The sequence below is a fragment of the Acinetobacter sp. YH01008 genome, assembly GCF_013420435.1.
In the GTDB taxonomy this organism is placed as follows: domain Bacteria; phylum Pseudomonadota; class Gammaproteobacteria; order Pseudomonadales; family Moraxellaceae; genus Acinetobacter; species Acinetobacter pseudolwoffii.
The window spans coordinates 1-57,671 of record NZ_VOYD01000016.1 but is presented as its reverse complement, the minus strand read 5'-3'; the positions used below and the strand labels follow the sequence as shown (position 1 = coordinate 57,671).

55 protein-coding genes and 1 riboswitch (1 of these 56 running past the window's edge) are annotated in these 57,671 nt (G+C 42.7%); of the genes, 30 read left to right on the top strand and 25 right to left on the bottom strand.

Features of this window, described 5'->3' with window-relative positions; translation table 11 throughout:
• The 5 genes from FTT75_RS10300 to FTT75_RS10280 form a co-directional block, all read left to right on the top strand.
• On the top strand, positions 1–771 hold the 3' end of the coding sequence (locus FTT75_RS10300) for a SulP family inorganic anion transporter (RefSeq protein ID WP_180186365.1). It extends 978 nt beyond the left edge of the window; only the last 771 of its 1,749 coding nucleotides appear in the window; the start codon falls outside the window, past its left edge; the stop codon is at positions 769–771.
• Positions 772–1,099: 328 nt separating this feature from the next.
• Positions 1,100–2,296 carry a serine/threonine transporter SstT gene (sstT, locus tag FTT75_RS10295; protein WP_005170774.1) on the top strand — a complete coding sequence of 399 codons (1,197 nt, stop codon included), beginning with the start codon at positions 1,100–1,102 and terminating at the stop codon, positions 2,294–2,296.
• Between the two features lie 42 nt (positions 2,297–2,338).
• Positions 2,339–3,013, top strand: a complete 675-nt coding sequence (locus FTT75_RS10290; protein WP_005170772.1) for a YoaK family protein — start codon at positions 2,339–2,341, stop codon at positions 3,011–3,013.
• A gap of 15 nt (positions 3,014–3,028) precedes the next feature.
• Positions 3,029–3,565 carry a DUF2058 domain-containing protein gene (locus FTT75_RS10285; protein ID WP_005096992.1) on the top strand — a complete coding sequence of 179 codons (537 nt, stop codon included), beginning with the start codon at positions 3,029–3,031 and terminating at the stop codon, positions 3,563–3,565.
• 187 nt (positions 3,566–3,752) lie between these two features.
• Entirely contained in the window at positions 3,753–4,991 is a 1,239-nt protein-coding gene (locus FTT75_RS10280) for a mechanosensitive ion channel family protein (protein WP_005096993.1), read from the top strand.
• A 132-nt stretch (positions 4,992–5,123) separates the two neighbouring features.
• On the opposite strand, the gene FTT75_RS10275 is transcribed toward FTT75_RS10280, so the two are convergent.
• Positions 5,124–5,780 carry a hypothetical protein gene (locus FTT75_RS10275; protein ID WP_180186364.1) on the bottom strand — a complete coding sequence of 219 codons (657 nt, stop codon included), beginning with the start codon at positions 5,778–5,780 and terminating at the stop codon, positions 5,124–5,126.
• 207 nt (positions 5,781–5,987) lie between these two features.
• Here FTT75_RS10275 and FTT75_RS10270 point away from each other — a divergent pair, with 207 nt between their 5' ends.
• From FTT75_RS10270 to FTT75_RS10250, 5 genes are all read left to right on the top strand, one after another.
• A complete protein-coding gene (locus FTT75_RS10270) occupies positions 5,988–7,841 on the top strand; it encodes an ABC transporter ATP-binding protein (protein WP_074382741.1) in 1,854 nt (617 codons plus the stop codon).
• Positions 7,841–8,290, top strand: a complete 450-nt coding sequence (locus FTT75_RS10265; RefSeq protein WP_005096996.1) for a MaoC/PaaZ C-terminal domain-containing protein — start codon at positions 7,841–7,843, stop codon at positions 8,288–8,290. The genes FTT75_RS10270 and FTT75_RS10265 overlap by 1 nt, the downstream gene beginning before the upstream one ends.
• A 151-nt stretch (positions 8,291–8,441) precedes the next feature.
• The gene (locus FTT75_RS10260) at positions 8,442–9,470 is read left to right on the top strand and encodes an AraC family transcriptional regulator (RefSeq protein ID WP_005096998.1); all 1,029 of its coding nucleotides are present in this window, start codon (positions 8,442–8,444) and stop codon (positions 9,468–9,470) included.
• An 82-nt stretch (positions 9,471–9,552) separates the two neighbouring features.
• A complete protein-coding gene (gene gcvH / locus FTT75_RS10255; RefSeq protein WP_005097000.1) occupies positions 9,553–9,927 on the top strand; it encodes a glycine cleavage system protein GcvH in 375 nt (124 codons plus the stop codon).
• Between the two features lie 241 nt (positions 9,928–10,168).
• A complete protein-coding gene (locus FTT75_RS10250) occupies positions 10,169–11,353 on the top strand; it encodes an MFS transporter (RefSeq protein WP_180186363.1) in 1,185 nt (394 codons plus the stop codon).
• Positions 11,354–11,408: 55 nt separating this feature from the next.
• On the opposite strand, the gene FTT75_RS10245 is transcribed toward FTT75_RS10250, so the two are convergent.
• The 4 genes from FTT75_RS10245 to FTT75_RS10230 form a co-directional block, all read right to left on the bottom strand.
• Positions 11,409–12,605: a PilT/PilU family type 4a pilus ATPase gene (locus tag FTT75_RS10245; RefSeq protein ID WP_074382739.1), complete on the bottom strand. Its 1,197-nt coding sequence runs from the start codon at positions 12,603–12,605 to the stop codon at positions 11,409–11,411.
• A gap of 251 nt (positions 12,606–12,856) precedes the next feature.
• Positions 12,857–13,906 (bottom strand): 3-deoxy-7-phosphoheptulonate synthase, encoded by a 1,050-nt coding sequence (locus FTT75_RS10240; RefSeq protein WP_180039871.1) that lies wholly within the window; start codon positions 13,904–13,906, stop codon positions 12,857–12,859.
• A 514-nt stretch (positions 13,907–14,420) separates the two neighbouring features.
• On the bottom strand, positions 14,421–14,951 hold the full coding sequence (locus tag FTT75_RS10235; protein WP_005097004.1) for a hypothetical protein: 531 nt from the start codon (positions 14,949–14,951) through the stop codon (positions 14,421–14,423).
• A gap of 210 nt (positions 14,952–15,161) precedes the next feature.
• A complete protein-coding gene (locus tag FTT75_RS10230) occupies positions 15,162–16,274 on the bottom strand; it encodes an S-(hydroxymethyl)glutathione dehydrogenase/class III alcohol dehydrogenase (RefSeq protein WP_100354801.1) in 1,113 nt (370 codons plus the stop codon).
• A gap of 120 nt (positions 16,275–16,394) precedes the next feature.
• Here FTT75_RS10230 and FTT75_RS10225 point away from each other — a divergent pair, with 120 nt between their 5' ends.
• The 3 genes from FTT75_RS10225 (at position 16,395) to FTT75_RS10215 (ending at position 19,195) form a co-directional block, all read left to right on the top strand.
• Positions 16,395–17,951, top strand: coding sequence for a phospholipase D family protein (locus FTT75_RS10225; protein WP_180076345.1), 1,557 nt, complete (start codon positions 16,395–16,397; stop codon positions 17,949–17,951).
• Between the two features lie 168 nt (positions 17,952–18,119).
• On the top strand, positions 18,120–18,557 hold the full coding sequence (locus tag FTT75_RS10220; RefSeq protein ID WP_074382735.1) for a hypothetical protein: 438 nt from the start codon (positions 18,120–18,122) through the stop codon (positions 18,555–18,557).
• A 161-nt stretch (positions 18,558–18,718) separates the two neighbouring features.
• Complete coding sequence (locus FTT75_RS10215) at positions 18,719–19,195, top strand: hypothetical protein (RefSeq protein ID WP_005097009.1); 477 nt, start codon at positions 18,719–18,721, stop codon at positions 19,193–19,195.
• A 96-nt stretch (positions 19,196–19,291) separates the two neighbouring features.
• Here the strand turns inward: FTT75_RS10215 and FTT75_RS10210 are convergent, their stop codons facing one another.
• Both FTT75_RS10210 and FTT75_RS10205 read right to left on the bottom strand, forming a co-directional pair.
• On the bottom strand, positions 19,292–19,876 hold the full coding sequence (locus FTT75_RS10210; RefSeq protein ID WP_005097010.1) for a uracil-DNA glycosylase family protein: 585 nt from the start codon (positions 19,874–19,876) through the stop codon (positions 19,292–19,294).
• Between the two features lie 32 nt (positions 19,877–19,908).
• Positions 19,909–20,619: an SGNH/GDSL hydrolase family protein gene (locus tag FTT75_RS10205; protein ID WP_074382734.1), complete on the bottom strand. Its 711-nt coding sequence runs from the start codon at positions 20,617–20,619 to the stop codon at positions 19,909–19,911.
• Positions 20,620–20,801: 182 nt separating this feature from the next.
• Between FTT75_RS10205 and FTT75_RS10200 the strand changes: the two genes are divergently transcribed.
• A complete protein-coding gene (locus FTT75_RS10200) occupies positions 20,802–22,172 on the top strand; it encodes an alpha/beta hydrolase-fold protein (RefSeq protein ID WP_257230364.1) in 1,371 nt (456 codons plus the stop codon).
• Positions 22,173–22,213: 41 nt separating this feature from the next.
• Here FTT75_RS10200 and FTT75_RS10195 read toward each other — a convergent pair whose 3' ends face one another.
• The 5 genes from FTT75_RS10195 to FTT75_RS10175 all read right to left on the bottom strand — a co-directional run bounded on the left by FTT75_RS10195 (position 22,214) and on the right by FTT75_RS10175 (position 27,667).
• A complete protein-coding gene (locus tag FTT75_RS10195; RefSeq protein WP_074382733.1) occupies positions 22,214–23,275 on the bottom strand; it encodes a fatty acid desaturase in 1,062 nt (353 codons plus the stop codon).
• A 481-nt stretch (positions 23,276–23,756) separates the two neighbouring features.
• Entirely contained in the window at positions 23,757–24,500 is a 744-nt protein-coding gene (locus tag FTT75_RS10190; RefSeq protein ID WP_100354797.1) for an SDR family oxidoreductase, read from the bottom strand.
• A gap of 53 nt (positions 24,501–24,553) precedes the next feature.
• The gene (locus tag FTT75_RS10185) at positions 24,554–25,252 is read right to left on the bottom strand and encodes a histidine phosphatase family protein (protein WP_005097015.1); all 699 of its coding nucleotides are present in this window, start codon (positions 25,250–25,252) and stop codon (positions 24,554–24,556) included.
• Positions 25,249–26,370: a phosphotransferase family protein gene (locus tag FTT75_RS10180; RefSeq protein ID WP_100328578.1), complete on the bottom strand. Its 1,122-nt coding sequence runs from the start codon at positions 26,368–26,370 to the stop codon at positions 25,249–25,251. The genes FTT75_RS10185 and FTT75_RS10180 overlap by 4 nt, the downstream gene beginning before the upstream one ends.
• A 55-nt stretch (positions 26,371–26,425) precedes the next feature.
• Complete coding sequence (locus FTT75_RS10175) at positions 26,426–27,667, bottom strand: acyl-CoA dehydrogenase family protein (protein ID WP_005097018.1); 1,242 nt, start codon at positions 27,665–27,667, stop codon at positions 26,426–26,428.
• Between the two features lie 92 nt (positions 27,668–27,759).
• Here FTT75_RS10175 and FTT75_RS10170 point away from each other — a divergent pair, with 92 nt between their 5' ends.
• Both FTT75_RS10170 and FTT75_RS10165 read left to right on the top strand, forming a co-directional pair.
• On the top strand, positions 27,760–28,677 hold the full coding sequence (locus FTT75_RS10170) for a LysR family transcriptional regulator (protein ID WP_074382731.1): 918 nt from the start codon (positions 27,760–27,762) through the stop codon (positions 28,675–28,677).
• Between the two features lie 221 nt (positions 28,678–28,898).
• Positions 28,899–29,453, top strand: coding sequence for a thermonuclease family protein (locus FTT75_RS10165; protein WP_005170726.1), 555 nt, complete (start codon positions 28,899–28,901; stop codon positions 29,451–29,453).
• A gap of 67 nt (positions 29,454–29,520) precedes the next feature.
• Here the strand turns inward: FTT75_RS10165 and FTT75_RS15865 are convergent, their stop codons facing one another.
• Genes FTT75_RS15865 through FTT75_RS10155 form a run of 3 tightly spaced genes read right to left on the bottom strand, consistent with a single transcriptional unit; the run spans position 29,521 to position 32,084 of the window.
• Complete coding sequence (locus FTT75_RS15865; RefSeq protein ID WP_100328576.1) at positions 29,521–29,628, bottom strand: DUF2474 domain-containing protein; 108 nt, start codon at positions 29,626–29,628, stop codon at positions 29,521–29,523.
• A 9-nt stretch (positions 29,629–29,637) separates the two neighbouring features.
• On the bottom strand, positions 29,638–30,642 hold the full coding sequence (gene cydB, locus FTT75_RS10160; protein ID WP_005097023.1) for a cytochrome d ubiquinol oxidase subunit II: 1,005 nt from the start codon (positions 30,640–30,642) through the stop codon (positions 29,638–29,640).
• A complete protein-coding gene (locus tag FTT75_RS10155; protein ID WP_180186362.1) occupies positions 30,639–32,084 on the bottom strand; it encodes a cytochrome ubiquinol oxidase subunit I in 1,446 nt (481 codons plus the stop codon). Before FTT75_RS10155 ends, cydB begins: the two co-directional genes overlap by 4 nt.
• A 256-nt stretch (positions 32,085–32,340) precedes the next feature.
• Here FTT75_RS10155 and FTT75_RS10150 point away from each other — a divergent pair, with 256 nt between their 5' ends.
• Together FTT75_RS10150 and FTT75_RS10145 are read left to right on the top strand one after the other, a co-directional pair.
• A complete protein-coding gene (locus tag FTT75_RS10150; RefSeq protein WP_064095350.1) occupies positions 32,341–32,781 on the top strand; it encodes a MarR family winged helix-turn-helix transcriptional regulator in 441 nt (146 codons plus the stop codon).
• On the top strand, positions 32,781–33,983 hold the full coding sequence (locus tag FTT75_RS10145; RefSeq protein WP_180186361.1) for an MFS transporter: 1,203 nt from the start codon (positions 32,781–32,783) through the stop codon (positions 33,981–33,983). Before FTT75_RS10150 ends, FTT75_RS10145 begins: the two co-directional genes overlap by 1 nt.
• Positions 33,984–33,989: 6 nt before the next feature.
• On the opposite strand, the gene FTT75_RS10140 is transcribed toward FTT75_RS10145, so the two are convergent.
• Positions 33,990–34,970 (bottom strand): GlxA family transcriptional regulator, encoded by a 981-nt coding sequence (locus FTT75_RS10140; protein ID WP_180186360.1) that lies wholly within the window; start codon positions 34,968–34,970, stop codon positions 33,990–33,992.
• A gap of 114 nt (positions 34,971–35,084) precedes the next feature.
• Between FTT75_RS10140 and FTT75_RS10135 the strand changes: the two genes are divergently transcribed.
• Positions 35,085–36,872: an acyl-CoA dehydrogenase gene (locus tag FTT75_RS10135; RefSeq protein ID WP_180000399.1), complete on the top strand. Its 1,788-nt coding sequence runs from the start codon at positions 35,085–35,087 to the stop codon at positions 36,870–36,872.
• Between the two features lie 404 nt (positions 36,873–37,276).
• On the opposite strand, the gene FTT75_RS10130 is transcribed toward FTT75_RS10135, so the two are convergent.
• The gene (locus FTT75_RS10130; RefSeq protein WP_180186359.1) at positions 37,277–38,494 is read right to left on the bottom strand and encodes an alkane 1-monooxygenase; all 1,218 of its coding nucleotides are present in this window, start codon (positions 38,492–38,494) and stop codon (positions 37,277–37,279) included.
• Positions 38,495–38,682: 188 nt separating this feature from the next.
• On the opposite strand from FTT75_RS10130, the gene FTT75_RS10125 reads away from it, so the two are divergent.
• A complete protein-coding gene (locus FTT75_RS10125; RefSeq protein WP_180186358.1) occupies positions 38,683–39,606 on the top strand; it encodes an AraC family transcriptional regulator in 924 nt (307 codons plus the stop codon).
• 15 nt (positions 39,607–39,621) lie between these two features.
• Here FTT75_RS10125 and lpxB read toward each other — a convergent pair whose 3' ends face one another.
• A complete protein-coding gene (gene lpxB, locus FTT75_RS10120; protein WP_180186357.1) occupies positions 39,622–40,794 on the bottom strand; it encodes a lipid-A-disaccharide synthase in 1,173 nt (390 codons plus the stop codon).
• 389 nt (positions 40,795–41,183) lie between these two features.
• Between lpxB and FTT75_RS10115 the strand changes: the two genes are divergently transcribed.
• The 3 genes from FTT75_RS10115 (at position 41,184) to FTT75_RS10105 (ending at position 43,881) form a co-directional block, all read left to right on the top strand.
• Positions 41,184–42,074 carry a sulfite exporter TauE/SafE family protein gene (locus tag FTT75_RS10115; protein ID WP_005097034.1) on the top strand — a complete coding sequence of 297 codons (891 nt, stop codon included), beginning with the start codon at positions 41,184–41,186 and terminating at the stop codon, positions 42,072–42,074.
• 127 nt (positions 42,075–42,201) lie between these two features.
• Entirely contained in the window at positions 42,202–43,293 is a 1,092-nt protein-coding gene (locus FTT75_RS10110; RefSeq protein WP_180001437.1) for a 3-deoxy-7-phosphoheptulonate synthase, read from the top strand.
• A gap of 63 nt (positions 43,294–43,356) precedes the next feature.
• On the top strand, positions 43,357–43,881 hold the full coding sequence (locus FTT75_RS10105) for a protein tyrosine phosphatase family protein (protein WP_100535153.1): 525 nt from the start codon (positions 43,357–43,359) through the stop codon (positions 43,879–43,881).
• A gap of 2 nt (positions 43,882–43,883) precedes the next feature.
• Here the strand turns inward: FTT75_RS10105 and ispF are convergent, their stop codons facing one another.
• Positions 43,884–44,372: a 2-C-methyl-D-erythritol 2,4-cyclodiphosphate synthase gene (ispF, locus tag FTT75_RS10100; RefSeq protein WP_005170695.1), complete on the bottom strand. Its 489-nt coding sequence runs from the start codon at positions 44,370–44,372 to the stop codon at positions 43,884–43,886.
• A gap of 100 nt (positions 44,373–44,472) precedes the next feature.
• Between ispF and FTT75_RS10095 the strand changes: the two genes are divergently transcribed.
• Complete coding sequence (locus FTT75_RS10095; RefSeq protein WP_005097039.1) at positions 44,473–45,126, top strand: hypothetical protein; 654 nt, start codon at positions 44,473–44,475, stop codon at positions 45,124–45,126.
• An 84-nt stretch (positions 45,127–45,210) separates the two neighbouring features.
• Here the strand turns inward: FTT75_RS10095 and FTT75_RS10090 are convergent, their stop codons facing one another.
• The 6 genes from FTT75_RS10090 to FTT75_RS10065 all read right to left on the bottom strand — a co-directional run bounded on the left by FTT75_RS10090 (position 45,211) and on the right by FTT75_RS10065 (position 51,341).
• A complete protein-coding gene (locus FTT75_RS10090; protein WP_074382721.1) occupies positions 45,211–46,455 on the bottom strand; it encodes a D-amino acid dehydrogenase in 1,245 nt (414 codons plus the stop codon).
• Between the two features lie 135 nt (positions 46,456–46,590).
• Positions 46,591–46,678: riboswitch (glycine riboswitch) on the bottom strand.
• Positions 46,679–47,008: 330 nt separating this feature from the next.
• On the bottom strand, positions 47,009–47,917 hold the full coding sequence (locus FTT75_RS10085; RefSeq protein ID WP_100328567.1) for an AEC family transporter: 909 nt from the start codon (positions 47,915–47,917) through the stop codon (positions 47,009–47,011).
• 127 nt (positions 47,918–48,044) lie between these two features.
• On the bottom strand, positions 48,045–48,563 hold the full coding sequence (locus tag FTT75_RS10080) for a GNAT family N-acetyltransferase (RefSeq protein WP_074382719.1): 519 nt from the start codon (positions 48,561–48,563) through the stop codon (positions 48,045–48,047).
• Between the two features lie 68 nt (positions 48,564–48,631).
• On the bottom strand, positions 48,632–49,726 hold the full coding sequence (gene aroC, locus FTT75_RS10075; protein ID WP_180186356.1) for a chorismate synthase: 1,095 nt from the start codon (positions 49,724–49,726) through the stop codon (positions 48,632–48,634).
• Positions 49,727–49,739: 13 nt separating this feature from the next.
• Complete coding sequence (prmB, locus tag FTT75_RS10070) at positions 49,740–50,750, bottom strand: 50S ribosomal protein L3 N(5)-glutamine methyltransferase (RefSeq protein ID WP_034609000.1); 1,011 nt, start codon at positions 50,748–50,750, stop codon at positions 49,740–49,742.
• Positions 50,751–50,954: 204 nt separating this feature from the next.
• Positions 50,955–51,341, bottom strand: coding sequence for a hypothetical protein (locus FTT75_RS10065; protein WP_005097047.1), 387 nt, complete (start codon positions 51,339–51,341; stop codon positions 50,955–50,957).
• A gap of 199 nt (positions 51,342–51,540) precedes the next feature.
• Here FTT75_RS10065 and FTT75_RS10060 point away from each other — a divergent pair, with 199 nt between their 5' ends.
• The 6 genes from FTT75_RS10060 (at position 51,541) to FTT75_RS10035 (ending at position 57,508) form a co-directional block, all read left to right on the top strand.
• Positions 51,541–51,849: a hypothetical protein gene (locus FTT75_RS10060; protein ID WP_005097049.1), complete on the top strand. Its 309-nt coding sequence runs from the start codon at positions 51,541–51,543 to the stop codon at positions 51,847–51,849.
• Positions 51,850–52,009: 160 nt separating this feature from the next.
• Entirely contained in the window at positions 52,010–53,383 is a 1,374-nt protein-coding gene (locus tag FTT75_RS10055; protein WP_005097050.1) for an AarF/ABC1/UbiB kinase family protein, read from the top strand.
• Positions 53,384–53,622: 239 nt separating this feature from the next.
• Positions 53,623–54,918: an acyl-CoA dehydrogenase family protein gene (locus FTT75_RS10050; protein WP_180076592.1), complete on the top strand. Its 1,296-nt coding sequence runs from the start codon at positions 53,623–53,625 to the stop codon at positions 54,916–54,918.
• Positions 54,919–54,940: 22 nt separating this feature from the next.
• The gene (locus FTT75_RS10045) at positions 54,941–56,140 is read left to right on the top strand and encodes an acyl-CoA dehydrogenase family protein (RefSeq protein ID WP_005097053.1); all 1,200 of its coding nucleotides are present in this window, start codon (positions 54,941–54,943) and stop codon (positions 56,138–56,140) included.
• 89 nt (positions 56,141–56,229) lie between these two features.
• A complete protein-coding gene (locus tag FTT75_RS10040; RefSeq protein ID WP_180041251.1) occupies positions 56,230–56,718 on the top strand; it encodes a GNAT family N-acetyltransferase in 489 nt (162 codons plus the stop codon).
• 211 nt (positions 56,719–56,929) lie between these two features.
• On the top strand, positions 56,930–57,508 hold the full coding sequence (locus FTT75_RS10035; RefSeq protein WP_005097055.1) for a transglycosylase SLT domain-containing protein: 579 nt from the start codon (positions 56,930–56,932) through the stop codon (positions 57,506–57,508).
• Positions 57,509–57,671 lie beyond the last annotated feature (163 nt).

Genomic DNA, 57,671 nt, shown 5'->3' with positions numbered 1-57,671 from the left:
ACTGGCAGTCTGTCGCGTACCGTGGTCAATGCAGATGCCGGTGCCAAATCCCCCATGGCAGGAGTTTTGTCCTCCATTCTGATTATTTTCGTCAGCCTGTTCTTTACCGGATTTTTTGAAGATCTGCCCCTGACCATTCTGGCCGCCACGATTATTGTTTCCATCTGGAAACTGGTCGATTTTCGGCCTTTCTTTGATGCCTGGCGTTATTCTAAAGCCGATGGTATTGCCATGTGGATTACCTTTCTGGGTGTGGTGCTGATTGATATTTCCACTGGCCTGATTATTGGGATCATATCGACGTTTATCCTGATGTTATGGCGAATCAGTCGTCCGCATATTGCAGTGCTCGGACTGGTCGAAGGTACACAGCATTTTCGTAATATTCAGCGTCATCAAGTCAGTACCTCCGATCGGGTGCTGTCACTGCGGATTGATGAAAATCTGACTTTTCTGAATGCCAATAGCTTCAAAGGTTATCTGATCAATCAGATGAGCCTGAATGACAAGTTGCAACATGTGATTTTAAATTGCTCCAGTATCAGTGCCATTGATTTAAGCGCTTTGGAAATGCTGGAGGATTTAAATGCGGAATTGGCCAAACTGAACATTCGACTGCATTTTGCCGAAGTGAAAGGCCCGGTGATGGACAAGCTACAAGCCTCGAAGCTGATGATTCATCTGAGTGGCCACATTTATCTGACTCATTTTCAGGCAATTCGGGACTTGGCTCCAGAAATCTTTGAGCAGCATAAAGACTATACGATTTAGGACAGCAGATCGTTAAACTTATGGCCGGAGATTCAAACCGGTCATGACGCCAAACTTTTTTAAATTTTCAAATATAATTTGAATTTATCGATTTAACTTTGATATTTATTTCATGAATATAACTTTAAAAGAGATGATTTATTCAGCATCTTTAGATTATTTTTTCAAATAAAAGTATTCTTTTATATTGATTAATTTTAGAATAAATCAATTATATCAATAACTTGTTTTTTATATAAAAATATATTTCAAGCCTTGTTTAAATTAAGTATAAAATAGCGCAACTTTTTCCCAAATTTAGCCCTCGTAATTTTCACAAGGCAATCTTATGTTTTCTGCCCTTATGCGTATGAGCCTAGTCTCTCGAATCATCATCGCCATTATTTTAGGTGTAGGTGTGGCTGTGGTATTTCCCGAAGCTACTCCCTCATTAAGCCTATTGGGCGACCTGTTTATTAAAGCCTTGAAATCTGTTGCACCGATTCTGGTTTTCATTTTAGTTTTAGCTTCTATCGCAAATTTTAAAGTGGGGCAATCCAACACCGCCATTAAACCGATTATGATGATGTATGCGGTAGGTATGTTCCTTGCTGCACTCAGTGCTGTCGTTTCGAGTATGTTATTTCCAAGTACGCTGTTTCTGGATATTGCTGCACAAGCGGACTTACAGCCACCTGGCAGTCTGGTAGAAATCCTGAAGAATCTGCTGCTTAGCTTTGTCGCCAACCCGGTCGTTGCTATTGCTGAAGCAAATTTCATTGGCGTTCTGGCCTGGTCTGTGGCATTGGGCATCGCCTTCCGTCATGCATCGGATACCACCAAGACCCTTTTGAATGATGCCGCCTTTGCGGTTAATTATGTGATTCGTTTAGTGATCAGTTTTGCACCTGTGGGTATTTTTGGTCTGGTTGCAGTGACTTTTGCTGAATCCGGTCTGGATACGCTGACCAGTTATGCACATTTACTTGCGGTACTATTAGGTACGATGGCTTTTGTTGCACTGGTAATTAACCCAATGTTGGTGGCTTTAGTGACGCGTCACAACCCCTATCCACTCGTCTTTACCTGCTTGCGTGAAAGTGGCATTACCGCCTTCTTTACCCGTAGTTCGGCAGCCAACATTCCCGTCAATCTGGATCTGGCAAAACGTCTAGGCGTCAAAGAATCAACCGCAAGTATCGCGATTCCTCTCGGTGCTGCGATCAATATGGCTGGGGCATCGGTCACCATTACCGTATTGTCACTGGCAACGGTAAATACCTTGGGCATTAGCGTAGATTTCACCACCATGCTAATTCTTTCCGTAGTAGCAACCATCTCGGCCTGTGGTGCTTCAGGTGTGGCCGGTGGTTCATTATTGTTGATTCCTTTGGCCTGTGGTCTGTTTGGTATTTCTTCGGATATCGCTATGCAAGTGGTCGCGATTGGTATGGTAATCAGTGTATTGCAGGATTCTACTGAAACTGCTTTAAACTCGTCTACGGATGTTTTATTTACCACAGCAGTAGACCGCGCATCAAATTGATTTTATATTGAATAATCAAAATTTTTTGCCAATGATGTTGTTATGCCATTACAGCGTTTACCTACCTGGATACAATTAGGGGCGTTCTTTCTTGCGGTGAATGCCGGCATGATTAACGTCCTGGGTCTGGTGACGGTATTACACCAGTCTGTTTCACATATGACCGGTAATGTCAGTATGCTGGCCATGGCGCTGCTGGACTGGCAGCCAGACATGATGCTATATCTGCTTCTGGTCACACTCTGCTATGTCATTGGTTCTCTGTATAGCGGGCTGATTCTAGGAAATAGTCACTTTCGCTTGGGACGACTTTATGGTTACCCTTTAAGCCTGGTGGCTTTTTTTATTCTGATCTGCTGGTTATTATTGCCCTATTTCCCGCGTTATGCCCTGTTATGGGCCTGTGTCGCGATGGGTCTGCAGAATGCCATGGTCAGCCATTATAAAGGTGCCATTATTCGCACCACGCATTTATCTGGTGTACTGACCGACCTTGGCTTGGCCATGGGTTACCGTTTACGCGGCTTAGATGTAGAACCACGCCGAGTCGTTTTACATTTACTTATTTTGCTCGGTTTTTTAAGCGGTGGTATTCTTGCCAGCTGGCTTTATCCTTATTTAAAATTAAATGCATTCCTGATCCCGGCAGGGCTGAGCCTGATGCTCAGTCTGATTTACTGGGTGATTTATTTACGTTATCGACATCAACACGATTAATTTCTGGACATTCTCATGGTTAAAAATGCATTGCAGGCACAATTGTTAAAGGCAGGTTTGGTCGATAATAAAAAAGCCAAAAAACTGTCTAAACAGGCTGTGCATGAAAAACGCACCGGTGATAGCACCGAGGCTGAAATCAAGGCGAAAATTGAGCAAGACAAGCAGCAGAAACTGGCCAAAGACCAAGCCATCGAGTTAGAGAAAAAAGCGGCCTTACAGGAAAAAGAACTGAAAGCCGCGATCATCCAGATGATTAACCAGCACAAAATCCGCGATACGGATGGTGATGCGGTGTATCAGTTTATTGATGACAGCAAGATCAAGAAGGTTTACCTGAACCAGCAGATCTATAATGCACTGGTGGCAGGCAGTCTGGTGATTGCACGTGAAAATGACAGTTATGTGTTCTTGCCTAAGGCTTTGGGAGATCGTATTAATGCCAAGATGCAAGGCTTTATCATTGTGAATAATTCAGAGAAAAATGAACAAATTACCGATGAAGAAGATCCGTATGCAGCCTATGTCATTCCGGATGACCTGATGTGGTAAGTTATTATTAGTATTTGATATCATACTAAACCGGCTTAGGCCGGTTTTTTTATATCAGATCACAGTCTAAAAGCTATTTCAGGTAAACACTTTCCAAAGATATGTATTAAAAGTTTAATTAAAATTAAAAAACTCAGCTTAAAGCTATAAACTCTTTCACAATTTTAACAGTGTGAGAAAAGATAAGTTGGAACAGTTTAAGCTTGTCCAGAATATACAAGTGTGGGCAGATCAATATCCCTGGCTAGAAATGCTCTCTTCATTGAGCATTGTGATTTTACTGGCAATTATTGCAAATTTATTTGCCAAACAAGTCGTTGTTCGCGGAATTCGTAAACTGATTTCCAAAATGCCTTTTGCACATAATGAAATCATTGCTGAGCATAGCGTGATCCGCCGTATTGCCAATATTGTGCCGGCCATTGTGATTATGAATGGAATTACCACCGTTCCGCATTTATCAGACAAGGTCGAGACCTTTATCCAGATGGGTGCGCAGGCCTTTATCTTCCTGACCATTGCCCTGGCGATTGGCGAATTGCTGAATATTTTTAACCTGATTTATCAGCGCAATCCGAAATCGCGTAACAAGCCGATTAAAGGCTATTTGCAACTGGTCAAGCTGATCATCTTCATCGTTTGTGGTTTGATGATTCTGGGGACTTTCCTCAAGAAAGATGTCTTTACCTTGCTGGCCGGTTTTGGTGCCATGGCTGCGGTACTGATGCTGGTGTTCCAAAATACCATCCTATCGCTGGTGGCTTCGGTACAGATTTCCTCTTATGACATGGTGCGTATTGGTGACTGGATTGAAATGCCATCTTTAAATGCGGACGGCGATGTCATTGATATGTCATTACACACCATTACCGTGCAGAACTTTGATAAAACAGTCACCACCATTCCGACCAATAAACTGGTGACGGATACCTTTAAAAACTGGCGTGGCATGCAGGAAGCCGGTGCGCGCCGGATTAAACGTTCCATTCATGTCGATCAGAGCAGCGTGCATTTCATGTCAGCTGAGGAACAGAACAAGCTGAAAGAATTTATTCTGCTGGATCAATATCTAAATACCAAAACTGAAGAACTGCAGCAATTTAACTTGCAGCTCAGCCATCATTCGCAATATAACCAGCGCCGTCTGACCAATCTGGGGACTTTCCGTGCCTATGTGGAGTTTTATCTGCAACAGCATCCGGGAATTAGTAAAAATCACTCGCTGATGGTTCGTCAGTTACAACCGACCAGTGAAGGTTTGCCTCTGGAAATTTATGCATTTACTAATACCACGGTCTGGGTCGAGTATGAAAATATCCAGTCGGATATTCTGGATCACCTGTTGGCGATTATTCCTGAATTTGGCCTAAAAGTGTATCAGGCACCTTCAGGTTTCGACCTCAAGGAATCTTTTAGCGTTTCCTGAAAAGCTGCGACAATCTTCAAATAAAATAAAAGCCTGAAACTGGCTACAGTTTCAGGCTTTTTAATTGGTCTAATTAAATAAAAATATAAAAAACGACAACTTAAACAAATATTAGATTGGATATTGAGATGCTCAGGCTGAGATTACAGACGCTTGCGGCTGCATCAGTTCTTGTAGCATTTTATAAAAATCATGTTCTGAGTCAAACTGCTCTTCACAGATCCTTTCGCCGTTTAGTAATAAATGATGATAGCTTTGATGCTCATAAATCACCGTGTTCAGAAACTGTGCACCGGGCATATGCTTGAGCAGGTGCTGTGTCTGTTTCATTTCTGCAAGTTGCTGCTGTTCAGGAATCTTATTCAATACCGTATAAATTTTTAATTGAGTATTATATTGTGCGATCCCAATCGCCAATTGCACCAGTTCGGTTTCAAGTTGAATATCTTCTGGATTGATGGAACTGGGAATAATCAGCTTATCTGCATGTTTCAGGACTGAACGCAAGGCAGATGTATCCTGCCCGTCAATATCAACAATAATATAGGCGAACTGCTGTTTCAGTAGTTCCAGACGATGATCCAGACTACGACTATCTTGTTTTAAGATATCCAGATGCTCGAAAGAAAATTGTTTATTTTTCAGATTTGCCCATTCATAACCATACGGTTCCAGATTGGCATCAATTAGCAAGGTCGCGCCTTGCCTACGTAATAACTCATTGATATACATCGCAATCGTGGTTTTTCCTGAGCCTCGTTTACGGCTGGCCACTACCCAAATACTCATCTTTAAGCTCTCTCGTTTTTGATTCTTTTTATGAGGAAAAATGGTTTAAACTTTAATATAATTATGGATTTAGAATTACGTATCTGGCATGAAAAGTAAAGTCTGATTTGGATAATAATTTTGTGGCTATTTCATCTAATCCTAGGCTTAAAAAAATTCAATCCTTTATAATCACTACAAAGCAAAATGCATGATAAGAGTACGATAATGTTTCGATGGCTTGAAAGACTGGTTGATCCCTATCCCACCAAAAACCTGAATCAACCTTTACCGACCAAGTTTTTTCCATTTGTCTGGCAGGCAGCCTACGGTGTGCGCCGTTATTTGCTGATTCTGGTGCTGTGTACGGCCGGTGCTGCCAGCTTTGAAGCCTTACTCTACTCAAAAATTGGCGATCTGGTAAATTGGCTCAGCAAAAGCCAGCCAGATACTTTTCTGGAACAACATGCCAGCAACCTAACCTTGCTGAGCATTATCCTGCTGGCCAATATTTTCTTTGCCAGTGCCCAATCCCTGATCAAGCACCAGATTTTGTATAGCAACTTTCCGATGCGGTTACGCTGGCGCTTTCATAATTTACTGATGAAACAAAGTCTGGATTTTTTCCATAATGATTTTGCCGGACGTTTATCTGCCAAAGTCATGCAAACGGCGCTGGCCATCCGGGAATTCTGGGTCATTTTGGGAGATATGTTGGCCTATGTGCTGATTTATTTCGTCACCATCAATATCGTTTTAGGCAATATTTCTCCCTATTTAGTTATCCCTTTGATGGTGTGGCTACTGCTATTTATCTGTGCAGCGTGTTATTTCATTCCACGTTTAAGCAAGATTTCCAAGTCACAGGCCGATGCGCGTGCCGTCATGACCGGCCGTGTCACCGATGCCTATACCAATATCCAGACTGTCAAGCTGTTTGCCCATGCTGGTCGAGAAAGCCAGTATGCTAAAACCTCCATGCAGGAATTTATGGTCACGGTTTACAAACAGATGCGTCTGGGGGCTCAGTATGAAATCAGTATTTTATTTCTGAGCATTATTCTCTATGGCGGTGTGTTGGGTACGGCCATCTGGCTATGGATGGAAGGACAGGCCGAATTGGGCATTATTGCAGCCACCACGGCCATGATACTCAAACTGAACAGTATTGCCGAGTTTATGATGTGGCAGACCTCTGCCCTGTTTGAAAATGTCGGGACCATTCAGGATGGTATGAAAACTTTAGGCCGCAAGATTGCCATTGAAGATAAACCCAATGCCAAAGAGCTACAGCTTCAGCATGGTGAAATTAAATTCGACAATGTCAGCTTTGCCTATAATGATAAAAATGTCATTGACCAGTTTAACCTGACCATTCGCCCGGGTGAAAAAATCGGGATTGTGGGACGTTCAGGCGCAGGTAAATCGACCCTGATTCAGTTATTGCTGCATTTTTATCATCTTGACCAAGGTCGTATTTTAATCGATGGGCAGAACATTGAAGATGTGACGCAGGACAGTTTGCGTAAGAACATTGCTTTAGTGACTCAAGACACTTCGCTGCTGCATCGTACCGTTGCAGAGAACATCAAATATGGTCGTCCTGATGCAACCGATCAAGAGATGTATGAAGCGGTACGTAAAGCCAAAGCAGAAGAGTTTATTCCTCATCTGACCGACTTACGCGGCAAAAGAGGCTATGAGGCTTATGTCGGTGAGCGTGGTGTAAAACTTTCTGGTGGTCAACGTCAACGTGTTGCAATCGCACGGGTATTTCTAAAAGATGCACCCATTTTGATTCTGGATGAAGCCACCAGTGCGCTGGATTCTGAAGTCGAAGCGGCCATTCAAAACAGCCTCGATGATCTGATGCAAGGCAAAACCGTAATTGCCATTGCGCATCGTTTATCGACAATTGCCCAGATGGATCGCCTGATTGTAATGGATCAAGGCAAAATTGCCGAGCAAGGTACCCATGATGAACTGGTAGCATTAAATGGAATCTACGCCCAGCTTTGGCAGCGTCAAACGGGCGGATTACTGATACAACAACAGATCAAAGCAACGAAGGATCGTGAATAATGCTGTATTTGGAAGATTTGAACATCGCTGACCGCTTTAGCAGCCGTAAATATCATATGGGACTGGAAGAAATTCAAAATTTTGCCCGGGCTTATGACCCACAAGTCTTTCATACTGATGAACAGCAAGCTGCAGCCCATCCGGTATTTCAGGGAATTGCCGCCAGTGGTTGGCATACTGCGGCAGTGGTTATGCGCTTGTGGACTGAATGTTTTCCTGTGGCTTATGGGCTCATTGGTTCAGAGTCGCATCTGCGTTGGCCTTGTCCGACCCGCCCCGGGGATGAAATTCACGTCGAAGTCGAAATCATGGATATTCAGCCCTCCAGAAGCAAAACTGATCGTGGGATCGTTAGCTACCAGACGCAGGCATTTGACCAGCATCATAAAATGATTTTTAGTTCAACCACTAAAATTGTGGTATTTAAACGAGGATTTTCTCCGGTTTAAATTGATTTTTAGGCGAAATTCAGGCTAATCTGCCACAATGATTGTGGCAATAGCCAAAACTTTGTCCAACAATTTTAATGAAAAAAATGGCAGTTTTATGCCAATATCAGACCATAAATAAAAAAATTTAAGTGAGTGCAACGGATCGCGCATGAAAACAATTGCTCCACGCCAAGATCAGGGAATTCCAGGTGTATACGCTCTTTTGCTGCTCGATGTCATTTCCCGCTGGGGATATAATGACGAATCGTTGTTCAAGTCCTTTGGCCTGAGTACGGAGCAGCTGGCGGATCCTGATTTTCGCATCCCGACACCTGTGGCCAATGAACTGGTCAAACATGCCCTCAAGCTGAGCGGTGAACCGACACTTGGTTATCATCTGGGTACCCAGATGCGGATTTCTATTCATGGTTTTATTGGCTATGCAATCATGACGGCCAAGGATATTACCGATGCATTAGTACTGGCCAACCGTTTCATCCAGCTGCGTATGCCCTTTTTACAGCTATTCTTTTCGACCTTTGGTGCCAAGGCTACAGTCCAGTTGCAAACCGATATTCAGTTAGAACCCTTACGCACCGAAATCTCGATTGCACTGATTTTTGGCATGATCAGTATGGCCAAGGCCATTACCGGAATTGATTATGCCGCTGGAGAAATCGATTTTGATTTCAAAAAACCGGAAGGCTTTGAACGCTTTATGGCCAAATTTCCACATCATCAGTTTCGCTTTGAACAGCCGCATTTGATCTTGAGTTTTGATAAGAGCTACCTGATGAACAAGCTGGTGCATGCCGATCCGATTGCCAGCCAGATTGCAATTAACCAGTGTGAAACTGAACTCTCGGCCTTGGGCGAGCGACACCGGATTGCGATGCGGGTTCGTGATATTCTAACCCATTCCGAGCAGCATTATCTGAGTATTGAAAGTGTGGCAGATCGTCTGCATATGTCCGACCGCACCCTAAAACGCCAGCTGGCGGCTGAAGGTACCTCTTTTTCTACGCTGGTCGATGAAGTACGCTACCGGCATGCGACGTCGTTATTGTCCCGGACCGACTTTAGCTTGGAACAGATTGCTGATGAACTTGGTTATAGTGATGTCGCCAATTTTAGCCGGGCATTTAAACGCTGGAGTGGTCGCAGCCCGAGCAACTGGCGCAAAGATCCTTATTTATAAAGGGTCATAAGCCTTTTGTTTTGGCCAAAAAGAATGTATAAAACATGTCAAAAATGATCTAAAGATTTTTAAGGAGTTATCAATGAATCATCCTTCAGAATTAAAGTACGCAAGTACGCATGAATGGGTACGCATTGAGGGTGATCTTGTTGTGACCGGTATTTCCGACCATGCACAGGATGCATTAGGTGATTTGGTCTATGTAGAGGCACCAGATCTTGATTCACACATCACTGCGGGTCAGCAAGCCGGTGTAGTTGAATCGGTCAAAACTGCGTCTGATATTCATGCACCTGTTTCTGGTATTGTCGTTGAAATCAATCCTGATCTTGAAGATGATCCTGATTTTATTAATGACGATCCCTATGGCAAAGGCTGGATCTATAAAATCAAACCAGACAATATGTCAGATGTTGAACACCTGCTCTCCAATACAGCATATGAAGCTGGCCTATAAACCCGCTTATATTTAGAAAATCAGCCTGCGGGCTGATTTTTTTTATGCCATAGATATTGTTCAGCTTTCCCAATCGGCTTCAATTACATATATTCATATTAAAATATTATTGTATTTTTCACGTATATTTCCTAAAGTACTGAACAGGGCGCGCTGCACTCCTGAATATGCCACACTTATTTATAACAATAATTTTCCATTCTAAGACCAGCGTCTCATCACCCATCATTTTAGGATAATCATGAATGCCATTGTAGCGCCGTTATGGACCAAGTCATTTGTACTGTGTCTGGCCAACAACCTGTTTTTATTTATTTTTTATTTTGCGCAAACCACAATTTTGCCAATTTATATCTTAAAGGAATTAGGTGGTAATCTGACCCAAGCTGGTCTGGCCATGACCTTATTTATGGTCTCTGCCATTGCAGTACGTCCTTTTAGTGGCTTAATTATCGAAAAATTCGGCATACGCAAAACTTTAATTGTCTCAGAAATATTTTTCAGTCTTTTTTCCTTAGCTTACCTGCTCGCTGATCAGCTCACGATTCTGTTTATCATCCGTTTCTTGCATGGCATCTGGTTTAGTATTCTGACCACAGCCTGTGTGCCGGTGGTCAACCAGTTTATTCCAGAACAGCGTAAAGGCGAAGGCATGGGTTATTTTGTCATGTCTGTCAATCTGGGAATTGTCCTGGGGCCTTTAATTGGTCTGAGCTTGATTGAATACTGGTCTTATTTTCAGGTCAGCACCTTGTTGATCGCTTTGGTTTTTATCGGCTTTATCTTCTGTTTACTGATTCCGGTCAAAGAGCCTGAAAAAATGATCGACCACACCGACAAGAAAACATCACTAGGGCTGACTGATTTTGTCGAAAAGAAAGCACTGCCTGTGGCAGGACTTGCCATGCTGATTTCCTTTTCTTATGCCAGCATCATGTCTTTTATCGCGCCATTTGCAGCCAGTAAGGATTTAATGGCCTATGCCGGTTTATTCTTTGTGGTATTTGCAATTTCCATGATGAGCCTGCGTCCGATCACTGGAAAAATTTATGACCGCAAAGGTCCACAATACGTGATTTATCCGGCACTGCTGGCTTTTAGTCTAGGTCTGTTTTTACTGAGCCAGATTCAGACTTTATGGGGATTTATGCTGGCTGCGGTTCTGGTCGGAGTCGGTTTTGGTAGTGTGCAACCGTGCATTCAAACCTTAGCCATTCAACGTGCACCAAAACACCGGATTGGCTACGCAACTTCGACTTTTTATACCTGCTATGATCTGGGTATTGCCATTGGCTCAGTCCTGATCGGTGCTATCATTGCAGCTTATAGTTATCAAACTGCTTTTGTGATTTGTGCCGTCTTGACCCTAAGTAGTATGGGATATTTTTATCTGGTGGTTCAGGCTAAAGCAGTCAAAAATAGCTAACCCAAAACAGGCAGAATTCAAATCTACCTGTTTTGATTGTTTCCCAAGACAGTCTTTATTCAGCTACAGCTTGATTTTCTGCTGATTTTTCTTCAGGTTTTGGTTTTTGTAGCATAGAAAACTGCGTACTTTCTCCGACTGCTGCATTATCCTGACGATTACTTTTTAGCTTGATCTGTAAGCGTAATTCATTGGTGGAGTCGGCATTGCGTAACGCTTCCTCATAAGAAATTTCGCCCTGGTTATACAATTCAAATAAGGCCTGGTCAAAGGTTTGCATCCCCAATTCACGGGATTTTGCCATAATCGCTTTCAGCTCATGAAACTCACCTTTCAAAATCAGGTCGGAAATCAATGGCGTATTTAACATGATTTCAATCGCTGCACGACGGCCTTTACCATCCTGCGTCCGAATCAGACGCTGGGAAATAATCGCCTTCATATTCGAGGATAAATCCATCAATAACTGATTGCGGCGCTCTTCCGGGAAGAAGTTAATAATCCGGTCTAAAGTCTGATTGGCATTGTTGGAGTGCAAAGTTCCCAGACAAAGATGCCCGGTTTCGGCAAAAGCAATCGCATGTTCCATGGTTTCAGTATCACGAATTTCCCCGATCAGAATCACATCGGGTGCCTGACGCAAGGTATTTTTCAGCGCATTGTGCCAGGAATGACAGTCCACGCCGACTTCACGATGCGTAATCATGGATTTTTTATGTTTATGTACATACTCCACCGGATCTTCCACGGTAATAATATGCCCGGCTGAATTTTCATTGCGGTAGTCAATCATCGCAGCGAGCGAGGTTGACTTTCCTGAGCCGGTTCCCCCGACCACCAGCACCAGACCACGTTTCTCCATAATCACATGTTTAAGTGAATCAGGAAGTTTGAGCTTCTGGAAATTTGGAATTTCTGCGGTAATAGTACGAATCACCATGCCAACATTGAGTTGTTGCTGGAACACGTTGACCCGAAAACGCGAAACACCCGGCACAGTGATAGCAAAGTTGCACTCCAGTTCCGTTTCAAATTCCTTGCGCTGCTTTTCATTCATCAGGCTATAGGCAAACAGCTTGGTTTTTTCAGCCGTCAGTTCTTGCTGTCCAAAAGGCTTCATTAAACCCTGATGTTTAATACTCGGTGGAAAGTCGGCGGTAATAAATAAATCTGAACCACCATATTCGACCACTTTGGTCAGCATGTGGTGCATGAATTTTCGTGCTTCTTCTAAGAGCTCTGTTGCAAACATCAAGATCCCCAAACAACCTGCCATGACATTAAATTATTGAAAAAAAGGTTATATATTCAAATGGATATATTGTCTTTTAATTGTGTAGGGATTTATAAGAGGACACAAACAGATTTTATTTATTTTATAAAATTTATCATCTTATTTGTGTGATGTATTTCATGTTAAGTCAATTTACTGGGAAGCACTTTAAGCTTCTAAAATAAAATGCACTTTCACCAAACCTGTTCAGAGAAAGTGCTTTTAAAGCTTTATGCACTGCGTTTTAGACAGCGAAGCGATAAATGCTGAGCAATGCCAAGCAACAACTGTTCAGTTTTTACCCAGCCCAGACATCCATCAGTAACTGATTGACCATACACCAGCTCTGCAGAAATTTTCTGGTTGCCATCCACCAAGTGACTTTCCAGCATTACGCCGCGAACATTGGTCTGCAGGCGTTCTGCGACGATTTGCTCCAGCACTTTAGCTTGCAGCATTGGATTTTTTGCACTGTTGCCATGACTACAGTCAATCACCAGTGCTGGCAATTCTGCTGAGTGTTTCGCTTTGATTTTCTCGATTTCTGAGCACTGGTAATTCGGCCCACTGTTTGAGCCACGTAAAATCAAATGTGCTTTAGGATTGCCCTGAGAGTTTAAAATACAGGGTAAACCGGACTGACTCATGCCTAGGAATTGATGCGGATGAGAGGCAGACTGGATTGCATCCAGAGCAATCTGGATTGAACCGTCAGTGCCGTTTTTGAAACCGATGCTGTAGGGCATGTGACTTGAGATTTCACGGTGAATTTGCGATTCACTAGTGCGTGCGCCAATGGCACCCCAAGCCAGTAGATCATCAAAATAAGCAGTTGCCATCGGACTTAAAATTTCAGATGCAATTGGCAAGCCCATTTCAATAATTTTAAGGTATAAAGCACGGGATTTTTCCAGGCCCAATTGCATATTGGAAGAACCATCGAGGTTCGGATCGTAAAGAAAACCTTTCCAGCCCACGGTCGTGCGTGGTTTTTCGATATAAGCACGCATGACCAGAAAAATTTGATCAGACACCTGGGCTTGTAGCTGTTTTAATTTTTCTGCATATTCTAAAGCCGAGGCTTCGTCATGAATGGAACACGGGCCTGTAACCACCATTAAACGATGGTCCTTGCCTTCTAATATATTTTGAATGGTTTGACGTTGTTCAGCGACTTGATGAGCCAATTGCGCAGACAGGGGCAATTGCTGTTTCAGTTGCTGAGGTAAAGTTAAAATGGTTTCAGCGTGATGTTGTTGTGATGTATTTAAGGTATTCATGACTTTAATCCTGGGACTGGCAATCAGTCCAAACTTTTATTTGAGCGTTATGGGTCTAATTAACGAGGTCGAGAGTGTCATGAGCTGACTAAAGTAAGACCAATAAAAGTTGTTAAAATATGAATAGTTAAAGTTTGTCATGGCTGTCTCCAAAGTTTTGTAAAAATGATAAGCATAAAAAAACCTGATCAGGGTTGCCGATCAGGTATAAACTGGTGGGCAACCTGTTCATTGCCCAAACGCATTCAGGCAATTATCTAAACTGCCAGAAATAAAAATATGCGTTTGAAATGATAGGTTGCTTTAACATGTTATGTCTTTCATAAAATGTGAATCTAAAATTAAAATACGCGGTCTCTGCGCATTTGACAAGCATTAAATATAAAAAAATATTTATTAACTTTTCTACTTTTATTTATCAATTTACTGAATAGTGTTGAATATCGATAAAATTGGCAAAACCTGTAAATTTAATATAGGTCTTGCCAATCAAATTCAATACACAGATTAAAAATTAGTGTGTAACGCGATTCCAGGCATCACGTACCGCATATTTCGCCTGTTCCCAGTTTAAACGCGATTGGCCCTTCATCTGTTCCCATTTTACTCTAAGCTCAGGTTCAACATCTTCAAAACGGGTATTGGCATCATAGCTGCCGCGGTTTTCATAACCGACCCGATACGCCGTATCATAATCACGGTCATAATCCAGATCGCTATAGGTGGTACGAGCCTCTGAATAGTATGGTGTATTAATGGAATTATCACGCCAATAAGCTTGTTCTTCTGTTGGGTTCATCGCTTCGCCGACACCCTTACCTGCCAGACCGCCGACCACTGCACCAACAACCCCACCCACAGCTGCACCTACAGGGCCACCTGCTGCACCAATGGCTACACCTGCCGCTGCGCCACCTGCAGCGCCTACACCTGTACCAACAGGGTGTGCGCCCGGTTCACCGGTAATTGGATCGGCATTTAAATCATCACGCACATCTTTAGGAGAGTTTTTTATTACGTCACGATCAAAATTATCATTCGACATAGCGCTTATCCTTATTCTTTAAAATGGTTTAATCACGTATTTTGATACGCTCTATTTAATATAAGCATCTCGAATGTAATGACATTAGCAGGCTTGTGTTGTTTAAGTGATTCTCTGTGACGCTTTCATGCACTAATGTATCCTGAATTAAGTGAAACGCACATAGAAAAGACCGGTATTAAACCAGTCTTTTCAAAATCAAACGCTCACTTATTCAAAATGAATAACGGTACGAATTGATTTGCCTTCATGCATCAGGTCAAAAGCATCATTGATCTGTTCAAGCGGCATGGTATGCGTCACAAAAGGTTCAAGTTGAATTTCACCTTTCATGGATTGTTCTACCATGTCTGGTAATTGTGAACGACCCTTCACTCCACCAAATGCAGTCCCCATCCATTTACGGCCTGTGACTAACTGGAATGGACGGGTGGAAATTTCTTTACCTGCTCCAGCGACTCCAATAATCACCGACTGACCCCAGCCACGGTGCGCACATTCAAGCGCTGAACGCATCACATCAACATTACCGATACATTCAAATGAATGGTCTACGCCCCAACCCGTCATTTCTACAATTACTTGCTGGATTGGCTGATCAAATTCTTTTGGATTTAAGAAATCTGTGGCACCAAACTGTTTTGCCAGTTCAAATTTATCCGGATTGGTATCTACCACAATAATACGACCTGCTTTGGCCTGACGTGCACCTTGTACCACAGCCAGACCGATACCGCCTAAACCGAATACTGCAACACTGTCGCCTTCTTGGACTTTGGCCGTGTTATGCACCGCACCAATACCAGTGGTTACGCCACAGCCGAGCAGACACACATGCTCATGATTGGCTTCAGGATTGATTTTTGCCAGGGAAACTTCAGCAACCACTGTATATTCAGAAAAGGTTGAGCAGCCCATATAATGATAAATCGGCTCACCATTATAAGAAAAACGTGTGGTTCCATCCGGCATGACACCCTTACCTTGAGTTGCACGCACAGCCACACACAAGTTGGTTTTGCCAGATTGACAGAACAAGCATTCGCCACATTCAGCAGTATAAAGCGGAATTACGTGATCGCCCGGTTTCAGACTGGTGACACCTTCACCAACTTCGACCACCACACCTGCGCCTTCATGGCCTAAAATCGCCGGAAATACGCCTTCAGGATCTTCACCAGACAACGTGAATGCATCGGTATGACACACTCCGGTATGGCTAATTTTTACCAATACTTCACCTGCTTTGGGTGGAGCAACATCTACTTCCACGATCTTTAAGGGCTGACCTGGACCAAACGCAACCGCTGCACGTGATTTCATGTAAAACTATCCTTTTTTGCTGATTTACAGATGACTAACAGTAACCTCTTTCTATTCGGAGATTCAACTATTAACATCAGAAGATAAGGAATAAAAAATCCTATAATCAATGGAACATCAATGACTAACCCTTCACCTTTTGTTTGTTTGAACATTTTAACTTTGAGCATGATTCTTTCTGGCTGCGAACTGGCTGCAAATACTGCTGAACAAGCAGAAATCACGCCGGTTCGACCTGCGCACTGGATTGATAATCAAATTTCAAAACAGCAGATGAATGAAGGAAAAACTGCTTTTTTACCACTCTATGATGGTTTTATGAGTATGGCCGCACGTTTGCACCTGATCAATAAAGCCCAATATCATCTGGATCTGCAATATTACATCTGGAAGGATGATTTTATCGGCAACATAATGCTGGCCCAGCTGTTAAAAGCCGCAGATCGCGGTGTCAAGGTACGAGTGCAGATTGATGACCAAAATGGCACCCAGCTTGATGATAAACTGCTGGCCTTAAGCCAACACCCAAACTTTGAAGTGCGGATTTTTAATCCTTATAAATTCCGTCATTTACGTGCGCTGGATTATGGCTTTAGAATGAAACAGATCAATCATCGCATGCACAATAAACTGATCATTGCAGACGGTACCGCAGCTGTCACTGGTGGCCGCAATATCAGCAGTGAATACTTTGATGCCAGCGAAAATTTCCAGTTTACCGATGTCGATATTTTCTTTGCAGGTCAAGCCGTAGAAAATGCCAATCAGACCTTCATCAATTTCTGGAATGATAAGCTGAGTTATGATGTTCGGCAGATTCTGAATGATTCAGGTCATCCGGAAATGTTAAAAAGGCTAAGAGCTGATTTTGCGCGCGAAGAAGTGGATGAAACTGAATTAAAACGCCGAGTAGGTATTGCCGAAAAACAAGTTGCAGAGCACTTAAAGAAACAACCCATCTACTGGGCACGGGCTTATTTTGTCGCGGATACACCCGCAAAAGCACGTCCTCATGCAAAAAATGGCGATTATATTTACACCCATATGCTTGAACTGATGGGCGAGCCGAAAAATCATCTGGAACTGGTCTCCTCGTATTTTATTCCCACACAAAAAGGCACAGATTATTTAAGTATGCGTGCACAACAGGGTGTCAAAATTAGAATCCTGACCAATTCTTTTCAGGCCAATGATGTAGCTGTGGTACATGCTTATTATCAGCAATATCGTCAGCAGCTCTTGAAAAATGGCATCGAACTCTGGGAGTTTAAACCGTATATAGTCCGGCCAGAACGGACTTGGTATGAAATTATGACTGGTGACATCATCCCGGCCAAAAATAAAAACAGTTCGAGTCTACATGCCAAATTTTTTGATCTGGATGGTATGGTGTTTGTGGGTTCATTTAATTTTGATCCGCGTTCAGCTTATCTGAACACCGAAGTCGGTTTGGTGGTTAAGTCGGAAGATTTTCAAAAGGAAATCTCTAATGCGATGAATCAATTTTTACCGCGTGTGGCCTATCAGCTCAAACTAAATGAAAAAGATGAAATAATCTGGTTAGAGCACCAAAAAGATGGCCGTACTATTCAGCATGTACATGACCCGGAAACCACAAAATTTCAGCGTTTTATGATGAATCTCGTGACAAAATTCCCCGGGGAATGGCTAATGTAATGACATTGTAATGACTTTGGTATTACACAACGTACAGAATCTATTTTCCGGGCATGGTAGCGTCAAGTCATCTGGCGCTATCATCGCTTAAAGGGTTTTACAGGCGATTAGCCTTGCTTTAAAATTCAACTTTTCCAATATTTTGCGATTTTTTCGCCCTCTACTCCCATGCAATTTTTTGATTTAAGCCGTCAGTTTAAATTCAGTGATATTCTGACGCCTGTAAAAACTCTCCATGATTTATCTCAGCAAGAATGGTATTTGGCCAAAATTCGAGTTGAACATGATTGTCTGTCTGAATCCGATATTATTCAGGGTCAAGTCGTTCTAAAATCCAGTGAAAATATACAGCTCGAGTTAGAGTGGCTGATTCAAGATAGCGGTCATGATTTACAGGTATTATTCAAAGGTGTCGAAACTGAAGCGCTTGAAGAAACCTGCGTGATCTTAAAAGGCGCACAACTAGTCGATGAACAACAGCAATTGCTCTCTGCACAGGCGCTCAGTTTATGGATTGATGGGACGCTATTGCCGATGTTGCCAGAGATCCGTCAGGAAATTAAAACCCGTTTAAACCTGTGGGACTATGTGGAATATGATGGTTAATCGCCGAGTTTTCTATTTTTTAAAGAGCTCATGTGGCTCTTTTTTTATGATGTAAATAGCATTTTAGATTGATTAAATTGCCCTATCTTCAATTTTTTCAGACAATGCCAAGCTAAGTAAGTTGTTATAAAATTTATAAATAATAATAAGAGAATCAAGACATGATTTCTGATAATGAATGGCATCAGATACGCCAAGTGGTCGCTGATGCACAACGGGCTGCCATGCATTGCTCTATTGCAACAGTCAATTGCAAAGGTTTTCCTAGTATTACTCCGATTGGAACCATATTTCTCAACAAAAAGACCAGTGCGGGTTTCTTTTTTGATACTTATTCCACTACTTTTTCTGAAAATTTACAGCATCAACCCATGGCCTGCATACAGGCCGTCAACAGTAGCAAACTGTTTTGGATTCATTCGTTGCTTAAAGGTAAATTTAAGCGTTATCCAGGAGTACGCTTATATGCAGAAATTGGCCCTTTACGTCCGGCCTCGCCAGAGGAAATACAGCAGGTGGAGTCTCGTATTCGAGCTTTAAAATGGACCAAAGGTAGCCAGTTAATCTGGTCCAGCTTTCATCATGTCCGGGAGATTAAAATCAATAGCTATCGCTGGGTCAAATATCCAAATATGTGAATAAATAAAGCTACTAACTTACAAATAGTAAGTTTATTTCTTATCTACAACCTAAAACCTCTTTAACCATTTTTTATCTGATTATTAGATTAAATATTAAACCAAACCCACATGCTCAAACATCATCCGGTAACTTTCGGCTTTTTTCTCCAGAGAAACCGGATATGCTCGAGAAGATGAAGGCATTCGATATAAATGCAGTTCGCGTCCTTCCAGGTTGGTTTGCGTCGGCTCTCCAATTTTTGGCTTTTCTGCATCTTCAGGCATAGACAGCATCATGGTATCGGTGGCTTTATCACCGGTGGTCATAATGTAGGTACATTCTGGGATCTGTAGCAATAAATCCTTTAAATTGGTCGGTACCACAATTTCCAGAAACTTATCTGAAGCATTGCCCGTCAGCCGTCTGATCTGAGAGGCACTATCAAAAATCGCAATTCCAGTCTCCAATAGAAATTCACGGATCAATGATTCCTGAAATTTTTTATTCTCAATATCCAGAAAGTAATCTTTATTTTGAAAGAAAATTAAACCAAAAATCCGCCACATATCGTTTTGATAATTTGGATAATAAAAATTCATTTTCCAGCGAGTTGCTGGTGGTGGAAAACTACCCAACATCAGTAATTTGGCATTTGGCGGTAAAAAAGGCGGTAATGGATGCGTTTCAATATCAGACATAGAATTCCTTAAATTGAGAACTTTCAACTATTTTAGAGTGTCTGCCGAATCTTGCTAGCCACTTCTTGTCCCCAAAGTGTATAAACTTCCTTACTCGGATGAAAACCATCTGCAGCCATTTCTAAATTCATGGCACGATATTTTTCAATATCATATTCAATCCATTGCATGGTGTCTTGGCTTGCTACGAATTTCGCCAGTTGCTGATTCATTTTTTTGGCATATTGTCCAAATAACCAGGCCAAAGGATTTGGTAATGCCGGGAACATATTCATGGGTGGCACACCTGCTGCAATGACCAATTCAGGACTGAATTTTTGTTGAATCATGGCATATAGTTTTTTCTGTTTTTGAATCCAGATATCAGCCGGCATGAGCTTGGTTACATCATTTACACCAACCGAGCTAATGACCACATCAAAATGTTCTGTCTCCAGTTGTTCTATGGCACAAATCACTTTAGCTGTGCTATCCCCTGTTTTTGCATGCAATTTCCATTGAATTTTAAAGTCATGCTGCAAATCTTTTAAAATGGCGCCCAGCAATGCATCATCCTGATGCTCTACCCCAACGCCGGCAGCCGCAGAATCGCCGACAATCAGTATAGAAAGCGGCTGGCCTTGACCGCACGTTCCTTCACGTTCACCCTCCGGTTCTGGGAGTTGCACAGTGTTTTTTTTGACGCGATTGCCCTGAATTACCAATACTGGAATTAATGCAAGAGTCGATATTTTCAGCCACATAAATCTATACTTTAAATATAAAACAATGAATTAGAACTTTATTGTAACCTGTCATGCTATGAGTTTTGATAAAACATCATGTAAATAATTGAATAAATATATAAAAATAATTGAAAGACAAATCTGTATTTATAATTGATAATAATTATCATTACTATTTTTTAAAATTAATTGGGGATGATTTGAACTACTTATACTTAAGCACACTCTTACTAAGCGCACTATCATTACATAGTTTGGCAGATTCACCTTCTTCAATAGAGCAAGCACCCTATGCTGCAGCGTGTGAAGCAGTTCAACCCAAAAGCGACCTGTTAAAAAGTTTACAGCAGCAATTAAAGCAGTCTCCTGAAAACCGAGCGGGATTAATCCAACAATTCTGGGAAAAAGTGCAAAATCAAACTACACCGATTATTGAGCCACTTGATCAGGATCATGTTCGACTGATTTTTTTATGGAAAGCAGCCAAACATAATGTGCGTCTGGTCGGTGGCCCGAGTAATGATCATGAATGGTTGACTCGCCTGCCCGATACCGATATCTGGTTTAAGGAAAATATTGTGAACCGTCGCTATATCGGCAGTTATAGTTTTGCAGTGGATTTACCAAATTTGGACGGTTATCTATCGAATTACTGTGCACATTTAAACCCAGAACTCAAAGAACCCCAGGCGCAGCGCCGTGCTGTATTGCAGGTATTACAACTTGATCCATTGAATCCAAAACGCTGGCTTAAAGAAAATACTGCCTCTAAACTGAGGAATGAAAATATTATCGCCCTGGATCAAGCCCCTCCCTTTATCGATCCTAAACGCTATCCAGATCATCCGCAGCCTGAACTAAAACGTTATCAGCTATCCAGCCAGTTTTTAAAAAATCAACGTCGCGTTGAAATCTATCAATCTAAAAAAACTGCACAACAATCTTATATCACGGCTATTTTCTTTGATGGAAATGAATATGCCCATTTGGTTGATGTGCCAAAAGTGCTGGATATTCTGGTGGAACAAGGCAAACTTCCACCGATTCAAGCGGTTTTTTTACATGCACCGAATAGTGAACTTCGTCCTAAAGAGCTGACACCAAACCCGAAATTTTCAGGTTTTTTTAATCAGGAATTTTTGCCTTGGCTCGATCAGAAAATTGTACGTGATAAGCAAAAAACAGTTCTTCTCGGTTCCAGTTTGGGAGGGCTGAGTGCAGCTTATCTTGCCTTGGAAAATCCGCAGCACATTAGTCATGCTGTGCCTTTATCCGGCTCGTTCTGGTGGTCACCTGAACCACACTCAAAAATCAATGGTATGAATCAATTGATTCATAACTTAAAGAATCAGCCTCAACAGTATTTTCATATTTCAGCGAATCGTTATGAATCTTCGCGTACCAACAATGACTTAAGTATTCTGGAAACGTCACCCATCGTGGCACAAGCTTTAAAATCCAAAGGGCATGAGGTCAGATATCAGGTTTATGAAGGCGCACATTCCTATGCAATTTGGCAGGTGATATTGCAAGATGCTTTGCTGCACTTCTTTGCAAATTCCAAAGAGTAGATAAAAAAATCCTGCATTTGCAGGATTTTTTTAATTTAGTTTTATTTTGTTTGAATATCATTCCAGCGGTTTAAACGTTTAAATGTGCCCAGGTCATTAAAACGTACGCCCACTTCTTTCATCACTTTATGCGCCGTTTTCGAGGTCATTTGACGAATATAAAAAGGCTCTTTAACGACAAAGTGATGAATCGCATGCGTGGCCCCAAAATTGCAGCAAAACAACTGAAATGGCATCATCCACCAAGGCGTCAGTACTTGTGTTTGCTTGATGACATCCCTCGGATCAATATCGCCATAATAATGCATATTCGAGCTGACAAATTGCAGGCTAAATGAACGGATAAAATTGGGAATCAGCCAGATGACTGCAATAAAATTAATGATTGGCATTGCTTCGATTACGACTTGCGACCAGCGCATCTCATAGCCAAATAAAGGCACGATTGCATTTGAAACATGGAACACGACAAATAAATAGAACAAGCCATAATAAAGAATGCTTAATGGTACAAAGCCCAATAGCTGGGAAATCATGGCAATTTTACGTTCTTTTTCAGGCTGTTTTTCCAGAAAAAGATGGATCATTTTAAACATCTGAAAAGGACGCAGATAAACCGACATCAATTGATCACTGATGATCAAAATCCGGCGAATTCCCCAGGGCATACCATTGCTGATTCCACGTTCTTCCAGATCATGTTCAGTTCCAGAATATTTATGATGATGCAGGTGTAAACGACGACGTGCCCACGGACTAATGGTATTTGGACGCGCCAACCACACCAAAGCCAGCATCAAGTGATGTGCCCAGGGCGTTTTTTTGAAATACATATAATGAATTAAGTCATGCTCTAATTCATGCGTTAATGAAGCAAAAATTGCAATTAAAGGAATCGTCAGCCATACAGAAAGATAGCCATAGGCATAGGCCAATGCGCATAAAACCATACCGATCCAGGCAAAACCGAGAATACTGGCACCAATAAAATTTTGATGTTTCAATATTGGATAACGGTTACGTAAATCTTCACCTGCCTGTGTCACCACAGTTCTAACTTTGGAGATACGCTGCTGGTCTGTCATCTCTGAAGATGTAGACATATAGAGAACCTTTAATTTCTGGACAGTTGCACATTAAAGGAAATTAAAAAAAAGAAAAGTGATCTTTTGACTGTCCGAGCGAGTATGTCCAAGTTTTGGACAATTTTGGCACTTTTTCTAAGATGAATAAAAATACAGGGAGGTCATGCGTAATTTTTTATGAGATTCAGTCTCTAAAAAATCTGTTTTTTAACAGCAATTTATCTCTATATTAATTAAACTTGGTTTGCCTTGAAATAATAAATATTTCATTATTAAAAGCTTATCAAACTACCTGATCCTGATTAATCGAATTAACGAGCTTTGTTTTCTTTACACAGGATAGTGCATGTATTTGGCACATTTTTATCTGTAACTTTGATAACGCCAGCATTAGCGTTGACTTTGCAAAGCAATTTTTTCAAGTGAAATTACCAGCAAAAAAATTTCTGAAGTTCTAGAAAAGTAAAAAGCCCCTTATGGAGCTTTTAGATTTTAAATCTTAGCCTAATTTATTCACCAATTTCAGCGGCAATATTTTCATCGCCAGACCCAATGGCAGCCATGGCCATTTTGGCACATAAGCCTTTACTGGCACTTTTTCAATTTCAGCAGCAAGTAAACGCGATCCGGTTTTTTCATCCACTTCAAATGGCAGTTTCTTGGCGCCTTCATTAAGTTCGGTACGAATATAGCCCGGGAAAATTGTGGTGACTTTGATTGGCGTATCAATCAGTTCGGCACGAATCCCTTCGGCCAGATGTGCAACACCTGCTTTACTTGCACCATAAGCGGTTAAATGTTTAGGCATACCGCGCATGGCACTCATTGAAGAAATCATGACCAGATGGCCTGAATTTTGCGCCCGGAAAATCTCTACTGCTGCTTCACATTGCGCCAAGGCCGAAATAAAATTGGTTTCAACTGTGGCCTTATTAATGGCAAAGTTTCCCTTGCCAATACGACGGCCTTCACCAACTCCGGCATTGACAATCACCCGGTCAATCGTGCCAAAATCTTGTTTAAAAGCACGAAATACGTCAAAGACCTGATCATAATTAGTGACATCTAAAGTTTTAGCAATTACTTGAATGCCGTATTGACTCTCCAACTCTTGTTTAAGTATTTCCAAACGATCCAGGCGACGCGCGCAGATGGCCAGGTTATAGCCTTTCTGAGCAAATTCGCGTGCCATACCTGCACCAATTCCTGAACTTGCACCAGTAATTAAAATTGTTTTTGCCATGTGTTTTACCTTATTCCTTTATTTTTCTAAGCGATCAGATTTGCGGTACAGATTTAAATCCAGGTCAATAAATCCGGACGTTGCGCTTTAATATAATGATGTTCATTTAGGCTTAATAGCTGGGGTTGGTTGCCTACCAGACGTAGCGTGGTCATGCTGGTATTGGTAATTGCCCAGTTTAGAGCAAAGGTTTTATTCGGAGACAAACCGAGAATTTTGCCCGCAGCAACCGAAATGACTCCGCCCGACGTAAACACTACAGCATAGCGCGGTTTCTTTTCAGCCAGATCATCACACAAATGCTGCAATGCCGTTTCCACCCGATGTTTGAAATCTGGCCAGGATTCTTCATATTCATGGTGATAGTCACCGCCAGTCCAGCGCTCAATTGCACCTTCAAAAATTTTACTTAAATAGGCGCGTGGATTGGCATGCTGCGATACATCTTCTTTCAACAGTTCAGGTTGATTAAAGCGTGGCTCATATTGAGCAAAGACTTGTTGATGATTAAATTCGTTCCAGGCTGAATCTGTAACTGGCTCACTTTCAGGAAAACATTCAGCCAAGGCCAATTGCGCCGTTTGTTGATGACGCTGCATGGAGCCTGCCACCACATAAGGTGCTTCTTTTAAAATTTCATCAAAATAGCGACCCAATAATTTGGCTTGTAATTCACCATTTGGCGAAAGTTTGTCATAGCTTTCTGCACCGAAAGACGCCTGTCCATGGCGGATTAAATAAATCGTCGTCATTTCGGCATCAACTCCTTAAATTTGGTCATATATTTCTGTGCAATATCATTGGCCTCAATTTTCTGGCGGCCAATTAGTTTTAGCGCACGAATATGCAAGGCGTGAATCACAATCCAGAAATCTTTAAACGCAGGATTATTGGTCTGTTTATGATAATAGCGATAATAAATTTGCTGCGCGATCACCGCTAAACGGAAAACTCCAAAGACTTCATAGAAGGTCCAGTTTTCAGGGGTTAATCCGGTTTTTTCCAGATAATAATCCACCACTTCTTTACGGCTAAACATGCCTTTTAAGTTGGTGGGTTGACGACGTGTGGCTTTAAAAATTGCATTATCCGTATCTTCAACCCAGTAAGCCAAAGCTGAACCCAGATCCATCAATGGATCACCGAGTGTCGCCATTTCCCAATCCAGAACGCCAATGACTTGAGTCGGATCGTTTGGATCTAAAATGACATTATCAAAACGCCAGTCATTGTGAATCAGACAGGTTTTAGCATCCGCCGGGGTATTGTCTTTAAGCCACTGACGGACATATCTGAAAGATGGCACATTCAAGGTCTTGGCTTTGGTATAACGTGCATCCCAACCGTCTACCTGACGATAACAATAGCCCTCGCCTTTGCCTAATTTCTCCAGTTCAGTACCCACATAAGGCACCTGATGCAACTCAATCAGCTTATCAATGACGTTAATACACAGTTCACGTACCTGAGCTTCATTAAAATTCAGTTCTCTGGGTAAATTGGCGCGTGGAATAATGCCTTCAATGCGTTTCATCACATAGAAGTCGCAGCCAATCACGGATTCATCCTGACAAAGTGCCACCATCTCTGGTAATACCGGATAAAACTCGGAAAGTGCGTGCTGAACCTTAAATTCACGGGCCATGTCGTGGGCAGATTTGGCTTTGGTACCTTTGGGTGGACGACGCAGGATTAAATCGGCATTGTCATATTTCAGACGATAGGTCCAGTTCGATGCGCCACCCGAATATTGAGTAACTTCGACCGGGCCTTCAAGTTGAACGCCCTGCCCAATCAGCCAGTTTCCTACAGCCTGAACATCCAGTTCCTCACCTGCACGAACCGATCCACCGACATCAATAACTGCCATAATTTTTCCTTCAATTCTTTTTCAAATGTCTTCAAACTTTATATCGTGTTTAAGCTTATTTTTTATGGCGTGTACTGTAACCACGTTTAGCCAGTTCCAGTTTTGCGATCATACCTTTATGCACTTCATCTGGTCCATCCGCCAAACGTAGGGCACGTGCCTGAGCAAAGAATCCGGTGAGTGGCGTATCACGGGAGACACCAGCACCACCGTGAATTTGTATGGCCATGTCTACTACTTTTTCTAATACACTTGGCGCAACCACTTTAATGGCCGAGATTTCAGTCAAAGCCGCCATATTCCCTAAAGTATCCATTTTATAGGCTGCATACAAGGTTAAAAGACGTGCTTGATCAATCGCGACCCGTGCTTCAGCAACACGTTCCAGATTGCCTCCCAGTTTTAAAATTTCTTTACCAAAGGCAGTCCGGCTCATACCGCGGTCAATCATCAGCTCCAAAGATTTTTCCGCAGCGCCGATACAACGCATACAGTGGTGAATACGGCCTGGCCCGAGACGACCTTGAGCAATTTCAAAGCCTTGACCGGCACCACCAATAAAACTGGCAACTGGAACGCGGACATTTTCAAAACTGACTTCACCATGACCATGCGGTGCATCATAGTCGCCAAATACCGGTAACATTCTTTCGATTTTCACACCCGCCGTATCGACAGGAACCAGAACCATGGAATGCTGATGATGACGGTCTTTGCTTTCATCTGGCGTATGCGCCATAAAAATAATGACTTTGGCATTAGGATCGCCCAGACCTGATGACCACCATTTACGGCCATTCAGAACAATTTCATCGCCTTCGATGACCGCCGTTGCTTGCATATTGGTCGCGTCACTAGAAGCCACCGCCGGTTCAGTCATACAAAATACAGAACGGATTTTGCCTTCAAGTAATGGCAAAAGCCATTGCTGTTTCTGTTCTTCAGAGCCATAACGCCAGAGGACTTCCATATTGCCGCTGTCTGGCGCATTACAGTTAAATACGGTCGGTGCAATCAGGCTACGGCCCGAAAGCTCGGCAATATGAGCATATTCATTGACTGATAAACCTTGGCCCAGTTCAGGACATGGCAGAAACATATTCCACAGCCCTGCTGCTTTGGCTTTGGCTTTTAAAGTTTCCAGTTCAGTCGGCCATTGCCATTTGGTCCAGTCACTGCCTTGATTTAACTCATGCACTTGCTGCCAAAAATCGGCTTCAACAGCTTCGATTTCATCTTTAATAAATTTTTTAGTTCGTTCAACATAGTCTTGCGCGCGTGCGGATAACTCAAACATGGCTATTTCCCTCTGGATATTTTGTATTCTGCTTTACAAGACCTTAACTTAAAAACTATTATGAATAAAATGATTTTAATCCATAGCTCATCATGCATAGCATTCATAATAAAACACTGATGGATATGAGTGTTTTCCATCGTATAGATATCAATTTATATCCACTTTTTGTCGCTATTTTTGAACAGAACAGTATTTCTAAAGCAGCACAGCGATTATGTATCACCCAATCTGCTGCTAGTCACGCTTTGCAGCGGCTCAGAAATCAGTTGCAGGATGATCTGTTCGTACGTTTTGGTGCAAAAATGCAACCCACGCCGTTTGCTGAACAGATTTATCCCGCCATTAAAAATGCCCTGATGACGATTCAAAGTATTTCTATTCAGCATCAACAATTTCAACCAAATATGGTGCAAAGTTTAAAAATTGCCGTACATGATGAAATTGAACCAATGATTTTTCCAAAGTTGGTGGCACATTTTCAGAAAATGAATCTGGATATTCAGTTTAGTAGCATCAAGCTGGATCGTAAAAATATCAGTGCTGACCTGGCGGCGCAGCAGGTCGATTTTGTCATGGATCTTGAGCAAAAACTGGGAGATAAAATTCAGTTTGAACCCTTAGTACAAGATGAATTTGTCGTCTGTACGCAGCAAAATAAAATTTCAGAACAATCCTATCTTTCCTCCCCACATATAGGGGTATCATCTCGCCGTACAGGTATCTTAATTGAAGATCTGTATTTGAGCCGTAAGCAGCTTTCAAGACAGATTTTTTTACGCTGTCAGCATTATTCAACTGCGTTGCAAATTTTGGAGCAATATCCCCAAGCGATGTTGACTATGCCACGCAATATCTTAGAACATTTACAGATAGCCAAAATTCTGAATTTTTTTGAAGTGCCTGTGCAACTGCCTAAGATTAATATGGGAATGTATTGGCACAAAGATTTACAGGAAAATAAGAGACATCAATTTTTGCGAAGCGAAATTAATAACATTTTTACTTAGGCTATTTTAAGTAGATATGAATTTTGCTTAGGCTATTCTAATGGTTGGTATTGTAGCCTGAAATGTCAGGCTCAACCTAAATTGCTTAGGCTATTTATAAATACAAAATGAAACACTGACTGTTTAGCTTTTGAACTCTAGTGCTTGGGGCTTTCCTCTACAATCATGCATCTGCTTGCTGTTGTTCTTCTACAGCTTCTTTTGATGATCTGGATTTTAGTTTGTTGCCTCTTTCTCCCACCTGGCAAATTGTGCTGGGTTTATTTGCCTTATGCTTTTCCTATTATTTGCTGCACAAACTCACCATTTACCTCAAGGATATATTTCGTCCCTTTAAAAAAGGACAGAAATACTGGTGTCGTGTTAAGGCGGTTAGCGATGGGGATACCCTCACCTGCTACCGTTTCAATATTAGACGTTCTGAAACCAGACTACGTTTTGCCTATGTGGATGCGCCAGAATCCAGCCAAAGCTATGGCAAAGAGTCACAGCGTCTAGTTAAAAGCATGGTGAAAAACAAAATAGTTCGCGTGAAAATTACAGATATTGACCGTTATGGTCGCTGCGTCGGCGTCGTTTACCGCTATCGTAAAAATATCAATGAAGAAATCGTGAAACGCGGCGCAGCATGGGTCTACGAAGATTATATTAAAGATAAAAACCATTTACGCTATATGCTGGACTTGCAAAACAAAGCCAAAAAACAGAAAAAAGGACTCTGGAAAAGTAGCCGACCTGTACGCCCAAGTGTGTATCGAAAACAGGTAAAATCCTAATCTTTGCTGATTTCTCTTCGCTATTAAAAAGTGATCCGGCTCGCCAGATCACTTTTTAATTTTTAAATTAATACGCCAGATGGACAAAAAACCTGAATGCGCCTGCAATTAAAGCCAGAGTAACGAAGCCTAAAATCCATAGGCCCACAAACCATAATATCTGCTTCCCTTTCATTGTTGCTCCTTAATGATAGCCATCATCCCCGACCCGCACTTTATGGCGGAATACCCAGTACGACACGCCGGTATAAATCAGAATGATTGGAATAAGTAATAAAGCACCAATTAAGGTAAATAATTGACTACTTTCTGGCGCTGCCGCCTCCCAGATGGTCACTGACGGTGGAATGATATAAGGCCAGAGACTGATCAGAAATCCGGTATAGGCCAGAAAAACCAGCACCAGCATGTACATGAATGGGCTAAGTTCCTTACGTTGTTTGCAGGCACGTAAAGCCAGCCAGGTAAATAACAGGACTAAGATCGGCACGGGCATGAGATACATAAATTGTGGCTGACTAAACCAGCGTTCCGCAATCTGCGGATGAGTCAGCGGCGTATAAATACTGACAGCGCCCAGGATAATCAATAAGGCGATAATCATTTTTGGCATCAGCTGATACATACGGTCTTGTAACTGATCGGCCGTTCTAAAAATCAGCCAGCCACAGCCTAAGGCAGCATACAGCACCATGACACTCAGACCGGTAAACAGGCTAAATGGTGTCAACCAGTCCAGCCCGCCGCCCGCATAAATGCCATTTCGGGTTTCAATTCCCTGAATATAAGCGCCTAAAATCACCCCTTGCAGGAAGCTGGTCAGCGCAGAACCACCAATAAAGGCTTTGTCCCACCAATGTTTACTGCGATTGGCCTTAAAACGGAATTCAAAAGCAACACCACGGAAGATCAGCGCAATCACCATCAGGATGATCGGCATATACAGTGCAGATAATACGGTGGAATAGACCAGCGGAAATGCTGCAAATAAACCTGCGCCACCCAATACCATCCAGGTTTCATTGCCATCCCAGACAGGCGCAACAGTATTCATCATCACATCACGGTCATCCTGATGCGGAAAAAACGGAAATAGAATGCCAATGCCCAGATCAAAACCATCCAGAATGACATAGATCAGGACACCAACGGCGATGATCACCACCCAAATCAATGACAAATCAATCATTTTTTATTCTCCTGATCTGCATTATCGGCCCCCTCCTCAATACTCTCGCGAATACTGCTCAATGGCCGGCGAGATGCCTGAATCACATCACTATCAATTTCATGTGGGGGTGTAGAATGAATAAATTCCGGGCCTTTGTGCATGAGTCGTAACATATAATAAATACCGGCGCCAAAGACCACACAGTAGACCACGACAAAGATAATCAGGGTCAAGCCTACCTGCTCTGCCGATACCGGCGATAGGGCGTCTTTGGTACGCATGATGCCATACACCACCCAGGGTTGACGGCCAACCTCCGTCGTAAACCACCCCGCCAGCATGGCAATAAAACCGGAAGGCCCCATAATCAGGGCAAACCGATGTAATCCTCGGGATTCATAAAAGCGGCCTTTTTTACGTGACCATGCTCCCCAGATTGCCAGCAGTAGCATCAACATTCCTAGCCCGACCATGATCCGAAAACTCCAGAACACGATTGCCGAATTAGGACGGTCTTCAGGTGCAAAATCCTTTAAGCCGGTGACAGTACCGTCCATGGAATGTGTCAGGATCAAGCTGCCCAGATTAGGAATGGCGATGGCATATTTGGTTTCCTCAGCCTGCATATCTGGCAGTCCAAACAGATATAAAGGCATGCCGCCATCATGATTGGTTTCCCAATGACCTTCCATTGCCGCCAGTTTGGCGGGTTGATGTTCAAGCGTATTTAGACCATGTACATCACCCACCAAAACCTGTAGCGGCGCAAGTGCCAGAATCAGCCACATTGCCATGGAAAATGAAGTTTTGACCAAGGCATCACGACGGCCCTGAATAAGATGCCAGGCTGCTGTGGCTGCCACCAGCAATGCAGAAACCAAAAAGGCAGCAATCGCCATATGCGCCAAACGGTAGGGAAATGACGGGTTAAATACGATGGCGATCCAGTCTTTGGGGACAAACAGACCATTTTCGATGGCAAAGCCTTGCGGCGTTTGCATCCAGCTATTGGAGGATAAAATCCAGAACATCGAGATACAGGTGCCTACCGCGACCATCAAGGTCGAGAAAAAGTGTGCACGTGGCCCCACCCGTCCCCAGCCGAAGAGCATAATTCCCAAAAAGCCCGCTTCCAGAAAAAAGGCGGTAAGAACTTCATAGGCCAGTAATGGGCCAGTCACGCCACCTGCAATCCGGGAGAATTCACTCCAGTTGGTGCCGAACTGATAGCTCATGACCACGCCAGAGACCACGCCCATCCCAAATGCTACAGCGAAGATTTTCACCCAAAACTTAAACAGATCCCGATAAATCGGGTCTTGGGTTTTGAGCCAGCGCCATTCCAGAATCGCCAAAAAGCTGGCCAATCCGATTGAGATTGCAGGAAAAATAATATGAAAAGAGACAGTAAAGGCGAATTGTATTCGCGCTAACTCTAATGCGGTTAAACCCAGGGTCATACATTTCACCTATATATAATTATTTGTAGGAGCCTTGCTTAGATTTATTAGTGAAGTGTTTTTTCTTGGTCTTAGCTTAGGCTTAATTTGGCTTGGCAATATGTAGACTTTTGTCGGTTATTTTTTACTCAAGTTAACAATGTGTAAGCGCTATTTAATTAAATATGCAAGTGAATATTTAATTGAACGGTGACCACTTGTGTAATCCCCCAAATAGGCGTAAATTAAGCAAAAATTAGTTACCCAGGTTAACTATATGTTCTATCAGACTTCCAGATTTCGTTCCTTGTTGTTGCGGTGCGCACGACTCATGAGTGATGAGATCAATACTATTTTATTATCCTCTCAGCTCAATTACTCCCTATGGCAAGTGCTTTACATCATTCAAGCCCACCAACAATGTACATTGGTTGATATTTCAAGCTATTTGAATGTGTCGAAGCCCGGTATTACCAAGCGGATTCAGCAACTGGTGGAGCTGGATCTGATCGCCCAGATCGAAACTGAAGATAAGCGTCAAAAACTATTCAAACTGAGTGAACAAGGCATAGAAACCTTTGCCATGTGTTCCAAGCAGATTGATGCATTTGAAGATCAGTTACTTGAACAGATTGAGGCAAATGATCTGCAAAAAAGTAAAACCACCCTGGTACAACTTATTCAGCAGTTACAACCTAATTCTCAGGAAAATTCATGATGAGCCAAGAACAAGAAGCGCCTTTATGGACGCCCAACTTTATCCTGATCAGTCTGGTAAATTTTCAACTGGTTCTGGTGTTTTACTTGCTAGTGATTGTCATCGTCGGTTACTCGGTTGCTGAGTTAGGTGCGTCGACTGCTCAAGCCGGTCTGGTATCCGGTCTGTTTATTGTGGGTACGTTATTTGGACGATTATTGATTGGAAAATTACTGAATCGTCTAGGTTTGAAAAATACTCTTGTTATTGGTTTGACTGGTTTCCTTCTTTTTTCCGGACTGTATTTGATTCCAGCCAAGCTGGAGGTTTTATTAGGGATCCGGCTGATACACGGTTTTATGATGGGTATGGCTTCTACTGTACTGGGTACAGTGATTGCACAGACCATTCCTGCCACCCGGCGTGGTGAAGGAATTGGCTATTACAGCATGAGCAGCACCCTTGGCACAGCGATTGGTCCCTTTGTCGGAATCTGGCTGATGACAAATTTTAATTATCAGGTTATTTTCATCTTTACCAGTATCGTTGCGCTCAGCTGCCTGATTTGTGGCTTGTTCATCCAGCCACCACGCCTTAAGGCAAGTCATTCATCAGCAGATTCTACCTCGCAAAGCACCAGCAAACTGGCTCAGTATATTGAACCGAATGCCCTACCGATTGCACTGATTGTACTGCTGGTGGCTACTTCTTACTCAGGTGTACTGTCCTTTATTCATTTTTATGCCAAAGACATTAATCTGGTCGAAGCAGCATCATTCTTTTTCTTAATGTATGCCTTTGCCATTTTGCTTTCGCGTCCTTTTACCGGCCCGCTCATGGATCGTAAAGGCGAAAATATCATTATCTATCCTGCCATTGTGATTATGGCACTGGGGATATTGCTACTCAGTCAGGCGCAAAACTCTGTGATGTTACTTGCCAGTGCTGCCTTGCTTGGTTTTGGTTTTGGTAATATCCAGTCGGTGTGTCAAACCATTGCGGTGAAAAGTACGACATTGCAGCGTATGGGACTCGCAACCTCAACCTTCTTTATTGCCCTGGATGCCGGTCTTGGTTTTGGACCTTATTTCCTCGGCATGCTTCTGGATCAGATCGGTTATCGTCAGCTTTACCTGTACTCTGCTGTACTGACCATCAGCTGTCTGATCTGGTATTACCTGTTGCATGGCCGTAAAGCGGGGGAAATACAACCTTCTTATTAAACACTTCTAAAAGCGACGGCTAAAGCGGCGCCGATATTCCAACGGCGTCAAGCCAGTTTTTCTATGAAATAAACGGCGAAATGAACTTGGGTCCTGATAACCAATATTTTGCATGATCACATCCACCGCCTGATCGGTTTCTTCCAGACGTTTGCGTGCAGCTTCAATCCGGATCGCTTGCAGATACTGATTCGGCGGCAAGTCCAGTGCCTGTTTAAAATGGCGAATCAAGGTACGCGTGGTGACATTAAAACGTGTTGCGATATCATCCAAGCTAAAAGACTCATGAAAATGCTGCTCCAGCCAGTTCTGGACATTTTGCACCAGTTCATCATGATGCGGTTGTCCAATCTTGAGTAAGGAATAAGACAGCTGGCTATCGCGTCGATAATCAATCACAAAAGATTTGGCCGATTGCATGGCCACCTCAAAGCCATAAAAACGTTCAATCAGATGCAAACCTAAGTCGAACCAGGCCAGGCCACCACCCGCGCAATAGATATTCTGGTCGCGGCTAATCATCAGATCGGCATTCAATTTGACCTGCGGATAATGCGTCCGGAAAATATCTTGAAAGCCCCAATGCGTCGTTGCCACGCGATTATCTAAAATACCGGCTTCTGCCAGAAAGAAATTTCCGGTGCAATTTCCAGCAATTAAGGTCGAATCTGCATGAGCAGATTTTAGAAACTGGATCAGCTCAGGGTTTTGTTGCAATACATCCTGAATCGGTGCAGCTATGGTTGGCACCACCACAATATCTGCAGTTTGAATCTCTTGATAGGAACAATGTGCCTGTAATTCCAGACCATTAATACAACGAATCGGTTGTCCATCCGGACTGGCAATACTGACTTTAAACAGGCGCTGTACATCCTGCTGCTGAATGCGGTTCCAGCTCACACCGGCCATGGCAAATAAATCGACGACACCGGTAATGGCAGAAGCCAGAGCGCCATCAAAACCCAAAACTACAACTCGCTGCATCTTGATCTCATTGTCATTTTTTACCTGTTTGATGTCATTATTGACAATCCTGCTGAATAAAAGCAACTGTTAGTCTTGGCGCTATCTTAAGGATTTTACATTCAGGACAGTACCGTGACCCAGCTAATAAATGATAAAGATCTTAATTTTCTACTTTATGATGTCTTCAAACTTGAAGCTCTGACAAAACTGGAACGTTATCAGGAGCATGATAAAAATACCTTTGACAGTATTTTAGATACAGCCAAGGGTATCGCGACCGATTACTTTGCCCCGCATAATGCCAAAGCCGATCAGCATGAACCGAGCTTTGATGGGAAGCAGGTCAAAACCATTGCTGAAGTCAAAACGGCGTGGCAGCAGTTTGCCGAGGCCGGCCTGCTCTGTGCCCAGCATGATTATGAACATGGCGGTATGCAACTCCCGACTTTATTAAATATGGCCTGCAATGCCTATTTTATGGCGGCCAATCCTTCAACTGTTGCCTATTCTTTTCTGACTGCGGCGGCGGCAAATCTGATTCAAGCCTTTGCTTCACCGGAACAAAAACAGCTATTTTTACCGCATATGTTGAGCGGCCGCTTTGCCGGCACTATGGCCATGACCGAGCCGAATGTCGGTTCTTCTCTGGGTGATCTAACGACCAAAGCTATTCCTCTGGCAGATGGAACTTATAACATTAAAGGCCAGAAAATGTTTATTTCTGGTGGTGATCAGGATATTACCGAAAATATTATTCATCTGGTTCTGGCGCGGATTCAGGATGCACCGCAAGGGGTCAAAGGTATTTCCCTGTTCATTGTGCCGAAATTTAAAACCAATCCAGATGGCTCTATAGGTGAATCCAATGATGTACAGCTGGCTGGTTTACTGCACAAAATGGGTTATAGAGGAACGACTTCAACGGTTTTAAGCTTTGGCGAAAATGATGCTTGCTTAGGCTATTTGATTGGTGAAGCAGGTCATGGCTTAAAATATATGTTTAAAATGATGAATGAGGCGCGTGTCGGCGTAGGCTTGGGCGCAGCCATGATTGGCTATCGCGGTTATCTGGAATCCTTAAACTATGCCAAAAACCGTCCGCAAGGTCGTCTTGCACATGAAAAATCGCCTGATTCCAAACCGGTCAATATTATTGAGCATAGTGATGTCAAACGTATGCTGCTGGCACAAAAAGCTTATGTCGAAGGATCACTGGCCCTGTGTTTATTTGCGGCGCGTCTGATTGATGAACATCAGGCAGCACATGATGAGGACAGTGCCCTCTTGCTTGATCTGATCACTCCAGTGGTCAAATCCTTCCCTTCAGCCTATGGCCCAAAAGCCAATGATCTGGCGATTCAGGTTTTGGGCGGCGCGGGTTATACCCGTGATTATCCGGTCGAACAATGCTACCGCGATAACCGCCTCAATCCGATTCATGAAGGCACGTATGGTATTCAGTCCCTGGATTTGCTTGGGCGTAAACTCTGGCAGCACAATGGCAAGGGACTCAGCCTGTTGATGCAACGCATCCAGCATACGTTGTCTGAGATTCAGAATCCCAAGTTAGTCGCACTGGCAGAAAGCTTTCAACAACATCTGGCTACCGTGCAAAAAACCACCCAGGTTTTAGGTCAGGCTCTGCATCAAGGCCAAATCAATGAAGCATTAGCCAACTCTGGGCTTTATTTAGACATGATGGGAAAAACCATGATTGCCTGGCTCTGCTTAGACATGGCGCAGCAGGCACAACTTAAATTTGGCAATTCCGATCAAAAAGAAGATCAGGACTTTTTGGCGGGCAAGTTTCAGGCAGCCCAATATTTTATCCGTTGGGAATTGCCTGAAATTGAACATCAGGCCAAGTTACTGATGAACTTTGATGATAGCTGCAGGAATATGCAAGCTGACTGGTTTTAAGGTTCATAGCTAAATAAAAATGCGCTGTAAGAAGTAATGCTGATCAGTTAAGGAGTTTAGAAACAGACTCTTTAATTTTTAGTCATTCAATGCGGAGTATTAATGTTATAAATCAAATTCTTGTAAATTATTTGTTACTTTGGTTTCGCCCAAATGAGAAGCGAAGCTTCGCAAGGAGGGCATCTTGCGGAGCAACACTCCTCACCGCAAAACTCGTCAGCCACCATCGACTAGTAAATTTGTCGCAGAAACAATCATTTTTAAATGTAGTCCTGCCTCAAACAGTTGCGGATGACTTTTTTATCTATCAGATATAATCATGAATTTGAAAAAGAAAATGCCAGTCAATTCCTTAACTGACTGGCATTAGCTGTAAGAAGCGCATTTTTTATTTAAAACTAGGTTTATGCTTCAGTACTTAAAATAAGTCCAAACTTTTTAAAAATTTTCTCACGTTTGCCTGGATGAATATTGGCCTTAGTCAGGTCACCCTGATAATGCTGATAGACCCGTTGGTCCATCATTTTGTACCATAACGGCGGAATTAAAGCCGGAATCAACATGGTGGCATAACCACTGGGTAATTCGGGTGCTTCATCAAAATGTCGCAGTGCCTGAAATGGGCGGCTTGGAAAGGCATGATGGTCTGAATGGCGCTGCAACTGGTACAAAAACAGATTGGTCACAATATTGTTATTATTCCAGCTATGTTCAGGCAAGGTCCGTTCATAACTGCCATCATCTTTTTCTGTGCGTTTCAAACCATAATGTTCAATATAATTGACGATTTCAAACAGAGTTACCCCATAAAAGGCCTGAGTCAGTGTATAAGGAATGAGCTTTTTACCATAAGCACTTAGCATCAAGGCATGGTAGCCTGCACTCATCGCCCAGCCATGAAACAGTTCATTTTCCTTGCTTAAAAATTTCAATCCTTTACGTTCCAGACGTTTCTTTTCAATCTGGATCGCTGACTTTAATCCGCCAAACACAGTGCGTGGCCAGAAACGGTAAAAAGACTCACCCATTTGTGAAGATGCCGGATCTTCTGGCGTTGCCACCCGTTTATGATGCCCATAAGGATGTTCAATACGGAAATGATTATAGGCCAAAGGCATCAGGCTGGCATGCGACCAGTAATGGTCTTTTTTCTGCGGACGATGACTCAGTTCATGTGCCGTATTGACCGCAATGCCGTTAATCGCACCCATGGAAACTCCCAATAAGAGCTGATCCAGTATCGATACATTTGGACGTGTCACCACATAGCCGGCAAAAGCGTTGGCTGCCATTTGCAAGGGAATAAAGGCTTTTACAATCCGGTCATAATACGGATCTTTGACCAGCGCCTTGATCTGCTCATCATTTGGATTATTGGCATCATCGCCAATCAGGGCATCTAATGTCGGAATAATCACATGCAGTAATAAAGGCCCGCCCATCGCAAAGATTTTTTGAGTGGCTTTGGGACCAAAATGATAACCGGCCAGAATTCCCATTCCGATCACAGGCAGACCTGGGCTGAGCAACCAGCCAAAACGTTTTTTATCCAGCTTTACACCTTTTGGTGCGTACGCTTCCTGCGTAAACTGCGCTTTCTGGATTTGTGCAGGGGCATTCATTGCGACCTTCCTTTTTTATGTTACTCTGCACTTATAGTTGAATATTTCAGCAGTAGCGAACAGTATTCAACGTCCAGAAAAGCTATGTCAGCGTCTTTGGCACATGCTGCCAAATTCTGGCCTAAAATCACAAAGTTAAAAAATTTATAGTCAATTAAATGAAATAAAACAGAAGAATAGAGTTAGGCATGGATGCTTTAAGTAAAATTTTTGATGATATTCATCTGGAAAAATCAGAATATCTTTATCTGAATGTGTTTCATCCGGGCGGCTTTGACTATCAGCATGAACCCTTTATGTTGGCCTATATCCTATTACAAGGACAGGCGCAATTAAAGTTCATGAATGGTGATCTGCTCGAGCTACAACAAGGTGATCTGGTGCTATTACCCGCTGGTTCCGCCCATCATGTTTCCTGCCCAGACAATGCCGATTTTTCTGAGCACCATGCGATTAATCCTTATTTTCAGAGCAATGCACAGCAATGTGTTGATCTCAATCGGGAAAATTCGGCGGAGCATAGTTTCATACTGGCTATTCGTTCCAGCCTGGATATGCAGATGGCAAAGCCTCTGCTAAGTGCCTTACCTAAATACCTGCATATTCAGCATATTCTGGGCGACACCGCACCGGAATGGTTACAGGTCGGTTTGCAGTTTCTGGCGCTGGAAACCCAGCAGATGCGGCCGGGACGTGACAAGATTCTGGATCATCTGGTCAGTATTTTACTGATTGAATGTGTGCGGGATTATATTTTAAATCTGGAAAATGCCTCGAGCTGGCTGAATGCGCTCTCGCATCCGGAACTGTCCAATGCACTGGCTGCAATTCATGGCAAACCTGAGCAGTTCTGGACCGTAGAAAGTCTGGCTGAGCAATGTCATATGTCACGTTCCAAATTTGCCCAGCTCTTTACCCAGATTGTTGGTGAGCCGCCACTGGCTTATTTACAACAGCATCGCCTGCGACTGGCGGCACAATATTTGCGAAATAGCGGATTCAGCATTCAGCAAATTGCTTATTTGGTCGGTTATTCATCCGAGACAGCCTTCAGTCAAAGTTTTAAAAAACAGTTTGAACAGACGCCCACCCAGTACCGGCTGAATTGTTAGAACAATAACGTCAAATTACTGGATTAGCGCGAGCACGGCTTTGACCGGGTCTTCGCTATTACCAGACAATAGCTGCTTATGCATGGTGATATGCTGCATCACCTGAATTTGTGCAGTTTCAATATTCATCAGTTTTTCAATTTCAGCCGCCAGCTTTTCAGGCGTAGCATCGGCTTGAATCAGCTCCTGAATGACTTTTTTGCCGGCAATGATATTTGGTAGCGAATAATAAGGAATTTTGATGAGAAATTTCACCACATGATAAGTCAACCAATTCAGCTTATAGAAAGTCACCATCGGACGATGTAATAACATCGCTTCCAATGTCGCAGTACCTGACGCCAGCGCAATAATATTGGAGGCATTCATGACCTGACGGCCGATTTTTGACTCGGTACCGCTGTTTTCCATTAAGCGGATTTGAATCTTTAGACTTTCAGGATAAGTCGCCAGCAAGCGTTCTATCTGTTGCTTGCGCGCCTCATTAATTGCCGGAATCAGGAAAGTATAGTCCGGATATTTCTGATGCAGAATCTTGGCTGCATCCAGAACCAAAGGCCCCAAACGTTCAATCTCACCGCGGCGACTTCCCGGTAATAGTGCAATATGCTTCTGATTCGGATCAAGATTCAGTTCTTGTTTAGCATCGATAATCGGATTTTCAAGTGGCAACTGACTGGCCAGAGGATGACCCACAAAAGCGGCTGGCACATCCCATTTTTTAAAGAAGGTTTTTTCGAATGGGAATAAACACAGCACCAGATCAATGTTGGCCTTAATACCATGCACACGTCCCTGACGCCATGCCCAGACCGAAGGACTGACATATTGCACGGTCTTAATCGGCAACTGTTTTTGTTTAATGGTTTTCGACAGGCGCAGGTTAAAATCAGGTGCATCTATACCAATAAAAATATCGACAGGGTTTTTAGTCCAAGTTTCGACCAGCCCATCACGTACAGCAAAGAGTTTTTTAATATCCTTGAGAACTTCAACAATGCCCATCACCGATAAAACATCCATCGGATAATAGCTTTTAAAGCCTTCTGCGATCATTTGTGGACCACCGATGCCTTCAAATTCGGCATCAATCCCTTGCTCACGAAAACAGCGAATCAACTTTGCGCCAAGCGTATCTCCAGAGACCTCACCGACCACGATTCCAATTTTTAGTTTTCGATTTAGCAAGTGAGTTCCCTCTCAGATCCGTATTGAACTGTATTTAATCGTAATTCTAACATAAAGCTGGGTTTATGCCTGAATAAGCAGTGAGCATCTTATATTTTAAGAAAGGTATGCTTTAGAATTACTTAGCCTACTCTTAATCTTCCCTGATGATTTTTTCTATTGAAGTGGTTTTCCTGATTCATCTTCATTTTCAGGCAGATCAAAGTGTCCTTTAAAATAAGTGACCGGTCTTTCACGTTATTTTCTATAGCGAGGATGAACATGAAACTTCATTTAATTTTAAGCCCAGTGCTTTATCTTTTTTATGCATAAGTAAATCAATAATCAAGACAACGACTTATATCCAAAAGTCATAAGATATCCACGTTTTTTGATTTTGGCATATATGCATGTTTGGTCCGATTGAGTTTATTTTAGCAGGTGTGTTGGTAGGTTTTTGTGTTGGAGTAACCGGTGTCGGTGGTGGCTCATTGATGACACCCATTCTGATCAGCCTATTCCGGATTGAACCCCACATTGCAATTGGTACGGATCTGCTCTATGCCGCGATTTCAAAATTCTGCGGTTCTTTTGTGCATGCCAAAAAAATGAATATTGTCTGGCCAATTGTGATCTGGCTGGCAGTAGGCAGTATTCCAGCATCTTTTGCCACGCATTGGGTACTCGACAACTATTTAAGCCAATCGACACATTACAAGGCCGTCCTGACCATGGTATTGGGCTTTATGCTGACCATTACCGGCTTGTCTATTCTGTTTCGCACCCAGATCGAAAATCTTTTCAACAAATACCGAAAACAAGAACTGCCAGATATGACGCAGGATCTGGAAAAAGTAAAACTGCAAGCCAAGGAAAAGCGCATCGCCATCATGATTATGGGCGTTATCTTGGGTATTTTTGTCACCTTATCTTCAGTCGGTGCAGGTGCATTTGGCATCATGGCTTTAGTGGTGATGTTTCCGAATCTGCCGATGATTCGTATCATTGGCTCAGACGTGGTGCATGCGGTGTTACTGACGCTGGTTGCAGGCTTGGGGCATATGTCATCAGGCAATGTCGATTTCATGCTGCTCATGTGGTTATTGGTGGGTTCTATTCCAGCGATTATTGTCGGCACTTTACTCAGTTCACGGATGCCAGAAAAACTGATTCGCAAAATTTTAGGCATTACCTTATTTGGGCTCGGCCTGAATTTCATGCTTAACCCTGTAAAATCAAAACCGGCTCAACCTGCCGAAACAGCGATGGTCGTCATGAGCCAGAATTCCCAGTCCGTTTAATTTAACTATGCGATTCATCACTTTTTTTTCAAAGAAGTATTCATCTTTTTTATAACAAAGTGACGCATCATTCATGTTATATTCGGGCTATTAAACAACCTTTTGTATGATCGAACCAGTGACGGCAATGAATACACAACAGTCAAATCCCATTTCAGCATCAGATATTGATGACGTGAATATCCACAGCATGATTCCTTTGGTAACCCCTGCTGAGCTTAAAGCAGAATTACCTTTGACTGAAACTGCTTATCAAACCGTACTGCATGGTCGTGAAACGATTCGTAAAATCCTGGATGGTGAAGACAAACGCCTGTTCGTTGTCATCGGCCCCTGTTCTATTCATGATCCTGCGGCTGCACACGAATATGCTGAACGCTTAAAAGCGTTAAGCGAAAAAGTTAAAGACAGCTTATACATCGTGATGCGGGTTTATTTTGAAAAACCACGTACCACAGTGGGCTGGAAAGGCCTGATCAACGATCCGGATATGAACGACTCGTTCAATATCGAAAAAGGTCTGCGTATCGGTCGTAAGCTGTTACTTGAACTGAATGAAATAGGTTTACCATGTGCCACTGAAGCACTTGATCCGAACTCACCGCAGTATTATCAAGACCTGATTTCATGGTCTGCAATTGGTGCACGTACGACTGAAAGCCAGACGCATCGTGAAATGTCTTCAGGTCTGTCTTCACCAGTCGGCTTTAAAAACGGGACGGACGGCGGTTTAACCGTGGCAACCAATGCGATGCAATCGGTCAAACATGGCCATAGCTTCCTGGGTCTAAATGATCAAGGTCAGGTGGCTGTGATTCGTACTTCAGGTAACCCTTATGCTCACGTGGTACTGCGTGGCGGTAATGGCAAACCGAACTACGATGCCGGCTCGGTCGCAGATGCGGAAGCCGCATTAGCCAAGGCCAAAGTCAGCACCAAAATCATGATTGATGCCAGCCATGCCAACTCAAACAAAGACCCGTACCTGCAACCGCTTGTACTCAAAAATATTTCCGAACAAATTCTTGATGGAAACAAGTCAATTGTTGGTATTATGGTAGAAAGTCATCTTAAAGGCGGTCGTCAGGACATTCCTACGAACCTTTGTGATATGGAGTATGGCCAATCAGTCACTGATGGCTGTATCGACTGGGAAACGACTGAAAAAGTCTTACTCGACATGCATGAGGCATTAAAAGATACTTTAGCTAATCGTTAAATGATCTGACAAACGCCATCGCCAAGATGGCGTTTGCATTTCTGAACAAGGAAATTTTATCTGATGAATGATATTGAAACAGCATTAAGCCAGATTGATAATTTTCAGTTTATACATGACCATTTATTTACATCCGGTCAACCGACAACTGAGCAGCTGCAGCTGATTAAAGAATACGGTGTGTCTACGGTCATCAATGTAGCATTAACAGATAACGACCAATATCTGCCACATGAAGATAAAATTTGCCTTGAGCTGGGCCTGAACTATATCCAGTTACCGATTTCATGGGAAACCCCTTCAGACAATCAATGTTTACTGGTACTCGAGCTGATCAATCACCTGATTAAGGAACAGATGGTCTGGGTACACTGTTCACAAAACTATCATGTCAGCTGTCTGATGTATTTATATCGTCAATACTATATGGACGTGGATCTTCCTACGGCGCATGAACATTTGCATCAAATCTGGGAACCGAATGAAACCTGGACAGGTCTCATGCATGCAGTTGCCCTACAGCTGCAAGGCCGTAAAGCAACCCAGGAACTGGAACGATCCCTGATTAATCCAAATTATTTTGTCTGAGCCTATTTATTATGGCTCAACAGCACGGTTGCCATAGATAAAATACCTTCCTGACGACCGGTAAAACCGAGCTGCTCAGTGGTAGTGGCTTTAATACTGATTTGAGTGACATCGACATTGAGCACATCTGCGATACTTTGACGCATGGCCAGATTGTGTTTCGCCAGTTTTGGACGTTCACAGGCGACGGTAATATCAGCATTGTTCAGCTGATAGCCACGATCCAGAATTAACTGATAAACCTGCTTCAACAATACCCGGCTATCCGCACCTTTAAAATCCGGATCGGTATCCGGAAAATGCTGGCCAATATCTCCAAGTGCCAACGCGCCCAACAATGCATCACAGAGTGCATGCAGAATCACATCACCATCCGAATGTGCTTTCAGACCGTGCGTATGCGGAATTTGAATGCCGGCCAAAGTGACAAACTCACCCTCTTCAAATGCGTGCACATCCAGACCCTGACCAATACGAATTTGTGCGATCACCTTATACATCCTTTAGAAATAGCCCATTGAAATCTTGTACACTTGCTTTCTATTTCGCTATAGTTAGACCAAGCGTAACACAGTGAAAGTATAAGCGATCATGCTACTGAAAACTGATATAAATATGTTGAAAATAATTGGCCTGATGCTCGGCCTGGGGATGATATCTGCGGGTAGTTCAGCGAACCCACTCGACTGTAACAACGACAGCAAAAAAACAGCGGCCATGAATAAAGTCTGCTCAGTAGCGCTGTCCGAAGCTCGGGAAAAACTCGCTGACCAATACTTGACCGCTTTTTTAATTACTGATGCCCCCGTTCGCTTATTGCAAGACACCCAACAGTTATGGGCAAATCGGTTACAGCAATGCAAAACGCTGGACTGTTTTAAACAGCAGTTTGAATGGCGCCTCGATGATTTAAATATCTATATTTCACTGAATCAAAGCCTAACTCAGCATTATATTAAGTTCGAGCAGGGACAAATGGCCAAACAGCCTGTGCATATCAAGATTCATCAACTGACTAAAGACCGCATCAAGATTGAAGGTCTGGCCTATCGCAATCCCAATAACCGGGCCGAAACGCAGACTGTTCCATTTTTAGCCTATACCACGCCTGCAGCAAAAGAACAGATCATGGATAATGAAAATGACTGCCGCTATGAGTTTAACTATAGTAAAGCGATTCTAGCCGTCAACACTCAGCAAAAAGGTTGTGAACGTTTTACTGGGGTTTATCGCTTATATGATTGATTCAATTTAAAAAATATTAAAAACTTAACCTTATATAAAATGAGAAATTTGATGTAAAAAATAGCCCGCATGCGGGCCATCAATTTAAGCAGGATAGTATTGAGCAATTTCCTTGCTAATCAATGCAGCCGTTGCAGCCGACAAGGTCCAGCCCAGATGACCATGGCCGGTATTATAAAATACCCGCTCATGTTTACCACGGCGCACTACAGGCATCATATTTGGCATCATCGGGCGTAAGCCAGCCCAAGGTACGACATGCTCGGTACACAGATCAAAGTTACGATTGCTCCAGTCAATCAGTGGTTGAATCCGGTCTGCACGAATATCCCGGTTATAGCCATTAAACTCGGCGGTTCCTGCGACTCGTAAACGATCCTTACCCAGACGTGACAAGACAATTTTGGCACTTTCATCGAGCAAGCTGACCCATGGTGCATTGTTTTGGCTCTGTTCATCATTCAGCTGCACGGTAATTGAATAACCTTTGACCGGATAAACATTGACTCGTTCCTCTAAAATCTCGGCCAATTGATAACTGCCCACACCCGCACACACCACAATGGCATCTGCATTAATTTCCAGAATGTCATCTGTAGAATGATGTACATTTTCAGTACTGGGTTTGCATTTCACCCGAATATGTTGAGCCTGATGATCGACGGCAAAGACATCTTGGCCAAATTCAAATTTCACGCCTTTTTGCATGCAGGCTTTGGCCAGTCCTGTACTGAATTTATGAATATCTCCGGTCGCATCGCTCTGGCAGTAAAATCCGGCATAGTAATCGCCTGTTAATGCAGGTTCGATCTGCTTGATTTCCGCATTGGAAATGGCATTGCGCTCCAGTCCGCCGCTACACAACAGGTCATTGACCTTGATCGCGACATCGTAATCCGTCTTGTTATGATAAAAATGTAAAATGCCGCGTTTTTCCAGATCAAAATCAATCTGTTCTGTTTGGGCAATTTCATACAAACGTGCTCTGGCCAATAAAGCCAAACGTACAGTCTCTCGGGTATTGGCTTCATAATGTTTGATATTTCCCAAAAATTCCATGAGCCAACTATATTTATGCACACTAAAAGAAGGATTGAGCAAAAGTGGTGCAGTTTTTTGAGACATCCATTTGATACCTTTGAGTACCGTAGCTTTCTGGTTCCATACTTCGGCATTACAGGCTGAAAGCTGGCCGCCATTGGCAAAAGAAGTTTCCATGGCCGGATAGAGATGTCGATCTATCACAGTCACCTGATAGCCTGCCAAAGCAAGCTCATACGCTGTGGTTACCCCAGTAATACCCGCCCCAATCACCACGACATGACGCATAGACACCTCCTTGATTATATTGATGTCTTTTCCCATCTGTCATGTGTACCTGAGAGCTTCGGTCGCTGCATTGCACATCAATGCGAGCACCTTCCCCTTCGGTGAGTGATTGAACACTTCTCTCCAGAGTTTTTATCCATTATCACAGTCCTTTTGCCTGAGAGTTTCCTGGGAACTTGCTCCTTCGGCGAATGCAGAAGCATTTCTCTCCTGCAATAATGTTTTATTATCATGAGCAATTTATATACCATTTTATTCAATAAGACAGTTTTTATTTATGTGAGTTCACGTGAATCAATTTGTAATTACTGTTCCGAATTAAACTGAGTTATTGCTGCTGACTGATATTGCCCATCTACCAAATTTTTAGATTTCACTTTTGCTCTATTCAGCGAGATACAACAGATTCTAAACTTTATAAGATTTTAGGATTGATTTGATTTTGGCGCTTAAATAGAACCTTTATTGCTTAGGCTATTTTAATGGTTCAAAGCATAGAGAGTTTAAATTCAGGATTTAGATCTTATATCATCTATTTGAGAATCAAGGAATTTTAAATAATCCAGGAAAGTACCAATATTAAGCTTCCCGCCGCTACGACGGTTTGTACACTAATAATGCTCGCCATTAACTGGCTATCGCCGCCATATACCCGGGTTAACACATAAGACGCTGAGGCGGTAGGTAAGGCAAAGAACAATACCAATACTTGCGTGGTGAATGCATCAATCTGGAAAATTTTACAGACTAAAAATGCAATCAGCGGCATTCCAAACAGGCGACCAAAGGTCATCAGACTGAGTGGCAATACATCTCGCTGAAAGCCCTGAAACTTTAAGGCTGCTCCTACACACATCAGACCGAGTGGCAAACTGCATAGTGCAATCTGTTTAAGAAATTGCTCTGCTCCTGCCCAGAGTGCCAAACCGGAAAGATTAAACACACCACCCACCATACAGCCTAAAATTAATGGATTTTTAGACAAATCCAGAATGATTTTTTTCAGCTGCATATCGTGGCTGCGGGTAAATGCCAGTACCGATAAGATATTCACCAAAGGAATACACAACACCATGATCACAGCGAAGATGGTCATGCCCTGCTGATGAAATAAGCTACTGACCGCAGCAAGTCCGATATAGGTATTGAAGCGCAACAAGCCCTGAACATAGACGCCAAAACGCGCATAAGATATCTGGTACATATGGCGCAAGATATACAGTGCGATACTGACCACGATCATGATACTAAATACCACCAGTACCACATCCTGAATCACATTCATCTGAATCTTGGCAGTGGCCAGATTTAAAAATAACATCACTGGAAACAGTGCATAATAATTTAACTTTTCTGCACCGCGCCAAAAGTCTTCACTCAACCATTGCCCATGCTTAAGCAGATAGCCAAAGCTGATCAAGCCAATAAGAGGAAATAAAGAAGTTAAAATAATTTGCAGCATGTGCCATCCTGGTCTGTTTCCCGTCTATTTTTCAATACCCTTTAGACGGTGCACAAAAACTAGCATATTTAGTGGCTGTTTCACCAATTAATTTAAGAAGTAAAATGCTTGAATTTTCATCAACTCATTATATTGATCTGATCATTTTTTCTAAAATCAGTAAATGTAACGGAATCAAAGGCTCTCCGACATTTTGATCTAGTGGATATGCTTCAATTTTTTCAGTCAATAGATAGCCACGGCGCTGATAATAAGCAATCAATTCTGTACGGACATTCAATACTGACATTCGAATCACTTTCTTCTGATACGTATCAATAATATAAAACTCGGCAAAATCTAGTAACTGCTTTCCATAACCCGAGTTTTGTTGGTCTGGATCAATGGCAAAACTTCCAATTTCGATAGAGTCATCGAATTCAGTCAGCCCAATACAGCCAATGATCTGATCATGATTCTCTAATACAAAAAGCTTAACATTAGTCTGTGCCAAGAGAATCATTACCTGATCACAATTAATCCGTTGACCAGCAACCATCTTATGTTCATGTGTCCAGCCACGATTGGAACGATAAGCTGTATTGATCAATACAACAATGTTCTGGATATCTGTAGTTTTTGCCAAGCGAATATTGTTATTTTTCATTATATAAATATAAAAAAAGCCAGACCGAAGTCTGACTCTAATCGTATCCGCTTCAGATGAAAAGCGAATTATTTTGGTTCAATCGGCTCAAAAGGCGTAACTACATCGGCATTTTGCGCACGATGACGCATAAAGTGATCCATTAGCACAATCGCCAGCATCGCTTCTGCAATTGGTGTCGCACGCACGCCCACGCAAGGATCATGACGGCCTTTGGTCAACACGTCTGTATCTTCACGATCGATATTAATGGTTTTACCCGGAGTAGTGATTGAAGCCGTTGGTTTCAGTGCAATTGCGACACGAATGTCCTGACCACTAGAAATACCGCCTAAAATACCACCGGCATGGTTTGCCAGAAAACCGTCTGTTGTTAACTCATCACGTGTTTCATGACCAAATTGCTCAGCGACGCTAAAACCATCGCCAATTTCAACGCCTTTGACCGCGTTAATCGACATCATGGCATGCGCAATATCTGCATCTAAACGATCGAAGACCGGTTCACCCCAACCCACAGGTACTTTAGACGCAATAATTTCAAGTTTTGCACCGCAGCTGGTGCCTTGTTCACGTAGTGAAGTCACGAGCGCTTCAAAACGTGGCACGGCATCCACATCGCCACAGAAGAATGGATTATTTGGCACTTCATCCCAGTCCAGTTTTTCTGCTTTTTCAGTACCAATTTGTGTGACATGGCCACGAATTTCAATGCCAAATTTCTCTAACAGGAATTTCTTGGCAATGGCACCCGCTGCCACACGCATCGCTGTTTCACGCGCGCTTGAGCGGCCACCACCACGATAATCACGGAAACCGTACTTCTGGGTATAGGTATAGTCTGCATGACCCGGACGGAAAGTTTGCGCGATATTGCCATAATCTTTCGATTTCTGATCCGTATTACGAATCAAGAGCCCGATCGATGTTCCAGTGGTTTTACCCTCAAACACACCAGAAATAATTTCTACTTCATCCGGCTCTTTACGCTGGGTGGCAAATTTCGATGTACCCGGCTTACGACGGTCCAAATCTTTTTGCAAATCGGCTTCACACAGCTCAATACCCGGTGGAATCCCATCAACGATGGCCATCAGGCCCACACCGTGAGATTCACCACAAGTCGTCACACGGAACAGTTGCCCTATACTATTACCTGCCATGTCACACGACTCCTTATGCTTGAATAGACTGAATGAATAAATCGCGGTAAGTACGGCATTGCTGTGCAGTGAGTGCAAAGATACCTGAACCACCTTTCTGGAATTGTAACCAGTAGAAATCGACTGAATTGAAGTTCTGTTTCATCGCCCATTCCGAGTTACCGACTTCAATGACAATAAGACCGTCTTCAGTCAGGTAATCTGCCGCTTGTGCCAACATTTTACGTACAAGATCCAAACCATCCTGACCCGCAGCCAATGCCATTTCAGGTTCGTGATGGAACTCATCGGGAAGATCAGCCATATCTTCTGCATCCACATATGGTGGGTTCGATACGATTAAATCATATTGATTTTCAGCAGGAATTTTTTCGAACAGGTCAGACTCAAGCAAGGCCACATTAAACTGTTGGTTATGATGTTCACAGTTAATTTGTGCTACTTCTAAAGCATCCTTAGATAAATCAGTGGCATCGACTTCGGCTTCCGGAAAAGCATAAGCCAGAGCAATCGCGATACAACCTGAACCTGTACACATATCTAAAATACGGCGAGGCATTTTTGGATCTGGATTTTCAGGTAGATTGTTTACACCTTCACGCGCCTGATAATTTTCATCCAGGCAGTAAGGTGCAAAACGATTTTGAATCAGTTCAGCAATCGGTGAACGTGGAATCAGTACACGCTCATCCACGTAATAAGGTTTATCGTCAAAGTAGGCTAAATTCAATAAATATGAAGTTGGCATACGCTCATTGATACGGCGCTCCAACAATCCTAAAAATTCAGCTTTTTCACTTGGGAGTAATTTTGCCTCGAGAATTTCAGCATCCGCTTTCCATTCCAATGACATGCTTTGTAATACCAATGCTGAACTTTCAGCAAAATAATCTTCTGTACCTTGGCCTAAGTGCGCATCATATTGACGTAATGCTGTCACACCAAAGCGGATAAAATCACGAATTGTGCTTAGGTTTTCAGCGGCTTCCTGAATATGTTCAGGGCTAATAGTCGGTCGATCCACGTAGGGCGTCTCCAAGGTCATTTTTTTAAACGCCTTATGATACCTTGTTTTGCCTGCTTTTATAATGCTAAAAGTATGAAAAACACGAATTCTCTAGGCTCATAAAAATGATAAAATTCGTGTTTTTTTACACAATCCTCAACCTGTCATTCTAGTTTTTTTAGAGCAAGTTCAGACGATTCAAACTATGCCTCATGTGGTGATTTATCGTGAACCTGGTGCATAGGAGCGGGATTGATAAAGATTTGCCTGATCCATAATCAAGGCCAGCATACATTGACCTTGCTGCTGTTTGGCATATTTTCCAGACACTCTTAAATTACATTGCTGCGACAGTTTACGTTCCCAAAGCACATGCTGACTGCGGATGGCCGCGGTCTGATTCGGATTCAGCTTTAGATAATTTTTATAGCTTTTCTTCAGACGTTTGTTGTGTAGTTTCAGCTCTTTCTTTAGGCATTTCTCTGCTTTAGCGGTATTACCATAACTAAAGTTCATACACTGCGAATATTCCTTGGAATATCCTACAGCAGCCTGAGTCTGAACTGCACTACCCGCAAAAACTGCAACCAAAAACCATGCAAGACGCATAAAATCCCCTTTACCTAAACTGGTATAATTCCAATAAATGTTTAACAATCAATATTGTTTAAATTATCCATGAATATTAACGCAGTCCTTGCAAAAATCCTATGTATTTCTCCGGCAGCAAATTAAACAGTTGTGCAATTGAAAACTGGCATATCACCCACATATAATCCGAATTAAATCTTCAAACGAGCCCGGTCCTATGAGCTATAAGCACAATAATCTTATGGCGATGCGCCAAAATTACTGGAATGACCAGGTTTCCGGTCAGGTGCAGCAAGAAAAAGTATTTTTGCAGTCAACTTTAATCCAGCATGGTGTGTTTAGCAGTGCCACACTGGACGATGCCAAATATCTGTTTTTTGGTTTGCCAAGTATTGTGATTGTAAAAGGTTATGCTTTGGGCTTTATGCACGACAGTGTCCAGCACCTGATTCATCAACATATTCAAACAAATAAACAACAGTTACAACAACGATCTGAATTAAAAATCCAATTTCAAATGGCATAATGCCCTGTCTAAACTGATACAGGCTGGTGAATAAATGAAAGCTTGCCTAGCTTTTACTATGAATTCAGCGGCTTAAACTTTTTTAATACGTGCAGAAGCGCTAATATCCCCTACAATGATTTATTCTGCTTCATGCTGATGATGAAAGGATTGAGTTTACATGTCAGATCAGAACGATAAGCTTAAACAACTGAAAACCTCCTCTATGGATCGACGCTTATCGATCGCAAAGGCATCCTTGCTGGCAGGCACGCGTTGGGCGGCTTCCAGTGCAGGCTCCATATTTTCGAGTGAAGAAGAAAAAGAAAAGAAACGTAAAAAGGCCATGAAAGAGCAGGCGGATTATCTGGTTGCAGAAATTGGTAAGCTCAAAGGTTCAATCGTTAAAATCGGCCAGATGATGGCGCTGTATGGCGAACACTTTTTGCCAGAAGAAGTCACACAGGCTTTAAATACGCTCAACAACCAGACCGTGGCACTGGCTTGGCCAGCGATCAAGACACAATTACAGCAGCAGCTCGGTGCAAAGCTGAATGATCTCACCATTGATCATGAGCCTTTGGGCACTGCATCTTTAGCCCAAGTCCATCGCGCTACCCGCAAATCTGATGGCATGGAACTGGTCTTAAAAATTCAGTATCCCGGTGTGGCAGAAGCCATTGATTCGGATATGAGCCTGTTTAAAAACATGCTCAAACTGACGCGTCTGGTGCCGCAAACCCGCGAGTTTGACCAGTGGTTCGATGAAGTCCGTGAGATGATGCATCGTGAAGTGGACTATCAGATTGAAGCAGATACCACACGGCGTTTTGCTGCACGTTTAAAAGACGATCCGCGCTATATCGTGCCAACGATTATTGATGAGTATTGCTCTGATCGCGTGCTGTGCATGACTTTCGAACGCGGTGTGCCGATCAATAGCCCAGTAATGTTGTCTCTGCCACAAGAACGCCGCAACCAGTTGGGTGAAGCATCGTTAGAAATTGCCGTGCGTGAAATTTTTGAATGGGGTGAAATGCAGACCGATCCGAACTTTGGGAATTATCTGGTTCGTCTGGGCAATGGCGAAGATATTCCTGACAAGATTGTCCTGCTCGACTTTGGTGCCATCCGTCAGTTTGACCAGCATCTGCTCAGCGTCGCGCGCAATCTGATTCAGGCCGGTTATCATCACGACTCAGACATGATGGTCAAAGCCATGACCGGTTATGAGTTTTTTGATTCAATTCCGCAAAGCATCAAGCCGGATATGGCCAAGGTCTTTTTACTGGCCACTGAGGCTTTTAGCTCACCGTTGAATAATCAGGAGCTGCCAGCTAATGTGATGGATCAACATAATCGTTATGACTGGAAAAAAAGCCAATTGCATAGCCGTGTCATGCAACAGGCTTCAAGATCTATGGCTTCACGTTATTTCAGTGTTCCACCCAAGGAATTTATGTTTATTAGCCGTAAATTCATCGGTGCATATACCTTTATGACCGTGATTGATGCCAAAACCAATGTGCGTGCCATGATCAAAAATCACCTTTGATACCCCAATAGACACTACATAGAAACCCGGATGATTTTGTCATCCGGGTCAATTTTTATTCAAAAATAATTTTCTCTTTTCTTTTTTTTAATTATATTTTCATAAACTTAGCTTACCATCTATTAACTTTTAATAACTTAAAAATTGTCAATCATTCATGTCAGCGATGACATGGTTTTTTCTTGGCGTGCATGTCAGCATGAATAAAATAACGTGACAACACCCATAGGATAATCAAAATGAATAATATGGTGAACAAAGCTCAAGGATTTGGCTTGTCCATGCTGACCAAAATTGCGGGTAGCGAAATATTAGATCAATTAAAGCTGCGTAAATTTATAGAAAAATCCCTGTATCAAAGTTCCAAAGCAGGATTTAAAACCCTGAGTCAAACCCAGAAAATCCTGAAATCTGGCCAGAAAATTCAAAAACAGCGTCTCCCCCCTCAATCTAAAGCACTGTTTGATCTAAACCTGTCTGTAGAACAGCAACTGACCTGCGATGCGATGCAGAAATTTGCTCAAGAGGTACTTTATCCATTGGCGCATGCTGCCGATCAGCATGAAATATTTCCGCATGAACTGTGGCAATATAGCACCGATCTCGGCCTGAATTTCTATGCCTTGCCCGAAGCTTTAGGGGGTGTCGCCTGCGAACAGAACATTGTCAGTAATATTTTAATTGCACAACATTTGGCTCGCGGGGATTTCAGTTTGACTGCCGGTTTACTGTCTAGCTTTAGTGTGATCAATGCCATTACCCGCTGGGGTTCAGAGCAGATTCAGGCAAAATATCTTGGTGCTTTCGCAGAAAATCCAGAGCTGAAAGCAAGCTTTGCGGTACAGGAAGAAACCGCCGCATTTAATCCGTACCAACTAAAAACTCAAGCGATTGCTCATCAGGCGCATTATCTGATTAGCGGTGAAAAGACCTTGGTCATGCTCGGAGAAAATGCGGATCTTTATCTGGTCAGTGCCGATCTAGACGGAACACCTGAGGTCTTTGTGGTACAACGTGACCATAGCATTACTGCAAAAAAATCCCCTGCCATGGGTCTAAAAGCAACTGAAAGCGTCACACTTCAATTTAAAAATACACCAGCGCAGCGTTTGGGTGATGATGATTTTGATTATCATACTTTCGTTGATTTAGGCAATTTGATGTGGTGTGCCATGGCCGTCGGCACTTGTGAAGCCGTGAAAAAATACTGCATACAATATGCCAATGAACGGACTGCCTTTGGCGAGCCCATTTCCCATCGTCAGAGTGTCGCTTTTATGATTGCCGATATGGCGATTGAAATTGATGCCATGCAGATGCTGATTTTCAATGCTGCCAGTCTGGCTGAATCCGGCCAACCTTTTCATCGTGAAGCTTATCTGGCACGTTTACTCTGCGCAGAAAAATCCATGAAAATCGGTACAGATGGCGTGCAGATTTTGGGTGGTCATGGCTTTACAAAAGAACACCCGGTCGAACGATGGTATCGAGACCTCAGAGCCACTGCGATTGTTCATTCTGGCCTACATGCCTGATCGGAGAATAAAGAGAACTATCATGAATCTACAAAATCCAAAAAAATTCAGACTCCTGATTGATCAAGCGCATGAAGTTGCACTCAATGTACTCCGCCCTATTTCGCGTAAATATGATAAGGCTGAACACACTTATCCTAAAGAGCTGGATATGCTGGCCTCCATCGTAGATGGTATGAACCAAGGCAGTGAAGGTATGAATGCGGGCGCAGCAGTGAATAAACGGGGCGAGACCGACAGCAGCAATAAAAATGGTATTAATATGTCTACTGCCCTGAGTATTATTGAAATGTGCTATGGCGATACGGGTTTATTGCTGTCTATGCCACGTCAAGGTTTAGGAAATTCAGCCATTGCAGCGGTGGCAAATGAAGAACAGCGACAACGTTTTCATGGGACTTGGGCAGCCATGGCGATTACCGAACCAGGTTTCGGCTCAGATTCCGCTGCAATTCGCACCACTGCGACCAAAGATGGTGATGACTATATTTTAAATGGTGAGAAGATTTTTGTGACCTCTGGGGAACGTGCCGATGCGGTTGTGGTCTGGGCAACATTAGATAAAAAACTGGGACGATCGGCAATTAAATCATTTGTGGTGACCAAAGGTACGCCCGGAATGAAGGTTGAACGACTGGAACATAAGTTAGGAATTAAAGCTTCGGATACTGCCACGATTCGCCTGATCAATTGTCGAGTACCTGCGGCAAACTTGCTCGGTCATGCAGAAATCGATGTTGCCAAGGGCTTTGCCGGTGTAATGGAAACCTTTGATAATACCCGGCCATTGGTCGCTGCCATGGCAATTGGCTGTGCCAAAGCCTCGCTGGAACGTATCAAGGAAATTTTTAAGGATCAACTAGATTCCAGTTATGTCACGCCCTATTTACAAAGCTCCAATATCGCTGCACAAATCTATCGTATGGAAGCAGAATGGGAAGCTGCGCGCTTGCTGATGCTCAAAGCGGCGTGGATGGCAGATAATCATAAACCGAATTCACGTGAAGCATCTATTGCAAAGGCCAAAGCTGGACGTATGGGGAATGAAATCACCTTAAAATGTGTAGAATTGGCAGCTGCGGTAGGCTATAACGAAACTGAACTGTTAGAAAAATGGGCACGTGATTCCAAGATTCTGGATATTTTTGAAGGTACCCAGCAGATTCAGCAACTGATTATCGCTCGACGCGAACTGGGTAAATCTTCGAGTGAGCTAAAATAAAACTTTATCGAAGAAAAATTGAAGGAAAAAGATGGATTTTTTAAAGTTTTCGGACTATAAAAATTCCATCTTCTTTTATGTCATGTGCTATGTATTCTATTCGTCCCCTTCAGCCTCAAGATAATGCTCAAATTGCCAAGATTATTCGTGACGTTTCCATGGAGTTTGGTCTGGCAGCGGAGTCCGGTTTCGCTGTAGGTGATTCAATTCTGGATCACCTGTATGACGTATATCAACAGCCAAATTCTGCCTATTGGGTCATTGTTGATGAACAGGATCAGGTTTATGGCGGTGGTGGTATTGCTCCACTACAAGGTGACCACAATATTCTAGAAATACAGAAAATGTATTTTCTACCAGCCATTCGTAGATATGGCTTTGCAAAACAGATTTTGAATTTGGCCTTTGATTTTGCCCGACAACATAAATTTGAACGGATTTATATCGAGACTACCAAAAACCTTTGGCAAGCGGTGAAGCTGTACGAGAACTTAGGTTTTGAGCATCTGGATCGGCCTGAAGGCGACACTGGCCATAGTCAAGCCTGTGAAATCTGGATGCTTAAAAACCTAGCCTAATCGATGTCGATCCTCATCTTATCCATAACACCAAGAAAAGCCTTAAATAAATATCTATTCCAACCGGCTTTTCTTTGATCATCTCTTCATAAATCATCCATGATTCAAGTAGATCTACTTTGACTTTGTAAACAAATCATATAATTTCTTGACGATTTTTATACATCTTCCTAAGATCAGTTTAATTTTAAAAATACATGGAAGCTGAAAGTTGTTAGGCAAATTTTCTGTTAGAAAAAACTTATTATTACCAGTATTCAATAGCACAATTTTTAAAATTGGGCTGCTTGGTCTAAGTACCGTGTTATTTAGTGCCTGTTCTTCTCTCGGCGGCAATTCTTTAGAAAAACGTTCTGCTCAACTGTCTAAAGGAATTCAGACAGCCTACGGTGTTCCAGCAACCACCGCAACTCGCGTTTCACCTTTGATTATTCAGAATGCAGAAAAAAATCGTCTGGATCCATTACTTGTAGCAGCCGTAATTCGTCAGGAGTCAACTTATCGTAGCCAGGTGGCTTCACATGCTGGAGCTGTTGGCCTCATGCAAATTATGCCAAGATATTGGCAAGCGACTTGTGGTGATGATTTATATAATGAAGCTATAAATATTTCATGTGGTAGCCATATTCTTTCTCGTTATCATGAATCCAGTGGTAGCTTAGAAAAAGCACTGGGCTATTATAATGTAGGTCCGACTGCCTATGAGAAAAACCGTAAAATGCGTAAGCAAGGCAAACGTTATGCACAACAAGTGAAACAGCATAAAAAAGATCTGAAGAATGTAATTTAATTTATCTTTAACATAATGCTTGAATCAGTTTAAAACGGCTTTGTTGCATAAAGGTTTGAAAGGCTGAGTTCCCTTAAGCTGCTCAAATTTAAGAGACAACTTGGGTATGAGGGCGACCTAATTCTGTGAATTTATTCAAGACTGCCATGCGTGCATGGATCTC

What these genes read in the sequence shown, in the direction of transcription:
- sstT (WP_005170774.1), top strand. Translation starts at nt 1,100, where the DNA reads ATGTTTTCTGCCCTTATGCGTATGAGCCTAGTCTCTCGAATCATCATC.
- FTT75_RS10290 (WP_005170772.1), top strand. Translation starts at nt 2,339, where the DNA reads ATGCCATTACAGCGTTTACCTACCTGGATACAATTAGGGGCGTTCTTT.
- FTT75_RS10285 (WP_005096992.1), top strand. Translation starts at nt 3,029, where the DNA reads ATGGTTAAAAATGCATTGCAGGCACAATTGTTAAAGGCAGGTTTGGTC.
- FTT75_RS10275 (WP_180186364.1), bottom strand. Translation starts at nt 5,780, where the DNA reads ATGAGTATTTGGGTAGTGGCCAGCCGTAAACGAGGCTCAGGAAAAACC.
- FTT75_RS10270 (WP_074382741.1), top strand. Translation starts at nt 5,988, where the DNA reads ATGTTTCGATGGCTTGAAAGACTGGTTGATCCCTATCCCACCAAAAAC.
- FTT75_RS10265 (WP_005096996.1), top strand. Translation starts at nt 7,841, where the DNA reads ATGCTGTATTTGGAAGATTTGAACATCGCTGACCGCTTTAGCAGCCGT.
- FTT75_RS10260 (WP_005096998.1), top strand. Translation starts at nt 8,442, where the DNA reads ATGAAAACAATTGCTCCACGCCAAGATCAGGGAATTCCAGGTGTATAC.
- gcvH (WP_005097000.1), top strand. Translation starts at nt 9,553, where the DNA reads ATGAATCATCCTTCAGAATTAAAGTACGCAAGTACGCATGAATGGGTA.
- FTT75_RS10250 (WP_180186363.1), top strand. Translation starts at nt 10,169, where the DNA reads ATGAATGCCATTGTAGCGCCGTTATGGACCAAGTCATTTGTACTGTGT.
- FTT75_RS10245 (WP_074382739.1), bottom strand. Translation starts at nt 12,605, where the DNA reads ATGTTTGCAACAGAGCTCTTAGAAGAAGCACGAAAATTCATGCACCAC.
- FTT75_RS10240 (WP_180039871.1), bottom strand. Translation starts at nt 13,906, where the DNA reads ATGAATACCTTAAATACATCACAACAACATCACGCTGAAACCATTTTA.
- FTT75_RS10235 (WP_005097004.1), bottom strand. Translation starts at nt 14,951, where the DNA reads ATGTCGAATGATAATTTTGATCGTGACGTAATAAAAAACTCTCCTAAA.
- FTT75_RS10230 (WP_100354801.1), bottom strand. Translation starts at nt 16,274, where the DNA reads ATGAAATCACGTGCAGCGGTTGCGTTTGGTCCAGGTCAGCCCTTAAAG.
- FTT75_RS10225 (WP_180076345.1), top strand. Translation starts at nt 16,395, where the DNA reads ATGACTAACCCTTCACCTTTTGTTTGTTTGAACATTTTAACTTTGAGC.
- FTT75_RS10220 (WP_074382735.1), top strand. Translation starts at nt 18,120, where the DNA reads ATGCAATTTTTTGATTTAAGCCGTCAGTTTAAATTCAGTGATATTCTG.
- FTT75_RS10215 (WP_005097009.1), top strand. Translation starts at nt 18,719, where the DNA reads ATGATTTCTGATAATGAATGGCATCAGATACGCCAAGTGGTCGCTGAT.
- FTT75_RS10210 (WP_005097010.1), bottom strand. Translation starts at nt 19,876, where the DNA reads ATGTCTGATATTGAAACGCATCCATTACCGCCTTTTTTACCGCCAAAT.
- FTT75_RS10205 (WP_074382734.1), bottom strand. Translation starts at nt 20,619, where the DNA reads ATGTGGCTGAAAATATCGACTCTTGCATTAATTCCAGTATTGGTAATT.
- FTT75_RS10195 (WP_074382733.1), bottom strand. Translation starts at nt 23,275, where the DNA reads ATGTCTACATCTTCAGAGATGACAGACCAGCAGCGTATCTCCAAAGTT.
- FTT75_RS10190 (WP_100354797.1), bottom strand. Translation starts at nt 24,500, where the DNA reads ATGGCAAAAACAATTTTAATTACTGGTGCAAGTTCAGGAATTGGTGCA.
- FTT75_RS10185 (WP_005097015.1), bottom strand. Translation starts at nt 25,252, where the DNA reads ATGACGACGATTTATTTAATCCGCCATGGACAGGCGTCTTTCGGTGCA.
- FTT75_RS10180 (WP_100328578.1), bottom strand. Translation starts at nt 26,370, where the DNA reads ATGGCAGTTATTGATGTCGGTGGATCGGTTCGTGCAGGTGAGGAACTG.
- FTT75_RS10175 (WP_005097018.1), bottom strand. Translation starts at nt 27,667, where the DNA reads ATGTTTGAGTTATCCGCACGCGCGCAAGACTATGTTGAACGAACTAAA.
- FTT75_RS10170 (WP_074382731.1), top strand. Translation starts at nt 27,760, where the DNA reads ATGCATAGCATTCATAATAAAACACTGATGGATATGAGTGTTTTCCAT.
- FTT75_RS15865 (WP_100328576.1), bottom strand. Translation starts at nt 29,628, where the DNA reads ATGAAAGGGAAGCAGATATTATGGTTTGTGGGCCTATGGATTTTAGGC.
- cydB (WP_005097023.1), bottom strand. Translation starts at nt 30,642, where the DNA reads ATGATTGATTTGTCATTGATTTGGGTGGTGATCATCGCCGTTGGTGTC.
- FTT75_RS10155 (WP_180186362.1), bottom strand. Translation starts at nt 32,084, where the DNA reads ATGACCCTGGGTTTAACCGCATTAGAGTTAGCGCGAATACAATTCGCC.
- FTT75_RS10150 (WP_064095350.1), top strand. Translation starts at nt 32,341, where the DNA reads ATGTTCTATCAGACTTCCAGATTTCGTTCCTTGTTGTTGCGGTGCGCA.
- FTT75_RS10145 (WP_180186361.1), top strand. Translation starts at nt 32,781, where the DNA reads ATGAGCCAAGAACAAGAAGCGCCTTTATGGACGCCCAACTTTATCCTG.
- FTT75_RS10140 (WP_180186360.1), bottom strand. Translation starts at nt 34,970, where the DNA reads ATGCAGCGAGTTGTAGTTTTGGGTTTTGATGGCGCTCTGGCTTCTGCC.
- FTT75_RS10130 (WP_180186359.1), bottom strand. Translation starts at nt 38,494, where the DNA reads ATGAATGCCCCTGCACAAATCCAGAAAGCGCAGTTTACGCAGGAAGCG.
- FTT75_RS10125 (WP_180186358.1), top strand. Translation starts at nt 38,683, where the DNA reads ATGGATGCTTTAAGTAAAATTTTTGATGATATTCATCTGGAAAAATCA.
- FTT75_RS10115 (WP_005097034.1), top strand. Translation starts at nt 41,184, where the DNA reads ATGTTTGGTCCGATTGAGTTTATTTTAGCAGGTGTGTTGGTAGGTTTT.
- FTT75_RS10110 (WP_180001437.1), top strand. Translation starts at nt 42,202, where the DNA reads ATGAATACACAACAGTCAAATCCCATTTCAGCATCAGATATTGATGAC.
- FTT75_RS10105 (WP_100535153.1), top strand. Translation starts at nt 43,357, where the DNA reads ATGAATGATATTGAAACAGCATTAAGCCAGATTGATAATTTTCAGTTT.
- FTT75_RS10095 (WP_005097039.1), top strand. Translation starts at nt 44,473, where the DNA reads ATGCTACTGAAAACTGATATAAATATGTTGAAAATAATTGGCCTGATG.
- FTT75_RS10090 (WP_074382721.1), bottom strand. Translation starts at nt 46,455, where the DNA reads ATGCGTCATGTCGTGGTGATTGGGGCGGGTATTACTGGGGTAACCACA.
- FTT75_RS10085 (WP_100328567.1), bottom strand. Translation starts at nt 47,917, where the DNA reads ATGCTGCAAATTATTTTAACTTCTTTATTTCCTCTTATTGGCTTGATC.
- FTT75_RS10080 (WP_074382719.1), bottom strand. Translation starts at nt 48,563, where the DNA reads ATGAAAAATAACAATATTCGCTTGGCAAAAACTACAGATATCCAGAAC.
- aroC (WP_180186356.1), bottom strand. Translation starts at nt 49,726, where the DNA reads ATGGCAGGTAATAGTATAGGGCAACTGTTCCGTGTGACGACTTGTGGT.
- FTT75_RS10065 (WP_005097047.1), bottom strand. Translation starts at nt 51,341, where the DNA reads ATGCGTCTTGCATGGTTTTTGGTTGCAGTTTTTGCGGGTAGTGCAGTT.
- FTT75_RS10060 (WP_005097049.1), top strand. Translation starts at nt 51,541, where the DNA reads ATGAGCTATAAGCACAATAATCTTATGGCGATGCGCCAAAATTACTGG.
- FTT75_RS10055 (WP_005097050.1), top strand. Translation starts at nt 52,010, where the DNA reads ATGTCAGATCAGAACGATAAGCTTAAACAACTGAAAACCTCCTCTATG.
- FTT75_RS10050 (WP_180076592.1), top strand. Translation starts at nt 53,623, where the DNA reads ATGAATAATATGGTGAACAAAGCTCAAGGATTTGGCTTGTCCATGCTG.
- FTT75_RS10045 (WP_005097053.1), top strand. Translation starts at nt 54,941, where the DNA reads ATGAATCTACAAAATCCAAAAAAATTCAGACTCCTGATTGATCAAGCG.
- FTT75_RS10040 (WP_180041251.1), top strand. Translation starts at nt 56,230, where the DNA reads ATGTATTCTATTCGTCCCCTTCAGCCTCAAGATAATGCTCAAATTGCC.